General features: G+C 63.7%; 46 protein-coding genes, 1 pseudogene and 3 riboswitches (1 of these 50 running past the window's edge). Of the genes and pseudogenes, 33 read left to right on the forward strand and 14 right to left on the reverse strand.

What is annotated here, in order from left to right; translation table 11 throughout:
• Nucleotides 1–1,246, forward strand: the 3' portion of a protein-coding gene (locus tag C8348_RS17935) for an ATP-grasp domain-containing protein (protein ID WP_198647120.1). It extends 83 nt beyond the left edge of the window; the window shows 1,246 of its 1,329 coding nt (coding positions 84–1,329); its start codon lies off the left edge, out of view; it ends in the stop codon at nucleotides 1,244–1,246.
• Nucleotides 1,247–1,292: 46 nt separating this feature from the next.
• Here the strand turns inward: C8348_RS17935 and cueR are convergent, their stop codons facing one another.
• Nucleotides 1,293–1,742 (reverse strand): Cu(I)-responsive transcriptional regulator, encoded by a 450-nt coding sequence (gene cueR / locus C8348_RS17940; protein ID WP_106754672.1) that lies wholly within the window; start codon nucleotides 1,740–1,742, stop codon nucleotides 1,293–1,295.
• Nucleotides 1,743–1,800: 58 nt separating this feature from the next.
• A complete protein-coding gene (locus C8348_RS17945; protein WP_157950458.1) occupies nucleotides 1,801–4,542 on the reverse strand; it encodes a heavy metal translocating P-type ATPase in 2,742 nt (913 codons plus the stop codon).
• A 160-nt stretch (nucleotides 4,543–4,702) separates the two neighbouring features.
• Between C8348_RS17945 and C8348_RS17955 the strand changes: the two genes are divergently transcribed.
• The 4 genes from C8348_RS17955 (at nucleotide 4,703) to C8348_RS17970 (ending at nucleotide 7,482) form a co-directional block, all read left to right on the forward strand.
• The gene (locus C8348_RS17955) at nucleotides 4,703–4,897 is read left to right on the forward strand and encodes a heavy-metal-associated domain-containing protein (protein WP_106754673.1); all 195 of its coding nucleotides are present in this window, start codon (nucleotides 4,703–4,705) and stop codon (nucleotides 4,895–4,897) included.
• A gap of 89 nt (nucleotides 4,898–4,986) precedes the next feature.
• A complete protein-coding gene (gene copM, locus C8348_RS17960; protein WP_198647126.1) occupies nucleotides 4,987–5,304 on the forward strand; it encodes a CopM family metallochaperone in 318 nt (105 codons plus the stop codon).
• 127 nt (nucleotides 5,305–5,431) lie between these two features.
• Nucleotides 5,432–6,907: a multicopper oxidase family protein gene (locus C8348_RS17965; protein ID WP_106754715.1), complete on the forward strand. Its 1,476-nt coding sequence runs from the start codon at nucleotides 5,432–5,434 to the stop codon at nucleotides 6,905–6,907.
• Nucleotides 6,908–6,972: 65 nt separating this feature from the next.
• Entirely contained in the window at nucleotides 6,973–7,482 is a 510-nt protein-coding gene (locus tag C8348_RS17970) for a CYTH domain-containing protein (protein ID WP_106754674.1), read from the forward strand.
• Between the two features lie 64 nt (nucleotides 7,483–7,546).
• Here the strand turns inward: C8348_RS17970 and C8348_RS17975 are convergent, their stop codons facing one another.
• Together C8348_RS17975 and C8348_RS17980 are read right to left on the reverse strand one after the other, a co-directional pair.
• Complete coding sequence (locus tag C8348_RS17975; RefSeq protein WP_106754675.1) at nucleotides 7,547–8,566, reverse strand: 2Fe-2S iron-sulfur cluster-binding protein; 1,020 nt, start codon at nucleotides 8,564–8,566, stop codon at nucleotides 7,547–7,549.
• Nucleotides 8,567–8,577: 11 nt separating this feature from the next.
• A complete protein-coding gene (locus C8348_RS17980; RefSeq protein ID WP_425270832.1) occupies nucleotides 8,578–8,853 on the reverse strand; it encodes a glutaredoxin family protein in 276 nt (91 codons plus the stop codon).
• A 250-nt stretch (nucleotides 8,854–9,103) separates the two neighbouring features.
• On the opposite strand from C8348_RS17980, the gene C8348_RS17985 reads away from it, so the two are divergent.
• Both C8348_RS17985 and C8348_RS22610 read left to right on the forward strand, forming a co-directional pair.
• Nucleotides 9,104–9,514 (forward strand): ArsR/SmtB family transcription factor, encoded by a 411-nt coding sequence (locus C8348_RS17985; protein ID WP_244294051.1) that lies wholly within the window; start codon nucleotides 9,104–9,106, stop codon nucleotides 9,512–9,514.
• 214 nt (nucleotides 9,515–9,728) lie between these two features.
• Nucleotides 9,729–9,842, forward strand: a pseudogene (locus tag C8348_RS22610) (cation transporter); the annotation flags it as partial.
• A 144-nt stretch (nucleotides 9,843–9,986) separates the two neighbouring features.
• Here C8348_RS22610 and C8348_RS22615 read toward each other — a convergent pair.
• Nucleotides 9,987–10,175: a hypothetical protein gene (locus C8348_RS22615; protein ID WP_425270834.1), complete on the reverse strand. Its 189-nt coding sequence runs from the start codon at nucleotides 10,173–10,175 to the stop codon at nucleotides 9,987–9,989.
• A 75-nt stretch (nucleotides 10,176–10,250) separates the two neighbouring features.
• On the opposite strand from C8348_RS22615, the gene C8348_RS17990 reads away from it, so the two are divergent.
• From C8348_RS17990 to C8348_RS18025, 8 genes are all read left to right on the forward strand, one after another.
• Nucleotides 10,251–12,434 (forward strand): heavy metal translocating P-type ATPase, encoded by a 2,184-nt coding sequence (locus C8348_RS17990; protein WP_482811896.1) that lies wholly within the window; start codon nucleotides 10,251–10,253, stop codon nucleotides 12,432–12,434.
• Between the two features lie 283 nt (nucleotides 12,435–12,717).
• Nucleotides 12,718–13,965 (forward strand): efflux RND transporter periplasmic adaptor subunit, encoded by a 1,248-nt coding sequence (locus tag C8348_RS17995; protein ID WP_106754677.1) that lies wholly within the window; start codon nucleotides 12,718–12,720, stop codon nucleotides 13,963–13,965.
• Nucleotides 13,962–17,138: an efflux RND transporter permease subunit gene (locus tag C8348_RS18000; protein WP_106754678.1), complete on the forward strand. Its 3,177-nt coding sequence runs from the start codon at nucleotides 13,962–13,964 to the stop codon at nucleotides 17,136–17,138. The genes C8348_RS17995 and C8348_RS18000 overlap by 4 nt, the downstream gene beginning before the upstream one ends.
• 97 nt (nucleotides 17,139–17,235) lie before the next feature.
• A complete protein-coding gene (locus C8348_RS18005; RefSeq protein ID WP_106754679.1) occupies nucleotides 17,236–17,646 on the forward strand; it encodes a MerR family transcriptional regulator in 411 nt (136 codons plus the stop codon).
• A 60-nt stretch (nucleotides 17,647–17,706) separates the two neighbouring features.
• On the forward strand, nucleotides 17,707–19,026 hold the full coding sequence (locus C8348_RS18010) for an FAD-dependent oxidoreductase (RefSeq protein WP_106754680.1): 1,320 nt from the start codon (nucleotides 17,707–17,709) through the stop codon (nucleotides 19,024–19,026).
• Entirely contained in the window at nucleotides 19,023–19,877 is an 855-nt protein-coding gene (kdsA, locus tag C8348_RS18015) for a 3-deoxy-8-phosphooctulonate synthase (protein ID WP_106754681.1), read from the forward strand. Before C8348_RS18010 ends, kdsA begins: the two co-directional genes overlap by 4 nt.
• A 76-nt stretch (nucleotides 19,878–19,953) precedes the next feature.
• Nucleotides 19,954–21,609 (forward strand): acetolactate synthase large subunit, encoded by a 1,656-nt coding sequence (locus C8348_RS18020; protein WP_106754682.1) that lies wholly within the window; start codon nucleotides 19,954–19,956, stop codon nucleotides 21,607–21,609.
• Nucleotides 21,610–21,644: 35 nt separating this feature from the next.
• On the forward strand, nucleotides 21,645–23,027 hold the full coding sequence (locus C8348_RS18025) for an aldehyde dehydrogenase family protein (RefSeq protein ID WP_106754683.1): 1,383 nt from the start codon (nucleotides 21,645–21,647) through the stop codon (nucleotides 23,025–23,027).
• Nucleotides 23,028–23,043: 16 nt separating this feature from the next.
• Here C8348_RS18025 and C8348_RS18030 read toward each other — a convergent pair whose 3' ends face one another.
• Complete coding sequence (locus C8348_RS18030; RefSeq protein ID WP_106754684.1) at nucleotides 23,044–23,547, reverse strand: DUF411 domain-containing protein; 504 nt, start codon at nucleotides 23,545–23,547, stop codon at nucleotides 23,044–23,046.
• Nucleotides 23,548–23,613: 66 nt separating this feature from the next.
• Nucleotides 23,614–25,998 (reverse strand): heavy metal translocating P-type ATPase, encoded by a 2,385-nt coding sequence (locus C8348_RS18035; RefSeq protein ID WP_106754685.1) that lies wholly within the window; start codon nucleotides 25,996–25,998, stop codon nucleotides 23,614–23,616.
• A gap of 173 nt (nucleotides 25,999–26,171) precedes the next feature.
• Here C8348_RS18035 and C8348_RS18040 point away from each other — a divergent pair, with 173 nt between their 5' ends.
• Entirely contained in the window at nucleotides 26,172–26,378 is a 207-nt protein-coding gene (locus C8348_RS18040) for a heavy-metal-associated domain-containing protein (RefSeq protein ID WP_106754686.1), read from the forward strand.
• A 207-nt stretch (nucleotides 26,379–26,585) separates the two neighbouring features.
• Here C8348_RS18040 and C8348_RS22455 read toward each other — a convergent pair whose 3' ends face one another.
• Nucleotides 26,586–26,726, reverse strand: a complete 141-nt coding sequence (locus C8348_RS22455; protein WP_244294052.1) for a hypothetical protein — start codon at nucleotides 26,724–26,726, stop codon at nucleotides 26,586–26,588.
• A gap of 21 nt (nucleotides 26,727–26,747) precedes the next feature.
• On the opposite strand from C8348_RS22455, the gene C8348_RS18045 reads away from it, so the two are divergent.
• Genes C8348_RS18045 through C8348_RS18055 form a run of 3 tightly spaced genes read left to right on the forward strand, consistent with a single transcriptional unit; the run spans nucleotide 26,748 to nucleotide 28,249 of the window.
• Complete coding sequence (locus C8348_RS18045; RefSeq protein WP_244294053.1) at nucleotides 26,748–27,656, forward strand: cation diffusion facilitator family transporter; 909 nt, start codon at nucleotides 26,748–26,750, stop codon at nucleotides 27,654–27,656.
• Nucleotides 27,657–27,705: 49 nt separating this feature from the next.
• Nucleotides 27,706–28,020 carry an ArsR/SmtB family transcription factor gene (locus C8348_RS18050; protein WP_106754687.1) on the forward strand — a complete coding sequence of 105 codons (315 nt, stop codon included), beginning with the start codon at nucleotides 27,706–27,708 and terminating at the stop codon, nucleotides 28,018–28,020.
• A gap of 19 nt (nucleotides 28,021–28,039) precedes the next feature.
• Nucleotides 28,040–28,249, forward strand: a complete 210-nt coding sequence (locus C8348_RS18055) for a hypothetical protein (RefSeq protein ID WP_106754688.1) — start codon at nucleotides 28,040–28,042, stop codon at nucleotides 28,247–28,249.
• Nucleotides 28,250–28,411: 162 nt separating this feature from the next.
• Here C8348_RS18055 and C8348_RS18060 read toward each other — a convergent pair whose 3' ends face one another.
• Complete coding sequence (locus tag C8348_RS18060) at nucleotides 28,412–31,588, reverse strand: MutS-related protein (protein ID WP_106754689.1); 3,177 nt, start codon at nucleotides 31,586–31,588, stop codon at nucleotides 28,412–28,414.
• Nucleotides 31,589–31,651: riboswitch (Fluoride riboswitch) on the reverse strand.
• A 158-nt stretch (nucleotides 31,652–31,809) separates the two neighbouring features.
• Nucleotides 31,810–33,099 (reverse strand): phosphopyruvate hydratase, encoded by a 1,290-nt coding sequence (gene eno / locus C8348_RS18065; protein WP_106754690.1) that lies wholly within the window; start codon nucleotides 33,097–33,099, stop codon nucleotides 31,810–31,812.
• A 112-nt stretch (nucleotides 33,100–33,211) separates the two neighbouring features.
• Nucleotides 33,212–33,272: riboswitch (Fluoride riboswitch) on the reverse strand.
• Between the two features lie 98 nt (nucleotides 33,273–33,370).
• Nucleotides 33,371–33,430, forward strand: a riboswitch (Fluoride riboswitch).
• A gap of 259 nt (nucleotides 33,431–33,689) precedes the next feature.
• Between eno and C8348_RS18070 the strand changes: the two genes are divergently transcribed.
• The 12 genes from C8348_RS18070 (at nucleotide 33,690) to C8348_RS18130 (ending at nucleotide 47,531) form a co-directional block, all read left to right on the forward strand.
• Entirely contained in the window at nucleotides 33,690–34,352 is a 663-nt protein-coding gene (locus C8348_RS18070; protein WP_106754691.1) for a histidine phosphatase family protein, read from the forward strand.
• Complete coding sequence (gene crcB / locus C8348_RS18075) at nucleotides 34,349–34,780, forward strand: fluoride efflux transporter CrcB (protein ID WP_198647122.1); 432 nt, start codon at nucleotides 34,349–34,351, stop codon at nucleotides 34,778–34,780. The genes C8348_RS18070 and crcB overlap by 4 nt, the downstream gene beginning before the upstream one ends.
• Nucleotides 34,777–35,268: a hypothetical protein gene (locus C8348_RS18080; protein WP_106754692.1), complete on the forward strand. Its 492-nt coding sequence runs from the start codon at nucleotides 34,777–34,779 to the stop codon at nucleotides 35,266–35,268. Before crcB ends, C8348_RS18080 begins: the two co-directional genes overlap by 4 nt.
• 65 nt (nucleotides 35,269–35,333) lie before the next feature.
• Nucleotides 35,334–35,618 (forward strand): universal stress protein, encoded by a 285-nt coding sequence (locus C8348_RS18085; protein ID WP_106754693.1) that lies wholly within the window; start codon nucleotides 35,334–35,336, stop codon nucleotides 35,616–35,618.
• A gap of 716 nt (nucleotides 35,619–36,334) precedes the next feature.
• Entirely contained in the window at nucleotides 36,335–37,294 is a 960-nt protein-coding gene (locus C8348_RS18095) for a DUF3991 and toprim domain-containing protein (RefSeq protein WP_106754695.1), read from the forward strand.
• A 144-nt stretch (nucleotides 37,295–37,438) separates the two neighbouring features.
• Nucleotides 37,439–38,047, forward strand: coding sequence for a DUF1419 domain-containing protein (locus tag C8348_RS18100; RefSeq protein WP_106754696.1), 609 nt, complete (start codon nucleotides 37,439–37,441; stop codon nucleotides 38,045–38,047).
• A gap of 11 nt (nucleotides 38,048–38,058) precedes the next feature.
• Nucleotides 38,059–38,457: a DUF3085 domain-containing protein gene (locus C8348_RS18105; RefSeq protein WP_106754697.1), complete on the forward strand. Its 399-nt coding sequence runs from the start codon at nucleotides 38,059–38,061 to the stop codon at nucleotides 38,455–38,457.
• 110 nt (nucleotides 38,458–38,567) lie between these two features.
• Nucleotides 38,568–43,670, forward strand: coding sequence for a DEAD/DEAH box helicase family protein (locus tag C8348_RS18110; protein WP_106754698.1), 5,103 nt, complete (start codon nucleotides 38,568–38,570; stop codon nucleotides 43,668–43,670).
• Nucleotides 43,671–43,979: 309 nt separating this feature from the next.
• The gene (locus C8348_RS18115; RefSeq protein WP_198647123.1) at nucleotides 43,980–45,107 is read left to right on the forward strand and encodes an acyltransferase family protein; all 1,128 of its coding nucleotides are present in this window, start codon (nucleotides 43,980–43,982) and stop codon (nucleotides 45,105–45,107) included.
• A gap of 184 nt (nucleotides 45,108–45,291) precedes the next feature.
• Nucleotides 45,292–46,308, forward strand: coding sequence for a serine hydrolase domain-containing protein (locus C8348_RS18120; RefSeq protein WP_106754700.1), 1,017 nt, complete (start codon nucleotides 45,292–45,294; stop codon nucleotides 46,306–46,308).
• Nucleotides 46,309–46,362: 54 nt separating this feature from the next.
• Nucleotides 46,363–47,055 carry an aspartate/glutamate racemase family protein gene (locus C8348_RS18125; RefSeq protein WP_106754701.1) on the forward strand — a complete coding sequence of 231 codons (693 nt, stop codon included), beginning with the start codon at nucleotides 46,363–46,365 and terminating at the stop codon, nucleotides 47,053–47,055.
• A gap of 68 nt (nucleotides 47,056–47,123) precedes the next feature.
• A complete protein-coding gene (locus tag C8348_RS18130; protein ID WP_198647124.1) occupies nucleotides 47,124–47,531 on the forward strand; it encodes an MFS transporter in 408 nt (135 codons plus the stop codon).
• Between the two features lie 62 nt (nucleotides 47,532–47,593).
• Here C8348_RS18130 and C8348_RS18135 read toward each other — a convergent pair whose 3' ends face one another.
• The 4 genes from C8348_RS18135 to C8348_RS22465 form a co-directional block, all read right to left on the reverse strand.
• The gene (locus tag C8348_RS18135; RefSeq protein WP_106754702.1) at nucleotides 47,594–48,220 is read right to left on the reverse strand and encodes a LysE family translocator; all 627 of its coding nucleotides are present in this window, start codon (nucleotides 48,218–48,220) and stop codon (nucleotides 47,594–47,596) included.
• A gap of 153 nt (nucleotides 48,221–48,373) precedes the next feature.
• Complete coding sequence (locus tag C8348_RS18140; RefSeq protein ID WP_106754703.1) at nucleotides 48,374–48,802, reverse strand: type II toxin-antitoxin system MqsA family antitoxin; 429 nt, start codon at nucleotides 48,800–48,802, stop codon at nucleotides 48,374–48,376.
• A gap of 2 nt (nucleotides 48,803–48,804) precedes the next feature.
• Nucleotides 48,805–48,951: a type II toxin-antitoxin system MqsR family toxin gene (locus C8348_RS22460; RefSeq protein ID WP_198647113.1), complete on the reverse strand. Its 147-nt coding sequence runs from the start codon at nucleotides 48,949–48,951 to the stop codon at nucleotides 48,805–48,807.
• Complete coding sequence (locus C8348_RS22465) at nucleotides 48,951–49,226, reverse strand: type II toxin-antitoxin system MqsR family toxin (RefSeq protein ID WP_198647114.1); 276 nt, start codon at nucleotides 49,224–49,226, stop codon at nucleotides 48,951–48,953. Before C8348_RS22465 ends, C8348_RS22460 begins: the two co-directional genes overlap by 1 nt.
• Nucleotides 49,227–49,417: 191 nt before the next feature.
• Here C8348_RS22465 and C8348_RS18150 point away from each other — a divergent pair, with 191 nt between their 5' ends.
• Together C8348_RS18150 and C8348_RS18155 are read left to right on the forward strand one after the other, a co-directional pair.
• Nucleotides 49,418–51,133, forward strand: coding sequence for a ParB/RepB/Spo0J family partition protein (locus C8348_RS18150; RefSeq protein WP_106754622.1), 1,716 nt, complete (start codon nucleotides 49,418–49,420; stop codon nucleotides 51,131–51,133).
• Nucleotides 51,134–51,225: 92 nt separating this feature from the next.
• The coding region (locus tag C8348_RS18155) for a hypothetical protein (RefSeq protein WP_106754720.1) at nucleotides 51,226–51,605 on the forward strand (380 nt) is incomplete at its 3' end.

Genomic DNA, 51,605 nt, shown 5'->3' on the forward strand with positions numbered 1-51,605 from the left:
GGCATTCGAGCGGGAAACCGGCAAGGTGCTGCAGGAGCGGCCTTTGTCGGAACTGCGGCCTACGCTGGTCTCCAACCAGACGGTGTTCATAGCGCCCGAGCATATGGAAACAATGGCGCGCCTCATCGTGACGATTGACGCCGTCGCAAAATGCGAAGGTTACCGCAAGGCCGTACTCGAAGCGGCTCCTCAGATCGCCCGGTTCGAGCCTGGGCCGATCGGGATTTTCATGAGCTATGATTTTCATCTCGGGCCGGGCGGCCCCAAGCTCATCGAGATCAACACCAATGCAGGAGGGGGGCTCGTGAATGCGCTCGTGGCTCGCGCCCAGAAAGCGTGCTGCGACGCCATCGACCGCATTTTTCCAGAATCCTCCGTTACGGGAGAGATCGAGGAGGTGTTCCTTGCCGGTTTTCGCAGCGAATGGCGGAGGCAAAAGCTGGACAGGGATCTATCGACGATCGCCATCGTGGACGCCGAACCGCAGGCCCAATACCTTTATCCCGAATTCGTGCTGTTCCGGAGTCTGTTCGAGCGCCACGGCATCACGGCCGTCATCACCGCACCGGAATCGCTTGATTATCGCGACGGTCGGCTGTGGAGCGGCACGGTGCCGATCGACCTGGTCTACAATCGGCTGACGGACTTCGCTTTCGACGAACCCGCAAGCGCGGCGCTTCGCTCAGCCTATCTCGCAGGCGATGTCGTGGTGACGCCGAACCCGTGGGCTCATGCCGTGTTCGCCGACAAGAGGAACCTGGTCCGTCTCACCGACGCCCCAACGCTTCGGGACTGGGGTGTGGATGTGGAGCGGAGCGCGCTTCTTCGCGAGGGTATTGCAGCAACCGAGTTCGTTTCGCTGGAGAAGGCGGACGATCTTTGGGCGCGCCGCGACAAGCTGTTCTTCAAGCCGGTCGCGGGTTTCGGCGGGAGAGCCACCTATCGTGGCGACAAGGTCACGCGCCGCGTCTGGCAAAGCATTCTGGAAGGCGACTACATTGCCCAGGAACTGGTCCCGCCGAGCAACCGGACCGTGGTCGTCGACGGTCGCCGCGAAATCATGAAGGTCGATTTCCGCAACTATGCCTATGACGGGGCCGTACAACTCGTGGCGGCCAGACTCTATCAGGGGCAGACGACGAACTTCCGCACGCCCGGCGGCGGCTTTGCCCCTGTCGCGTGGGCCAAGCCGGAGAGCTTTGGCACCCTTCATGACTGCCTGCCGGACGGTAGCAGTTGCGCCTGAATCTTGGCGGTTGGACACGCTACTCTTTTCCCGGGCGTCATCTGCGTTATTGAACGACCCGGGCGATTGCTCCGCTGCGGGGCTGGATCGAGAGATCTTCGCCCTCCTGATCGCTTTCGAGGCGCTGCAAGATCGGGCAATGCGGGCGGTGATCGCCCTGGCAGGAATTGACGAGCATGGTCAGCGTTTTGGCCATGTCCTGAAGACCTTTGATCTTGCTCTCCAACTCCGCGATGTGGCCCTGAGCCAGCCGCTTGACCTCGGCGCTTTGGCGGGTTTCGTCGCGCCAGAGGCCCAGCAGGTCGCTGATCTCTGCGACGGAAAAGCCGAGATCTCGCGACCGGCGGATGAAGCGCAGCATGTGGACATCCGTGTCGGAATAGTCGCGATAGCCGGAATCCTTCCGATCGGCCTTGGGGATCAGGCCCGTCTGCTCGTAGTAGCGGATCATCTTGGCCGAGACGCCAGAGGCTTTCGACGCTTGTCCGATATTCATCTGCGTTTCTCCCTATGTTGAAACAGCCGGTCCTCACAGGACCGGCTGTCTGTTGGTGTCAGTTGGCGACCTTGAACCGGCGCAGCCGCAAGGCGTTGCCGAGGACGAAGACGCTGGACAGCGCCATCGCGCCTGCCGCGAAGACCGGCGAGAGCAGGATGCCGTAGGCCGGGTAGAGCAGGCCTGCTGCAACCGGGATCAGAGCCGTGTTATAGGCGAAGGCCCAGAACAGGTTCTGCCGGATGTTGCCGATCGTCGCCTTCGACAGCGCGATCGCATTCGGCACGCCCTGCAGGCTGCCCGACATCAGCACCACGTCCGCCGCCTCGATGGCGATGTCCGTGCCAGTGCCGATGGCGAGGCCGACATCAGCTTCGGCCAGCGCCGGGGCGTCGTTGATGCCGTCGCCGACGAAGGCAACCTTGCCGTACTGGCCCTTGAGCCGGCGAACCGCCTCGACCTTGCCGTCCGGCAGGACTTCGGCCACCACTTCGTCGATCCCCAGCTTCGCCGCGATGGCCTTGGCCGTGCGGGCATTGTCGCCGGTGATCATCGCCACCTTCAGACCGAGATCATGCATGGCCTTGATCGCGGCCGGCGTCGTCGCCTTGATCGGGTCGGCTACGGCGATGATCGCTGCCAGCTTGCCGTCGATCGCGGCATAGAGCGGCGACTTGCCCTCGTTGCCCAACCGTTCGGCGACCTTGGCGAAGCCTCCCACATCATAGCCGAGTTGAACCATGTAGCGGTCGGCGCCGATCTCGACGCGCTTGCCGTCTACAGTAGCCTTCACGCCGAGCCCGGTGACCGACTCGAAGTCCGAGACGGCCGGCATTGCGGTGTCTTCAGCGATCGCGGCATCGACGATGGCGCGGGCGATCGGATGTTCCGACTTGGCCTCGACGGCGGCCACCAGCGCCAGAACCTGCGACCGGTCGAAGCCGATGGCCAGCTCGAGATCGGTCAGCGCGGGCTTGCCTTCCGTCAGCGTGCCCGTCTTGTCGACGGCGACGACCTTGGCGTCCTTCAGGAGCTGGAGCGCCTCGCCCTTGCGGAAGAGCACACCCAGTTCCGCGCCCCGCCCGGTTCCGACCATGATCGAGGTCGGCGTGGCCAGACCCATGGCGCAGGGGCAGGCGATGATCAGCACGGCAACCGCATTCACCAGCGCGAAGGTCAGCGCCGGCGACGGGCCGAAATAGAGCCATGCCGCGAAGGTGAGGGCCGCCACAGCGAAGACCGTCGGGACGAACCACATGGTCACCTTGTCGACCAGGGCCTGGATCGGCAGCTTCGAACCCTGCGCTTCCTCGACCATGCGAATGATCTGCGACAGCACGGTGTTGCCGCCGACCGCCGTCGCCCGGAACGCGAAGGCGCCCTTCTGATTGACCGTACCGCCGACGACCTCGCTGCCGTCCTTCTTCGACACAGGGATCGGCTCGCCGGTGATCATCGACTCGTCGACATAGCTCTCGCCCTCGACGACTTCACCATCGACCGGGACGCGTTCGCCGGGGCGGACCTCGACGATGTCGCCCGAAACGACCGCTGCGATCGGCAGATCGACGGTTCCGCCGTCTCGGCGAACACGGGCGGTCTTGGCCTGGAGACCCACGAGGCGCTTGATCGCCTCGGAGGTCCGGCCCTTGGCGCGCGCCTCGAGCAGGCGGCCGAGCAGGATCAGCGTCACGATGACGGCCGCCGCCTCGAAATAGACGTTGACCGTGCCAGCGGGCAGGAAACCAGGCGCAAAGGTCGCGACCAGCGAGAAGCCGTACGCTGCGAGCGAGCCGACAGCGACTAGCGAGTTCATGTCCGGCGCCAGGCGCCAGAGCGCCGGCAATCCTTTATCATAGAAGCGGATGCCGGGGACGAACAGGACGAGCGTCGTCAGCGCGAACTGGACGTACCAGCTGTTCTGCATGCCAATCGTGGACTCGATCATGGCGTGCACGCCGGGAATGAGGTGTGAGCCCATCTCCAGCAGGAAGACCGGAGCAGTCAGAACCGCGGCAAGCGTGAAGGCGCGGGTGAGCTCGCGGCGCTCGGCCTCCTTCTTCTCGGTGCGATCGTCCGTCACGGCCTGATTGGCCATCGACCCGGCATCGGACAGAAGCTTCGCTTCGTAGCCAGCATTTGCGATCGCCGCGATCAGCGCCGCACTTTCCGCACTCCCGCGGATCGTCGCTTTCTCGGTCGCGAGGTTGACGATGGCCTGGGTCACGCCGGGCACTTCCTTCAGCGCGCGCTCGACACGGCCGACGCAGGACGCGCAGGTCATGCCTTCGATCGCCAGGTCGACGGAACGCTCCGCGATGGGGGAATTGATCAGCTTCGCCTCATAGCCCGACGCCTCGATCGCCGCGACCAGCGCAGCGCTGTCCGCCGAGCCCTTGATCGTGGCCTTCTCGGTCGCGAGGTTGACGGTCGCTTCGGTCACTCCGGCAACAGCCTTCAGCGCACGCTCGACACGGCCCACGCAGGAGGCACAGGTCATACCCTCGATGGCGATCTCGACCGGGCGGGAGGCGGGGGTGGTGGTCGCCGGCGCAGCCAGGAAGCTCGCTGGAACCTCATAGCCCGCCTTCTCCACAGCCTTGACGAGCGCGGCGCGGTCCACGGACGCATCCGCGGTGATGCGCGCCTTCTCGGTCGCGAGATTAACGACGGCGTCGCTCACGCCGGGAATGGCTTTCAGGGCCTTTTCAACGCGCCCAACGCAGGACGCGCAGGTCATCCCCTCGATGGGAAGGGATATCGATGTAGACAGATCAATTGTACGAACGGGGGCATTCATGGCCGCCTCCTTTCTCGTTTCGAATTCGAGTTCGCGAGGAAGATGGGGCTTCCAACCATGGGAAGGTCAATAGCTGATTTTTCGAAAGATGTCCCTTGACCTTACCATGGTTGGAAGCCCCACGTTCGGTTCCACGAGAGCAAACCAAAGGAGATCAGTTGTGGAACTGAAAATCGAAAACATGACCTGCGGCGGCTGCGCCAAATCGGTGACGAAGGCGATTCAGTCGCTCGACGCCACCGCCAAGATCGAAACCAACCCGGCCGCTCGTACCGTCAAGGTCGAGACCAGCGCCTCGCAGGCTGCCCTGCGACAGGTTCTCGAAGAGGCGGGCTATCCGGCGGCGAGCAACTGATCGGGAGCGGAATGATGAACAAACTCACCCCAATCTTCATCGCCGGCGCCATCGCCGTCAGCGCAGGCCTTGCCTTGGCACAGAGCCAGATGAACAAGAACGATCCGATGGCCGGTCACAATATGCCCGGCATGAGCATGTCGAGCTCCGACAGTCCTTCGACCAAGGCGTATATGGCTGCCATGGACTCGATGATGAAAGGCATGACGGTCGAATACACCGGCGATGCGGATGTCGATTTCATGCGCGGCATGATCCCGCACCATCAGGGCGCGATCGACATGGCCAAGGTCGCGCTCCAGTACGGCAAGGACCCCGAGGTCAAGAAGCTCGCGGAAGAGGTGATCAAGGCCCAGGAGGGTGAGATCGCCATGATGAAGAAGTGGCTCGCCGCGCGCGGCAAGTAGGAACGGATGGGTGGAGGGGCCGATCCTCTTCACCCTTTCGACGAGCCGTCCATTCCGCCCTGGTATCCGCGATGCCGGCGGCTCGCGGAATTCAACCATCGGAAACGACAGCTCCAAGGAGATAGCCATGATTTCCATTTCACGACGCAGCTTTCTTGCCGCGGGCAGCGCCGCCCTGACGGCCGCCGCACTTCCGCGTATTGCCTTCGCGCAGAGCGCCACGCCGCTTCGGGCGGCGACGCGCGTGATCGACGTCGACGGGCGCGCCGCCACTGTTTTCGGCCTCGAGGGGCCGAAGGGACAGGGTCTCGTTCTCGATCCCGGCCAGCGCTTTCGTGTCGATCTGACGAATGGGCTAGATGTCCCGACCCTGATCCACTGGCACGGGCAAATCCCCCCGAACGACCAGGACGGCGTCCCCGATCTTCCCAGGCCGATGCTCAAACCCGGCGAACAGCGGAGCTACGACTTCGAGCCTGCGCCGGGCACCTATTGGATGCACGCCCACATCCCCTTGCAGGAGATGCGGCAGCTCGCGGCGCCTCTGATCGTGCGTAGCCCCGGCGATCTCAAGGCCGACCGGCAGGAGGTCGTGATGTTCCTGCACGACTTCTCGTTCAAGTCGCCCGAAGAGGTCATGGCCGCGATCACCGGCGGCCATGGCGGCGGACACGACATGAGCAAGATGGGAGCGGCGCCAGCTCCGTCCATGGATCACTCCGGCATGAAGATGGGCGGGTCGTCCATGGGCGGAATGAAGATGGACATGTCCTCGATGCAGGGCATGGCCATGGATCTTAACGACTATGATTGGGACGCCTACCTGACCAATGACCGCACGCTTTCCGATCCGGACGTCGTTCGCGTGGAAAAGGGCGGCCGCGTGCTCCTGCGGGTGATCAACGCCGCGTCGGCGACCGTGTTCTGGGTCGACACGGGAACCCTTCCGGGAAAGCTGGTCGCGGTTGACGGCCACGCCGTGCAGGATCTCGACGGCAGTCGTTTTGGCATCGCCATGGGCCAGCGGCTCGACATCGAGCTCTCGCTCCCCGGCGAAGGCGCTTGGCCCGTGCTTGCCCTGCGTGAAGGCGCAAAGGAGCGCACGGGTCTTGTCATCGCAACGGCGGGGGGGAAAGTCGAGAAGATCCCGGCGCTCGGCGAGGCCGATGCTCCGGCCTTCGACGTCGATTTGTCCCAGGAGGCGAAGCTGCGTGCGGCCGCCAGCATTCCAGCGCGCGACGTCCAGCGAAGCCACATGGTTATGCTGGGCGGATCGATGCAGCCCTATCTCTGGACCATCGACGGCAAGATCTGGGGTGACCACAAGCCTGTCGTCGCCAAGAGTGGTGAGCGCGTCGAGATCATGTTCCACAACATGTCTATGATGGGCCATCCAATGCACCTGCACGGCCATGTCTTTCAGGTCGTCGAGGTCAACGGCAAGCGGATCGATGGCGCACGGCGCGACACCGTCTACGTGCCGCCGATGGGGATGGTCACTGTCGCCCTCGATGCAGGGGAGGCGGCGCGCTGGATGCTTCACTGCCACCACATGCCGCATCTGCAGACGGGCATGATGACGGAGTTCCGTGTCTCGGCCTGAGCGATAGCGACAACGCCCAAACACGGCGTTGTCGCCGCTCTTCCCACAAGGGACGAAAACCTACGATGAATATCGAGATCGAGCGCAAGTTTCTCCTTGCGGATGACACCTGGCGCGCCCTCGTATCGCGTTCCGTCCGCATCAGGGACGGTATCCTCGCCTTCTACGACGGTCGAAAGATCAGAATCCGCTTCTATGGGCAGAAGGCGACCTTGACCGTCAAAGGGCCTCGCAAAGGCCTGGCGCGCGACGAGTTCGAGTACGACATCCCGCAATCGGACGGGCTGATTCTGCTGGAAAAGCACTGCAAGGGCGAGGTCGTCGAGAAGACGCGCCACCATCTCCAGGTCGCGGAGCTGGAGTGGACCATTGACGAATATCACGGCCTGCTGGATGGCGTGATCCTCGCGGAGGTGGAACTCCCCCACGAGGATACGAGACTGATCCTGCCGTCATGGGTGGCGAGAGAGGTCACTGGCGTCGAAAAGTACCGCAAAATAAACCTGGTCAAAGCCCGGAAGAAGAAACACGCCGATGCGGCGCGTTGGGCGAGAAAGCGGAACTCAGACAAGTAGCGCCAACATATGGGTGCCCGCCGCGCGTCTGCCAGAACGCTTGACATGCCTCTCCGGACTACGGTCACAAGGCATCGGCGGGTGCGGCGGTAAAGAACACGTCGGCATGCATGTCCATCTGGCGTAAGCCCCGAGCGAAGGTCGCTTCCATCGCGGCATCGACCATGGCCGGCGGCCCGGCGACATAGGCTTTCCAGCCATCGAAGTCCGAAAAATCCTCGATCACGGCCTGCATCACCAGGCCGGAGCGATACCGCTCGGCGGATTGCTCCGACAGGACCGGCGTGAACGTCAGATTCGGATGCCGTCTTGCAAGGCCCTCGAAATGCTCGACCAGGTAAAGGTCGCGCTCGGCCCGCGCGCCGACATAGAGGTGGACGGGCTGCTTCATGCCGTGCGCCAGCGCAGTTTCGACGATCGACTTGATCGGCGCCAATCCTGAACCGCCGGCGACGCACAGAAGCGGTCCGACGTGGTGCTGCCGCAGATAGGACGATCCGAGCGGAAACTGGATCGTCACGCTGTCGCCAACCTGGAGGGCCGTGTGGACATGGCCGGAGGTCGCCCCACCGGGCACGCGGCGGATATGGAATTCGAGTTCGGTGTCGCCGTGTCGGTTGGCCATCGAGTAGCTGCGCGCCGGGGCGCCATCAAAACCGACCTGCGCATATTGTCCGGCCGTGAACAGCAGCGGCGCGCCGTCAAACGGCGCGATCCGCACCAGCTTGATGTCGTGGGTAAGGTCATCGAGATGTGTGACGGTGGCGTCCAGGCTCCGGGCTGGCGGCAGCGCATCGTCATCATCGCTGCCGAGCCACGCGACGGTCGCATCTGTCCGCGGAACCGCCCGGCATGCCAGGATCAGGCCGGCGGACTTCTCGTCCTCGCTCAAGGCAAAGCGCGAATGCTGGAGGAGGTCGACTTCGCCTTCGATCAGCCGGGACTTGCAGGAGCCGCAACGTCCGGACTTACAACCATGCGGATAGGGGATACCGGCCAGCAATGCGGCGTCGAGGATGGTCTGCCCCTCCTCGACTGCCATGCTGATACGCCGTTGACGGATTTCGACGAGCTTGTTCGCCATGGTCGGCCTCATCATCCGTTCGAGAGGCCAAGCGCCCTGACCAGGCCCGGCTTCTGGCTTTGGAAGGTGCCGTAGAAGATGTCGGAACCGATAATGCTGATGGGGGCCACGCGAACTCCGGTCCGCGCCTTCGCTTCGTCGGCGATCTCCGGGCGCGTCAAGTCCCGTTCTTCGAATGCGATCTCCTGTTCGCCAAGCCAGCGCTTGAGTGCATGGCAATCAGGGCAGGTCGGGGTGGTGTATATGAGGACGCGGGGCGTGCCGGCTTGGGTCACGGTCTTCTCCATTCTTGCTTTGTCGAGCGTCGAAGAGGCCGATTCAGCCTCCCGATCAGGCGGAGCACGCGTGCGGGCTCCTCTCGGAACGGGAAGATGGGGTTTCCAACGGTTGGAGGGTCAAGGGGGAATGCAGAACACGCACACTGCGGCGACGACAGCGCAAAACGCCGCCTCCGCATTGTGATTGTGGGTTCTTTCGGTAGATTGCAGGCAGATATCAGGGGGCTTCGCGCAAAGTCGTCCCAGATGACGAATGCGCATGCCCGAACAGGCCAGTTACGAAATGAATTCACGCACGACCAAAGAAAACGCCGTCACAGAACAGCATCATGCCGACCATGTGCATGGTGCGGCGCCCGTTGATCAATCTTCATTGTCGCAGAACGAGATCACCATCCTGGCGGAGACCTTCCGCTTGCTGGGGGATCCGTCGCGTCTCAAGATCCTCTTGAGCTGCACGCCGGGCCCGATTTCCGTCGGTGACATCGCGGAACGGTTGGATCTGTCGCTCTCTCTGGTCAGCCACCATTTGCGGCTCTTGCGCGGAGCTCGACTCGTCAAGGGCGTGCGCCACGCCAAGCAGATCTTCTACGAAATCGCCGATCAGCATGTGAGCCAGGTTCTGCAGGACATGGCGATCCATATCTCGGAGGATCAAGGCGAGGAATAGCTCGATTTCACGGCGGCGAAGCCGCGAAACGGAGAGACGCCTTCAGTCACAACTAACACTTGAATAGCTGTTCAAGTGTGTTATTGATCCTTTCAACGCCATGCAAGGCACCAAGGGCGAGCGTGCCCGCCGCGCCGGTTGAAAGGACCACTCAATGACAACAGCACTAATCGGTTCAGCCGCCGGCGAACGGCTCGGATTTCGGGTCGACGGCATGGATTGCGCCAGCTGCGTCGGCAAGATCGAGACCGCACTCGGCCGGCTGGGCGGCATTTCGGATGTCAGCGTCAACTTCACCACCGAGACACTGACGCTCGCGCGCGATGCCTCGAGCAAGACGACAGCCAAGGACATTGCGAAGAAGATTCGCTCGCTCGGTTTCGACGTGACGGAGCTGCCCGCTGGCGCTCTCCCTTCCGAGCCGCTCCCGCGAGCAGCCGCTCATGACCAGCACGGTCATCATGGAGGATGCTCAGGCGATCACCATCACGACCATCAGCATGATGACCATGGCGGCAGCGGTCACGCCCATTCGCATGACCACGGCGCCCATGACGATCACGGGCACGGCGCCTCCTGCGGCGGCCACCACGGGCATGACCATAGTCATGCGCAAGCGGGCCACGATCATGGCCATGATCACGGAAGTTGCGACGGCCACGACCATGCGGCTCCCGTCGCAGTGCGCCGGGCGGCGCCTTCGGCGCCGCCCAACGTTGCCATGCGGGTCGAGGGGATGGATTGCGCCAGCTGTGTCGGCAAGATCGAGACCGCTCTTGCCCGCACGCCCGGCGTTTCCGACGTGCGCGTCAACTTCACGACCGAGACCCTCGAGCTCAATCTGGCTTCGGGGTCGAGCACCCAGCTTCGCGACATCGAGAAGACAATCAAGAGTCTCGGCTTCGGCGTGTCGGACGTGCGCCAGCCCTCTGAGGCGATCGGCGCGCCGGTCGAGCCGCCGGTCGCGCCAGCCATTCGCAACCAGCGTTGGTGGCAGACCCGCAAGGGCAGGCACGTCGTCGGCCTTGGTCTGCTGATGGGATCGGCCTATGGCGTCGCTCAGTTCTTCCCGCTCTATGCCGAATGGATCTTCGCCGCAGCTGTCGTCGCCGGCGTGATCCCGTTCGCTCGCAAGGCTTTCGCCCTGGCGATGTCGGGATCGCCGTTCTCGATCGAGACGCTGATGGTCGTCGCGGCCCTTGGTGCGCTCGTGATCGGCGAGGCGGAAGAGGCGGCGGCTGTCGTCTTCCTGTTCGCAGTCGGCGAGCTGCTCGAAAGCGTGGCCGCTGGCCGGGCAAGGGCCGGCATTAGGGCGCTCGCTTCCCTCGTCCCCAAGACGGCTGTGCTGCTCGATCCAAACGGCGGGCAGCGCGAGGTGCAGGCCGCGGCGCTGCGCGTCAACGACCTTGTCCTGATTCGTCCCGGCGACCGAGTGCCGGCGGACGGCGAGATCGTGCTTGGCACCTCCAGCCTCGACGAATCCCCGGTCACCGGCGAATCCGTGCCGCGGCCGAAGTCGAAGGGCGAGAATGTGTTCGCCGGTTCGATCAATGTCGACGGCGTGCTGCAGGTTCGCGTCGAGAAGGCAGCGGCTGACAACACGATTTCGCGCATCATCCAGCTCGTGGAGCAGGCCCAGTCCTCGAAAGCGCCGACTGCCCGCTTCATCGAGAAATTCAGCCGCTACTACACCCCTGCCGTCATGCTGATCGCCGCCCTGATCATCACGGTCCCGCCGCTGGCGATGGGCGCCGAGTGGGGCATTTGGCTCTACCGCGGCCTCGCGCTGCTGCTGATCGCCTGCCCGTGCGCGCTGGTCCTGTCCACGCCCGCGGCTATCGCGTCGGGCCTGGCCGTCGGCACTCGCCGAGGGCTGCTCATCAAGGGCGGCAACGCGCTTGAGACGATCGGCAAGGTGCGGGCCATCGCCTTCGACAAGACCGGCACGCTGACCGAAGGCAAGCCGCGGGTTACCGAGGTCCTGGCCATCGGCGCGAAGAGCGAGCAGGAAGTCATTTCGCTCGCCGCCGCTGTCGAAGCAGGCTCGAACCATCCGCTTGCCAAGGCAATCGTCAGTCGCGCCGAGGATACCGGCATCGCCATCCCGGCAGCGCTCGACGCTTCGGCCACCCCCGGCAAGGCCGTGCACGCGACGGTCGACGGCCGTCGGCTCGCGGTCGGCTCTCCGGCTCATACTGCCCAGGTCGCCTCGCTCGGCGGACTGGAGCGCAAGGCGATCGAGAAGCTCGAGAGCCTCGGCAACACGGTTGCGGTCCTTTTCGACGAGCAGTCGAAGCAGGTCCTCGGATTGCTTGCGCTGCGCGACGAGCCGCGTCGCGATGCCCGTGAAGGCGTCGCGCAGCTCAAGGCAATGGGCGTGCGGTCGGTGATGCTCACCGGCGACAACCAGCGTACCGCCCAGGCGATTGCCAATGGCCTTGGCATCGAGTGGCGCGCCGAACTGCTGCCGCAGGACAAGCTGGCTCTCGTCAACGAGATGAAGGCGAAGACCAGAGTCGCCATGATCGGCGATGGCATCAACGACGCGCCGGCGCTGGCGGCGGCCGATGTCGGCATCGCCATGGGCGGTGGCACGGATGTGGCGATCGAAACCGCGGATGCCGCCCTCCTCAAGAGCCGTGTCACCGATGTCGCCCACCTGGTCGCCTTGTCTCGCGCCACCATGGCCAACATCCACCAGAACGTCATCTTCGCGCTTTCGCTCAAGGGGCTGTTCCTCGTCACCAGCGTGCTCGGTATCACCGGCCTCTGGGTGGCGGTATTGGCCGACACCGGCGCGACCGCCATCGTCACATTGAATGCGTTGCGCCTGCTGCGCTTCAAAGGCGCGAAAGCCGCGGATAGCGATCGCGATGAAGGTCTGCCCTCACGTCCAGTACCGGCTCTGCAAGGAAGGTGAGGCATGCCCCTGGAGCCGCCAAGCAATCGGTGGCTCCAGGGCATCTTATCCGACCCGCACCGCAGCGATGGGTCAGACAAGAGTGCAATGAACTTAAGTAAATCGACGAAGTAAATCACGCGTCGATCGCAACAATATTGGCGGTCGTCCGTAAAAGGCTTGCCTCGGAAATAATCGTCCTCGAGGCCTTGACCCTCCCATCGTTGGAAGCCCCACCTTCGTCACGACGAATTGCCGCTGCCTCCCGATGGCTTGGGGCGCGCCCGAATGAAGGTGAACGAGAATGGGAAAGAAGTCCTCCAGATTAATCCTTGCCGGTGTCGCTATGGCCGGTGCCACCCTGGCTTTCATCCATCGGGATGATGTCGAACTTCATGCTGGCCGTCTGCTTGCCTTGCTGTCATCGACCGCCGCTTCGCAAGCCGTAGCCGCTCAACCCGGCGGCATGCCGGCTCCGCAGGTGCCGGTTGCGGAGGTGGTGACGCGCCAGATCGCGCCGTCGGCGGAATTCACGGGGCACTTCGAAGCGATCAGCACGGTCGAGCTGCGCTCGCGTGTCGGCGGAACCATCGATGCGGTCAGCGTTCCGGAAGGCGGCCTCGTCCGCAAGGGTCAACTTCTCTTCCAGATCGACCCCAGGCCCTATCAGGTCGCGCTCGATGTGACGAAGGCTCAGCTGCAGCAGGCGACGGCCCTTCTCGAGCAGGCCGACGTCGACTTCAAGCGCGCGGAGACGCTTGCCCCAAACGGGACGGTCTCGCGCAAGACCTACGATGACGCCCGCGCCATGCAGCGTCAGCGCCAGGCGCAGCTCGAAGCGGCCAAGGCCGCCGTCGCCTCCGCCGAGCTCGACCTGTCCTTCACACGGATCGCCGCGCCGATCGCAGGCCGCGTCGATCGCGTCCTGGTCACGGAAGGAAACCTTGTCGCCGGCGGCAATGCCGGCGCGGCGACGCTTCTGACGACGATCGTGTCGACCGATCCCCTCTATGTCTATTTCGACATAGACGAGGGGACCTATCTCGACTTCATCGCCCATGCCCGGCCGGATGCGAGCGGCAGCGCGACGCAAAAGCTCCCCGTTCAGGTCGGCCTGATGAGCGAAAGCGGCTTTCCTCATGCCGGTGTCCTCGATTTCATCGGTAATCGCGTCGATCGTTCGACCGGAACGATCCGGGCTCGAGCCGTCGTCGAAAATCCCGATGGTCGTCTCGCGCCGGGCCTCTTCGCACGGGTGAAGCTTGTGACGGCCGAACCTGCGCAGGCCGTGCTCATCGATGATCAGGCCGTTGGCATCGACCAGGGTCGTCGTTACGTCCTGACCCTCGGCTCGCAGAACGAGGCCGAGTATCGCCCGATCGAACTTGGACCAATCGTTGACGGGTTGCGCGTCGTGTCAGGCGGCCTCAAACCCGGCGACAGGATCATCGTCAAGGGGCTCGTGCGGCCGGGCATGCAGGTGGTGCCTCAGGTGATATCGATGATCGCCGGCGCAACGCCGGCCGCCATCGCGCAGGAGGCGGGTCGATGAATATTCCGCGCTTTTTCGTCGACCGCCCCATCTTCGCGGTCGTCCTGTCCGTGCTCATGCTGATCGCGGGCGGCCTGACACTGCTCAAGCTGCCGCTGAGCGAATATCCGCAGGTTACGCCTCCAACGGTGCAGGTGACGGCGAGCTATCCCGGCGCCAACCCGCAGGTCATTGCCGAGACTGTGGCTGCGCCGCTGGAGCAGGCGATCAACGGTGTCGAGAACATGCTCTACATGGGCTCGCAGGCCGCGACCGACGGCCGGATGACGCTGACCATCGCCTTCAAGCAAGGCACCGATCCGGATATGGCGCAGATCCAGGTTCAGAACCGGGTCTCACGCGCGCTGCCGCGGCTTCCCCAGGAGGTTCAACGCATCGGCGTTGTCACGCAGAAGACATCGCCCGACGTGCTGATGGTCGTGCATCTGGTCTCGCCCGACAAGCGCTACGACCCGCTCTACCTGTCCAATTTCGCCATCCTGCAGGTCCGCGACCAGTTGGCGCGTCTCCCCGGCGTCGGCGACGTCATCCTTGGCGGTGAAGGCGAGTATTCGATGCGGATCTGGCTCGACCCGGCGAAGGTTGCCGCCCGCGGTCTCACGGCAAGCGATGTCGTCGCGGCGATCCAGGAGCAGAACGTTCAGGTTGCCGCCGGATCGGTCGGACAGCAGCCTGATGCCTCCTCCTCGTTTCAGGTCACCGTCAACACGCTCGGCCGACTGGTCGGCGAGGATCAGTTCGGAGAGATTGTCGTCAAGACCGGCGCCGACGGCCAGGTGACACGCCTGCGCGACGTCGCGCGCGTCAAGCTCGGGGCGGATTCTTACGCGCTGCGCAGCCTTTTGAACGGCGAGCCGGCGCTGGCCATGCAGATCATCCAGAGCCCGGGCGCCAACGCGCTCGACGTGTCCAAGGCCGTGCGCGGCACCATGGACGAATTGCAGAAAGGCTTCCCGCAGGGCATCGAATACCGCATCGCCTACGACCCGACCGTGTTCGTGAAGGCCTCGCTCGAGGCCGTGGTGATGACGCTGCTCGAGGCGATCGTGCTCGTCGTCTTCGTCGTCGTGCTTTTTCTGCAGACATGGCGGGCTTCCATCATTCCGCTGGTCGCGGTGCCCGTCTCTTTGGTCGGCACCTTTGCGGTGATGTATCTACTGGGCTTCTCGCTGAATACCCTTTCGCTGTTCGGTCTCGTGCTGTCGATCGGCATCGTCGTCGACGACGCCATCGTCGTGGTCGAGAACGTCGAGCGGCACATCGCGCTCGGCGAGCCGCCAAAGGAGGCCGCCCGCAAGGCGATGGACGAGGTGACGGGGCCGATCGTCGCGATTACGTCGGTCCTTGCCGCCGTCTTCATTCCCTCGGCCTTCCTCTCGGGACTGCAGGGCGAGTTCTATCGCCAGTTCGCGCTCACCATCGCGATCTCGACCATGCTGTCGGCGATCAACTCGCTGACGCTCTCCCCTGCGCTGGCCGGCGTACTGCTCAGGCCGCACCATGGCGGCGCGAAGCGGGATCGGCTGACCCGCGTGATCGACGCGCTGTTCGGCTGGTTCTTCCGCCTGTTCAACCGCTTCTTCGACAGCGCCTCGAACGCCTATGTCTGGTCGGTTCGCCGTGCGGTGCGGCTGGGAGCGATCGTTCTGATCGCCTATGGCGGCCTCGTCGGCCTGACCTGGGTCGGCTTCCAGACGGTGCCGGGCGGCTTCGTGCCGCCGCAGGACAAGTACTTCCTCGTCGGCATCGCCCAGCTTCCGACGGGAGCCTCGCTCGACCGGACCGAGGGGGTTGTCAAGGAGGTCTCCCGGATCGCACTCGAGGATCCAGGCGTCGAGAGCATTGTTGCGTTTCCCGGCCTGTCCATCAACGGCATGGTCAACATTCCGAACGCGGCCGTGATGTTCACCATGCTCAAGCCCTTCGATCAGCGCCGCGACCCGTCGCTGTCGGCGGGGGCGATAGCCGGCCGCTTGATGGGCCGGTTCAGCCAGATCCCGGACGGCTTTATCGGCATGTTCCCGCCGCCGCCGGTGCCGGGTCTGGGCGCGATGGGCGGCTTCAAGCTGCAGATCGAGGACCGCGGCGGTCTCGGCTTCGAGGCACTCGCCCAGGCGCAGGGCGCCGTCATGGCCAAGGCGATGCAGACGCCGGAACTTGCGGGCATGCTCGCCAGCTTCCAGGTCAACGCGCCTCAGGCGCAGGTCGATATCGACCGTGTGAAGGCGAAGTCGCAGGGCGTGCCGCTGTCGACGATCTTCGAGACGTTGCAGATCAATCTCGGATCGCTGTATGTGAACGACTTCAATCGCTTCGGCCGGACCTATCGCGTCATGGTGCAGGCGGATGCGCCGTTCCGCATGCAGGCAGAGGATATCGGCCGCCTCAAGGTGCGAAACGCCGCCGGCGACATGATCCCGCTCTCGGCGTTGCTGAAGGTCTCGCGAAGCGCGGGCCCTGATCGCGTGATGCACTACAACGGCTACCCCTCCGCGGACATCAGCGGCGGGCCGGCGCCCGGTTATTCCTCCGGGCAGGCGACCGCGGCGATCGAGAAGATCGTCAAGGAAACGCTGCCTCCGGGAATGGCCTTCGAATGGACCGATCTTGCGTTCCAGGAGAAGCAGGCCGGCAACACGGCATTGTTCGTCTTCCCGCTATCGGTCCTGCTAGCCTTCCTGATCCTGGCCGCGCAGTACAATAGCTGGTCGCTTCCCTTCGCCGTGCTGCTGATCGCTCCGATGGCCCTACTCTCCGCGATCACGGGCGTGTGGCTGTCCGGCGGCGACAACAACATCTTCACGCAGATCGGCTTCGTCGTGCTCGTCGGCCTTGCGGCCAAGAACGCGATCCTGATCGTGGAGTTCGCTCGCGCCAAGGAAGAGGAGGGGACCGATCCTCTCGCGGCCGTACTTGAAGCCGCCAGGCTTCGGCTGCGCCCGATCCTGATGACCTCGCTCGCCTTCATCGCCGGCGTCGTGCCGCTCGTCATCGCGACGGGAGCAGGCGCCGAGATGCGCCACGCCATGGGCATCGCGGTCTTCGCCGGCATGCTCGGCGTGACGCTTTTCGGCTTGATCCTGACCCCGGTTTTCTACGTGGTGGTGCGTCGCATGGCGATCAGGCGGGAAGCTAGGAAGGAAGCGCTCCCGGTGCGGGAGTCGCTCGCCTGAGCGGGGTGACATCGCCGGGGCGGCCGTCTGCCGCTCCGGAGGTTTCAGATCGACCGCGAGCCGAAAACGCCCGTCAGAGAAAGGAACCCATGTGACCATGAGTATCGGAGAGACGTCTGTCGCGAGCGGCGTGAAGATCCCGACCATTCGCTACTACGAACAGATCGGGCTCCTGCCCGAGGGCAAGAGGGACAGGGGAAACCGCCGACGCTACGACCATGCGGCCGTGCACCGCTTGCAGTTCATCCGTACCGCCCGCGAACTCGGGTTCGAGGTTGAGGCGATCAGGGAGTTCCTGCGCATCATGGCCACGCCGGAGCTGCAAACGCCGGATACGGCCCGCATCGCGCAGGCGCAGCTTCTCTCTGTCCGCAGCAAGATCGCCCGGCTGGAAAGGCTGCGTGCTGTTCTGTCGGACGCCGCCGATGGATCGCAATGCGCAAATGTGACGGCCCGGCTCCTTCTGCAGTTGCCTCTTGAGAGCGGCACCATCGCTCCGGCGGCCTGATCACATGTGGTTGGTGCGCGTAGAACACCCGATGAAACGAGCCTCGAAGGGAGGCGGCAGATGACACATCGGTATTCCTCTCTTGAACCGAGCCAGACCTGCATCGTGGTTGGGGCGGGGCCTGCCGGGCTGATGCTCGGCTATTTACTGGCGCGTGCCGGCGTCGAGATTACCGTCTTGGAGAAGCACACCGACTTCCTGCGCGATTTTCGCGGCGACACCATTCACCCCTCCACCATGGAGGCCTTGCACGAACTTGGCCTTCTCGACGAGTTCCTGAGCCTGCCGCACCAGAAGGCCTATCGGCTCCAGGCCGAGATCAGGGGGCGCATGGCGACCATCGCCGACTTCTCCCGCCTGCCGACCCGCGCCAAATTCATCGCGTTCATGCCGCAGTGGGACTTTCTGGATTTCCTGGCTCGCAAGGCGGCAGCGTTCCCGCCGTTTCGATTGCTGATGGCCACCGAAGTCACGTCGTTGGTCTGGGACGGGGAGACCGTAGCTGGCGTGAGAGCCAGCCGGGAAGGGCGGGACATCGAGTTGCGGGCGGATCTTGTGATCGGAACCGATGGTCGCAACTCAGTCGTTCGACAGGCGGCAGGGCTCGACGTCGAGGATCTAGGCGCCGGCACCGACGTTCTCTGGATGAGGATTTCGAAGCGTTCCGACGACCCCGGTCAGGCCATGGGGCATGCCGGCCCGCGCCAGGGGCTCGTCCTGATCGACCGCGGTGACTACTGGCAATGCGGATACGTGATCACGAAGGGAACATTCGCAGCCGTGAAGGAACAGGGCCTCGATGCGCTGCGCGCTCGGATCGCGAAAGCCGCTCCTCTGCCTCGAGAACGCTTCGACGAGCTCGATTCATGGAACGATATTCACCTGCTTAGCGTGCGGGTCGACCGCCTGAAGACCTGGTGGCAGGCGGGTGTGCTCTGCATCGGCGATGCAGCGCATGCGATGTCGCCGATTGGCGGCGTCGGCGTCAATCTGGCCGTCCAGGATGCAATCGCCACCGCCAATATCCTGGCCGACGCCTTGCGCGAAGGACGCTTCGAGACCTGCCTTCTCGAAGCCGTGCAGGACCGGCGCAGCTTTCCGACGCGCGCGACACAGGCGCTGCAGTTGATGATGCGCAGCCGCAAGCGGCCTGACGCAACGCCGACGCCGCAACATCGAAAGCCGCCATTGTTCATTCGGCTGATCGCTGGCTCCTCACTACTGCCCCGGTTAACCGGACGGCTCATCGGACTTGGCTTTCGCCCCGAACATGTGCGGTCACGGCATGTCGACTGGTCCTGCTCATTGCGGCCAAGCCGCGAAGGGCGCGAGCCGATTGGTGATTCCGGTGAGGTCGTTGTGAAGGAGAGCGCGAGGTGAAGACGGTAGAGGTGGGCTCCATCGCATTTTCCAATAGCCGACCGCTGGTCCTGATCGGCGGAATCAATGTCCTCGAAAGCCGCGATCTCGCCATGCGTGTCGCCGAGGCGATGAAGCGGGAGACAGAGCGCCGCAGCCTCCCCTATGTCTTCAAGGCGTCTTTCGACAAAGCCAACCGGTCATCGAATCGGTCCTACCGCGGCCCCGGCCTCGATGAAGGGTTGCAGATCCTTCGCGAGGTTCGCGACAGCTTCGAGGTGCCGGTCCTGACCGACATCCATCTGCCCGAGCAGGCGGCGGTCGTCGCCGAGGTGTGCGATATCCTGCAGCTACCGGCATTTCTGGCGAGGCAGACCGATCTGATCGAGGCGATCGCCCGGACCGGCAAGGTCGTCAACGTGAAGAAGCCGCAGTTCATGAGTCCCGGGCAGATCGGACATGTCACGCGGAAGTTCGAAGACTTCGGCAACGATCGCGTGCTGATCTGCGAGCGCGGCACCATGCTCGGCTATGACAACCTCGTTGTCGATATGCTGGGTTTCGGGGTCATGAAGACAGCGACTGGAGGAGCGCCGATCATCTTCGATGTGACCCATTCGCTACAGATGCGGGAGGCGGGAGCGAGCAGCTCCGGCGGCCGAGGCGAGCAGACACTCGAACTCGCACGCTCGGCGGTGGCGGTCGGCGTGGCGGGATTGTTCCTGGAGGCCCATCCGGATCCCGATCATGCGCTTTGCGACGGGCCGAGCGCGCTGCCTCTCGACCGGCTTCCGCTTCTGCTTGGTCAGGTCAGAGCCATCGACGACGTGGTAAAGACTCTCGGCGGCGACCCTATAGTCGTCACAAGATAATGCAAAGGAAGTTGCCGGTGCAGCTTTGCGTACGAAACGCCGCATCGCATGTCTCGTAAGAACAAAGGATAGTGCGGTGAGAAAAGGTTCCGATCTACTGGTCGAGGCGCTTGAGAACGAGGGCGTTGACCGCGTCTTCGGCGTTCCCGGCGAGGAAAATCTCGACGTCGTCGAATCCCTGCGCAAATCGAAGATCGAGCTCGTTCTGACGCGGCACGAGCAGGCCGCCGCCTTCATGGCCGCGACGCATGGGCGTCTCACCGGCCGCCCCGGCGTCTGCATCGCGACGCTCGGCCCCGGCGCGCTCAACTTCTCGACCGGCGCGGCCTATGCCCATCTCGGCGCGATGCCGATGATCCTCATCACCGGGCAGAAGGCGATCATGACCGCCAAGCAGGCGCGCTTCCAGATCGTCGACGTTGTCGCCTCGATGCGCCCGCTGACCAAGATGACCCGCCAGATCGTCAGTCCCGCCAGCATCCCTTCCGTGGTGCGCGACGCCTTCCGCGTCGCGATGGAGGAGCGGCCCGGCCCGGTCCATCTCGAACTGCCCGAGGACGTCGCCGCCGAGGAGATCGAGGACATCCGGCTGATCCCGGTCCACTCGCTCGACCGGCCGGTCGCGCCCCCGGCCCCGCTCGACCGTGCGGCGGAGATGATCCTCGCCGCGAAGCGCCCGCTGGTGATGATCGGCGCCGCCGGCAACCGGCCGCGCCTGGTCGAGCCGCTCTCGGCCGCCGTGCGCCGCATCGGCCTGCCCTTCTTCAACACGCAGATGGGCAAGGGTGCCGTCACCGGCGGCTCGAACCTCTATCTCGGCACCGCCGCGCTCTCAGAAGGCGATTATGTCCATGAGGCCGTTGCGGCGGCCGACCTGATCATCGCCGTCGGCCATGACACGATCGAGAAGCCGCCCTTCCTGATGCGCCAAGACGGCGGGCCGAAGGTGATCCATCTCGGCTTCCAGTCGGCCAATGTCGAGCAGGTCTATCATCCCGATGCCGAGGTGATCGGCGATATCGGCGTCACGATGACCGGGCTCGCCAACCGGCTCGAAGGCAAGCTGCCCGAGCAGAAGCAGACGCTGGAACTGCGCCAGAAGATCCTGGCGAAGATCAATGCCCGCGCCGAGGAGGATCGCTTCCCGGTGACGCCACAACGGCTGGTCCATGACGTGCGCGCGGTGATGCCGGAGGACGGCATGGTCTGCCTCGACAACGGCATGTACAAGATCTGGTTCGCGCGGAACTACCGCACCCATGTCGCCAACACGCTCCTGCTCGACAATGCGCTGGCGACGATGGGCGCAGGCCTGCCCTCGGCGATGATGGCGGCGATGCTTCATCCCGACCGGCGCGTCATGGCCGTCTGCGGCGATGGCGGCTTCATGATGAACTCGCAGGAAATGGAGACCGCGGTCCGGCTCGGGCTCAACCTCGTCGTGCTCGTCCTCAATGACGGCGCCTATGGCATGATCCGCTGGAAGCAGGCTGTCGACCAGTTCCCGGATTACGGCATGACCTTCGGCAATCCCGATTTCGTCGCCTATGCCAAGGCCTATGGCGCCAAGGGCTCGCGCGTGACCTCGGCCGAGGCGCTGGTGCCGACGCTGGAAGCGGCCTTCAAGGGCGGCGGTGTCCATCTCGTCGATTGCCCGATCGACTATTCCGAGAACACCCGCGTCCTCGTCGAGGAACTCAGGAACAAGGTGCCGGACGTCGATCTCGCCTGATCTCCGGCACACCCAGCGAATTCAAGGAGACGACCATGCTCCAGGTTGTTCAGGCGTATGACCGCGCCACGATCACCGAGATCGAGACCGATGATGACGCCGCGCTTGAACGCAAGCTGCAGGCGGCGCGGGCTGTCTTCAAGGACCGCGACAACTGGCTGAAGCCGCATCAGCGCATCGCCATCCTGCGCAAGCTCGCAGGCCTCCTCGAAGCCCGACGTGACCATTTCGCGATGCAGATCGCGCGCGAGGGCGGCAAGCCGCTGCCAGATGCGATCGTCGAGGCGAACCGGGCGGTCGACGGCGTCTACAATGCGGCCGAGGAACTCAGGAACTTCGCCGGGCGCGAGATACCGATGGGGCTTTCGGCTGCGGCCGTCGACCGCTGGGCCTTCACCACCAAGGAGCCGATCGGCATCGTCGCGGCGATCTCGGCCTTCAATCACCCGCTCAACCTGATCGTGCATCAGGTCGCGCCGGCGATCGCGGTCGGCTGCCCGGTCATCGTCAAGCCGGCCGGCACGACGCCGCTCTCCTGCATCGATTTCGTCAAGCTGGTGCATGAGGCCGGGCTGCCGGAAGCATGGTGCCAGACATTCGTTCCGCTGGAGACGGCCCTGGCGGAGAAATTCGCGACCGATCCGCGCATCGCCTTCCTCAGCTTTATCGGCTCAGCCAAGGTCGGCTGGTGCCTGCACTCGAAGCTCGCCCATGGCGCCCGCTCGGCGCTGGAGCACGGCGGCGTCGCGCCTGCGATCGTCGACAGGAGCGCCGATCTCGACGCGATCATCGAGCCGATCGTGAAGGGCGGCTACTACCATGCCGGCCAGGTCTGCGTGTCGACGCAGCGGATCTATGTCCATGACGCGATCATCAACGATTTCACCGAGCGGCTCGTCGCCCGCGTGAAAAAGCTGCGCACTGGCGACCCCACCTTGAAGGACACCGAGGTCGGGCCGCTGATCATTCCGAAGGAAGCTGATCGCGTCGCCTCCTGGATCGACGAAGCGGTGAAGGGCGGCGCCACGCTCGCCAGCGGCGGCAAGCGCCTGTCCGAGACGACGCTGGAGCCGACCGTACTGATCGATCCCGATCCGGAAGCGCGCATCTCCAGCGAGGAGGTCTTCGGCCCGGTCGTCGCGATCTACCGCTACAGCAAACTCGACGACGCGATCGCGCGGGCGAATTCGCTGCCCGTCGCCTTCCAGGCCAGCATCTTCGCACAGGATATCGACGTCGCGATGCGGGCGGCGAACCGGCTCGATGCCTCGGCCGTGATGGTCAACGATCCCACGACCTTTCGCACCGACTGGATGCCCTTCGCCGGCCGCCGCGTCTCCGGCTACGGCACCGGCGGCATCCCCTCTACCATGCACGACATGACGCAGGAGAAGATGATCCTGCTGCACCGGCCCTGAAGGCAATGAGGTCGCCTCAGGCCGGCGTTGCGCCGCGAAATCGCATATAGGGCGACTGACCGGCAGGCCCGAACGCCACGACATCGTAGGTTTCATTCTGGGTCTGCGATTGCGCTTCCATGCCCGGCGAGCCGATCGGCATGCCGGCGACGGCAAGCCCGGCTATCATTGGGCGTTCATCCAGGAGGCGCCTGATCGCTTCGGGAGGCACATGGCCCTCCAGGACATATTTGTCGATAGAGGCGGTGTGACACGAATAGAGGCCCGAGGGCACGCCGAGGCGGTTCTTGACCGCAGCCATGTCGTCGCTGTCTGTCACCGAAATAGCTAGACCCAGCCCGCCCAGTCGCTCGATCCAGGCCGAGCAACAGCTGCAATAGCGATCCTTCCAGACCGCCATGGTGGTGTTCGGAGCAGCTTCGGCCGGTGTACGGCCGATGAGCGCTGCGCCGGCGATAGCGGCGATGCCCGCCAGCAACTGGCGCCTTTTTAAACCCGCAGTGATCGATATCGACTTCATAGGTCGGCATTCTCCGTTTTTTTGTCGGTGGCCGGCGCGATCGCGTAGGCCGCGCCGGCCTTTCTTTCAGATCTTGGCGCTTCTCAAACGCAGGGAATTGGTGATGACGCTGACCGATGACAAACCCATCGCGGCCGCGGCGATGATCGGAGACAGCAGAATTCCGAACGAAGGATAAAGAATGCCCGCAGCGACCGGCACGCCGAGCGCGTTATAGACGAAGGCGAAGAACAGGTTCTGGCGGATGTTGCGCATCGTCGCGCGGCTGAGCTGCCGGGCGCGTTCGATCCCTTGCAGATCACCCTTGAGCAGAGTGACGCCGGCGCTCTCTATGGCGACGTCGGTGCCCGTGCCCATCGCGATGCCAACGTCGGCGGCCGCCAGCGCCGGGGCGTCGTTGACGCCGTCGCCGGCCATTGCAACGATGCGTCCTTCACCGCGCAGCCGCGCGACGATCGCTCCCTTGTCCTCCGGCAGGACCTCGGCCTCGACATCGGTGATACCGAGCTTTCGGGCGACGGCCTGCGCTGTCGTTCTGTTGTCCCCCGTCAGCATCACCACCCGTACGCCCTCGGCGATCAACGCCTTTACAGCCGTCGACGTCGTTGCCTTGATCGGATCGGCGATGGCGAAGATCGCGGCGAGCGCGCCGTCTGCCGCCATGAAAACGACGGTCGCTCCGTCATTGCGAAGCTGGTCGGCCCGCTCCGTCATGGCCGACGCGTCGATGCCCGCCTCGGTCATGATCCGCTGGTTGCCGATGACCAGCTTCTGGCCTTCGACGGTCCCGGTGACACCCTTTCCCGTCGGGCTGTCGAAGTCCTGCACGTCGAAGAGACGAAGACCGCGTTCCTGCGCCGCGTTGACGATCGCGTCGCCGAGTGGATGCTGGCTGGCCCGTTCCAGGGATGCGGCGAGGCGCAGCAACTCGTCTTCCGGGCGCCCGGCTCCCGTCACGATCGCCGTAACCTTCGGCCGTCCCTCGGTCAGCGTGCCGGTCTTGTCGACCACGAGCGTATCGACCTTCTCGAAGCGCTCCAGCGCCTCGGCATTCTTGATGAGCACGCCGAGCCCGGCGCCACGTCCAACGCCGACCATGATCGACATCGGGGTTGCAAGGCCCAGCGCGCAGGGGCATGCGATGATGAGAACGGCGACCGCCGCCACGAGAGCATGGGCGAAGCGTGGCTCGGGCCCGAGCATGAACCAGGCGAAGAAGGCAATGATCGCCACGACGATAACGGCCGGAACGAACCAGCCGGAGACGTCGTCGGCGAGCCGCTGGATTGGTGCGCGGGAGCGCTGCGCGTCGGCCACCATGCGCACGATCTGCGACAGCATGGTGTCGCGTCCGACCTTGCCGGCTTCCATCACGAAGCCGCCCGTCTGGTTCATCGTTCCGCCGATGAGCTTGGACCCGACTGCCTTGGAGGCCGGCATGGATTCGCCGGTGATCATGGATTCGTCGACGGAGCTCTTGCCCTCGACCAGCGTGCCGTCGACCGGGACCTTCTCGCCGGGGCGTACGCGCAGGCGATCGCCAACATGGACCGCCTCGAGGCCGATATCCTCCTCCGAGCCATCCGCGTTCACGCGGCGCGCGGTCTTCGGCGCAAGGTCGAGCAGCGCGCGGATGGCGCCGCCGGTCTGCTCGCGGGCGCGCAGTTCGAGCACCTGACCCAGGAGAACCAGAACCGTGATGACGGCCGCCGCTTCGAAATAAATCGCGACGGCGCCGCCCATCGACTGGAATGTTTCGGGGAAGATGCCCGGAGCGACCGTTCCTACGACGCTGTAGACCCAGGCGACGCCGGTACCCATGGCGATGAGGGTGAACATGTTTAGGTGGCGGGTGACGAGCGACTGCCATCCCCGCTGGAAGAACGGTAGCCCGGCCCAAAGCACGACCGGCGTCGCGAGCACGAGCTGGATCCAGTTCGACGTTTGCGGAGCGACGAGCATATGCAGCGCCGGGAAGAGATGCCCGCCCATTTCCAGAAGGAAGACGGGGATGGTCAGCACGAGGCCGATCCAGAACCGGCGGCGCATGTCGAGATATTCCTCGCTCGGGCCGGTTTCGAGCGTCGGCATCTCCGGCTCGAGCGCCATGCCGCAGATCGGGCAGTTGCCCGGACCCGGCTGGCGGATCTGCGGATGCATGGGGCAGGTGTAGATCGTTCCCTCAGGGGCGGGCGCACTCGCCTTGGCAGTAGCATGTCCGCCATCGCTCGGCACATAGGAAGCGGGCGACGCCTCGAACTTGCCTTTGCATTTGGCCGAGCAGAAGTGGAACGTCTCGTCCTTGTATCGGGCGTGATGCTCCGTCTTCGCAGGATCGACATCCATCCCGCAGACAGGATCCTTCACCGTGTTGCCCGGAGCCGAGGCATGATCGTGATGAGCACCCCCATGGCCTCCCGGATGTTTGTGTCCATGGTGATGGTCGGACATTTGGGCTTTCCTCTTCTTGTGCGTTGACGCCTGGTCTCGCCTTGACCTTCCCGGAACGTCAGTGTGCAGGTTCCAACGCTGGTAAGGTCAAGGGCGCAGCTCAAAAATTCTCCGATTGACCTTGCCAGCGTTGGAAGGCCCACTTTCCTGAAAGCCAAACCAAGGAGGCTTTCATGTATCAGTTCAATATCCCCAACATGACATGCGGCGGTTGCGCCAAGTCGGTCACCAAGGCGCTGCAGAGCGTCGATGCCGGCGCCCGGATCGAGACCGATCCCGCGAAGCGCGAGGTTCGTGTCGAAACTTCCGCAACCGAGGCCGACTTGCGCGAGGTTCTGGCCGAAGCCGGCTATCCGGCCGAACAGAAGGCTGCCGCCTGATCGTCGGGTAACCATGCCGGCGCCGGCCGGCCCTCGGCGCCCGGATCCTCTTGGCGCCAGAACAAAGGGCAGCCCAGTGCTGCCCTTTGCAATTTCTGGCTGGCCCGGGCCGTTCCCAGGCTCTGGCAGGGGAGCGTGGGAGGAATTGAGAAGCGGTAGAGAAAATTCCTGGCGCTGGCGTTGACACACCAACATATGAACATGTATTCAACTGTTGAAATCAACGAACCAGACCGGACCCATCCAATGGCAAACGCACCGCACGCCGCTCACGGCGATCACCAGGGACATGATCACTCCAAAGGGCATGATCATGCCGATCACGGCCATGGTCATGATCATGATCATGACCACTCCCATGTTCCGACCGTGACAAAGGACAACGAGCGCAAGATCCTCACCGCCTTCCTGATTATCGTCTCCTACATGGTCGTCGAGGCGGTCGGCGGCATCGTTTCTGGCTCGCTGGCGCTTCTGGCAGATGCCGGACACATGATGACCGACGCGATCGCGCTCGGCCTTGCCTATGTCGCCTTCCGCCTTGGCCGTCGCCGCGCCGACGGGCAGCGCACCTTCGGCTATGCCCGCTTCGAGGTGATCGCCGGCCTCGTCAATGCGCTCACCTTGTTCGGCATTGTCGGGTGGATTCTCTACGAGGCGTTCGAGCGCTTCAACGATCCGCAGCCGGTGCTCGCTGGCTCGATGTTCGTCGTCGCCCTCATCGGCCTGCTCGTGAACGTGTTCGTTCTCTGGTACCTGACGCGCGGTGATACCGAGCATGTCAACGTCAAGGGCGCCGTGCTGCACGTCATGGGCGATCTGCTGGGATCGGTCGGCGCTATCGTTGCCGCCGTGGTGATCTGGTACACCGGTTGGACGCCGATCGATCCGATCCTGTCGGTGTTCGTCTCGCTGCTGGTCCTGCGCAGCGCCTGGAGCCTACTCAAGAATGCCCTCCACATCCTGCTCGAGGGCGCTCCGGCCAACGCCGACGCCGGCAAGATCTCCGAGCACCTCAAGAAGACCGTGCCTGGTATCGAGAAGGTCAGCCATATCCACGTCTGGTCCCTGACTTCGGGCCGCGCGCTGGCGACGCTTCAGGTCCAGCCGATGGAGGGGGTGGATATCCGCACGGTCGTCGGTCAGGTCGAACATGAGCTGAAGACCAAGTTCAGCATCGAACATCCGACCGTGGGCATCGACTGGGACGGAACGGCATCTTGCAGCGTGGAAGAAGCTCCCAAGCTGAATGCGTCCCATGTCGGTCATTCCCACTAGCGGCGCTGTCTCTGCGCCGCCGGGCTCCAAACGCAGAAGGGCCAGTGCAATGATCGGGATCGAACCGCTGTCGCATCACGAACTGGTCAACCTGCCCGAGACCTTTCGCCTGCTGGGTGACCCCAGCAGGCTTCGGATTCTGCTCCACTGCACCGACGCTCCCAAATCCGTCACGCAAATCGCGGATGATCTCGATCTGTCGCAATCGCTCGTCAGCCATCATCTTCGGCTGCTCCGTGGCGCCAGACTTGTCAGAGGGGTGCGGCAATCGAGGCATATTTTCTACAGGATATCGGATCAGCACGTGAACGCCTTCCTTATCGACATGATCGCGCACATCAGGGAAGAGCATTGTTACAGCTGAGGATCGGAGGGCGAGGAACATGAGCAGACCGCTCAACGATCAACCGGAGTTGACCTTCGAGGAACTGCTTGCGGACCCCATGATCCGCTTGGTCATGCGAGTGGACGGCGTTGAGGAAGACGAGCTCCGGGGAATCCTGCAGCGTCTGGTTGAGCAGGAACGAATCCGCGGAGATCACCCGAGAGGCGTTGAAGGGGCCATCCTGAAGGGCAAATCCCGAGAAGAGTAGCTCGACTTCAGCTCAGTATCTTCGCGCGAAGACCCTGGAAGACCAGAGCACGCCGCTGAGGAAGCGTCTGGCCGAGCAGACGATAGACACTCGGTTCAGATCGACCGTCGCCTGAGACAGATACCGCCTTGCCCGCGCAAGCCAGAGACTATCGCGATGGCATCATGATTGTGTGCTCCATGCAGACGCGCTCGACGGCCGTTCCGGCTTTTGCCCGGCTGAGATCCGCTGGAGTTCCGCCTCGACCGGCTCGCCAAAGATGTGCTCATAGAGATCGGCGCCAAAGCTCGTCGACAGGGGCGGCCCTTCGATGAGCCTGAAACTACGGTTGCCGGACGAGCCGCGCTCGGCTCGCAGGAAAAGAAAACGCCGGTCCTGTTCCTGCTGGAGGCTGTCGGCCAGTTCGAACATATGCGTCACGAAGAACACCTTGACGCGGTCGTCAAGCAACGCCCGGATGACGTCTGTCGCGATCTGCGAGCCCTCTCGCTCATTGGTGGAGGCGAAGGATTCATTGAAGAGAACAAGCGCGTCGGGCCGGATCAGATCGACCATGGCGGACATGCGCGCCAGTTCCTCGTCGAACTTGCCGCTGCGCAGGGTGCTGTCCTCCTCCCGCTTGTAGTGGGTGAAGACGCCGCTGACGATCTCAGCCGAGAGAGCTGTCGCAGGGACGAACATCCCGGCCTGCATCATGAGCTGCGCGAGACCGACGCTGCGCAGGAAGGTGGACTTGCCGCCCTGATTAGCACCGGTGATCAGGATGAGCTGTCGTCCGTCCCCTCCGATGTCGTTGCCGACAATGCCACGCTTCAGACCAAGCGCGAGACAGACGTCATAGAGGCCGGCACATGCAAAGTCGCGACTGTCCGCCTCGTCCGGGACGGGCAGGCTCACCAGAGCGCCATAGCCCGAAAGCGTATGATTCAGATTGAGGCAGCCCACATAGAAGGCCAGTTCCGCACGGAGCATGCGCAGGAAGCCCAGCATGTGCTCGACCGCCTCCGCGATCGCGGCCGCCGCGATTGCCAGCCCGCGATCGCGCAGTTCCGAGAAGGCGCGCGCTCCAGCCTCATCCCGTGGATGAAGCTGCAGGACGTAGCATTCTCGACGGGGCTCGAACAGTCGGGACCACAAGCTCTTCGCTGGAGCCTGTCGGCGCAGAATGTAGTTGCTGCCTTTGCTTCCGGCCCCGAGCTCGGCGCTCATGAGAATGCCGCGGCGGAATCGAAGCACCTCGATATGATCGACGAGGCGGGACAGATACGCATCGTCCAGCTCTCGCTGTAGTGTCGAGAACAGCGCCGTGAAGCCTTCCGAGTGAAAGGCCGCCGCATGCGCATCGACAAGCCCGCGCAAGCGGCGCAGCAGATCGACTAGCATAGCCAGCACCTCGACCGCCCGCCCGACGACCGACTGGGGCGAGTCTGCGAACAGGCCAAGATGATGGATCTTCTTTTCCCGTTCCTGTGCCTCAACGGCTACCGCATAGATGGCCCGAACGAGACCGGGCTCAGCAAGGCAGTCGCTGAGGATGTCCTGGCGGTAGCGGATCGCGGCGACCGAAGCCGGTACGGCCGAAAGCACCACCTTGCGTGCAACGTCGAACAGGAAGCGGTCCTCGCCGGCCATCGCTGCGAACAGCGTGTTCAGCTCGAGGTCCTGAATGAGCGCCGCTTCCTGTGCACATGATGGCGCATCGAAATCGAAATCCCGATCGCGGTGGAGAAGGAAGGCTTTCATGCTCCGAGCCTCCGTTTGATGTCTGCATAGGTGAGACGGTGTTTCCGGGCGACGGCGATCGCATAGGCGCGCCCGTCTGCGAGCTTGCGCACGATCTTGTAGGTACGCGAGGACGGATCGTCCGGGATGACGGTGCTGGCAGCGCTGACGATCGTCTCTCCCAGCGTTGCGAGCTCGTCGATGAAGGGTGACGCAGACGCACAGCGCGTCGAGAGCGATTACCTTTTCGAGCACCTTGCGGCCGAGGATGATAGCGTCGCTGAGCGCAGTCGAGGTGAAGATTTCGTTCATGATGATGACGCTCCGAGGCGTCGCGGCCTTAAGGATGTCGTGCATGCGCACGAGGTCGTCCTGCAGCTTGCCGCGCAGGTCGTGGATGTTCTCCGCCCGCTCGAAATGCGTGAAGATGCGATCCGGCAGATAAAGCCGCGCCGCCGAACCCGGCACGGGAAGGCCGAGGCTTCCTAGAAAATGCAGCTGGCCGAAAGTGCGCGCGAAGGTGGTCTTGCCGCCCTGGTTGGGGCCGGAGACGACAAAGATGCGTTCCGCGCCGGCGAGGTGGAAATCGTTTTGCACCACCGGCTGCTGCTCCTGCAGGAGCTTGACGGCCAGCGCCAGGTCGAAGGTCTCCTCGCACGATACCGATTTGCAGGTGGCCGACACCTCCGGATAGCAGAATGGCAGTCCCGCCGCATCCAGCGGTGCGATGAGATCGGCGGCGGCGAGATAAAACTGGATCTCGCGATCGAACGCCATCACGCGCTCGTCTGTGAACGCGGCATGCCGATCCGCATAGGCGGCGAGTTCCCCGAAGATGTCAGGGTAGACCAGTGCCACGCGGTCGAGCACGCCGGCCTCGATGTGGTTCATCTCGGCATAGTCGGGCAGCTTGAACTGTTTCGGCGCGACATTCCCGACGCGAAATCGCCGGAACGTCTCCTCGACGTCGGCCGTATAGTCCGCCTCCTCGCCCCGGCGGCGCACGATGATCGTTCCATCTCCGATCAGCAGGTCGTAGCGGACGCCGGCGAGGCCTTTCTTCAGGTGCCGGGTCTGCTCGACACGAGCCTGGAAGGACGCCGATGTGGTGAGACCCTGCAGATAGCCGAGAAAGGCGCGCAGACCCTCGGAGACGGGTCCGGCGGCGGAAAGTTCCGCGCGGAGGCGCAATACCGCCTCGCAATAGATATCGACGGCATCGGCGAGCCATCGCATCTGCTGGAAGCGGTAATGCAGTTTTTGCGAAAACGCCGCGGTATCCCGCATCCTGTTCATCTCAGCCGCGAAGGTGCGAACCGCAGCGCTGACTGGCTCGCTGCGGACGTCGCGCATCACATTCTGCCGATAGCCGACCCTGTCGGCGTCATGAAGCGGTGTGTGAAAGAATGGCCTGAGATCATAGGCCTCGTGCCCCGCCGTCAGCGCAGCGACGACCTGGTCGAGGTTCAGGTCACTGAGGCAATCCGGCTGCTGGGCATTGTAATGTGGCGCAGCTTCGCGCGACCCGGGATGGAGGATACTGGAGAAATCCGTAGGGCCGACAGCGACTGGGATAGGGGAATTCTGCAAAATAACCTCCTTCACGCCGTGGAACATCACGTGGAAGGAGTCATCAGCCCAACGGGGCGGTTAAAGGCGAACTCCATCGCCTAAATCGAATATGGGACGGAACGCGTCCTCTTTCAACGATCGCGGCGTTTCACAGAACGGCGAGGGTGGGCGCGGATGGCCATTCGCTTCTTCTAGACATGTCGCCATGCGAGCATGGCGACATCATCTTTCGCTCTCCCGGCCCATTGTAAAACGTCAGCATTGTCTCAGGCCGCTCCATTCAGCGTGCCGAAGGTCGACGAAAACAGCGCACTCGCGCCGAGGCGTCGCTCGATCCACAGCAGGCGGTTGTATTTCGCGATGCGTTCGCTGCGGCTGAGCGAGCCGGTCTTGATCTGCCCGGTCCCGAGCGCGACCGCGAAATCCGCGATGAACGTATCTTCCGTCTCGCCGGAGCGATGCGAGACCACCGAACGCCAGCCGGCGGAACGCGCGAGCTCGATTGCCGTGACCGTCTCTGTCACGGTGCCGATCTGGTTGAGCTTGATCAGGACGGCGTTGGTCGCCTTGCGGGCGATGCCCTCGGCGATGAAGGCCGGATTGGTGACATAATTGTCGTCGCCGACGATCTGGATGCGGTCGCCCATGGCCGCGGTCTGCGCCACATAGCCGTCCCAGTCGGTTTCGGCAAAGCCGTCCTCGATCGAGACGATTGGATAGGCTTCCACCCAGCGGGCGTAGAGATCGAGAAGGGCGGCGCGCTCCAGGTGGCTGCCGTCCGCTAGATGATAAAGACCATCCGCGAAGAAGGACGAGGCGGCGGGATCGAGCGCGATCGCCACATCCTTGCCCGGCGTTAAGCCGGCCTGCTCGATTGCCGCAACGATCAGCTGGCAGGCCTCCTCGTCGCTGTCGAGGTCGGGGGCGAAACCACCTTCGTCGCCGACGGATGTCGGCAAGCCGCGACGTTCGAGCTGCTTTTCGAGCGCCTTGAATGTTTCGGCGCCATAGCGCAGCGCTTCGCCGAAGCTCGGCGCGCCGTGCGGGACGATCATGAACTCCTGGAAGGCCAACCGGTTGCCAGCGTGCTTGCCACCGTTGATCACGTTCATCATCGGGACCGGAAGGCGCCGCGCCGTGGGGCCGCCAAGCCAAGTATAGAGCGGCAGGCCTAGCGACGCCGCAGCGGCGCGAGCGACTGCCATGGAGATCCCCAGGATGGCATTGGCGCCGAGTTTCGATTTGCCCGGCGTACCGTCCGCCTCGATCAGCCGAGCATCGATATCCGCTTGCCGGGTGGCGTCCTGCCCCGACACCGCGTTCGCAAGCGCGGTGCGGACATTCTCGACCGCCTGGCGCACCCCGCGCCCACCGAACCGGGCCGGGTCGCCATCGCGCAGTTCGGCAGCCTCATGCTGACCCGTCGAAGCGCCGGATGGGACGCAGGCGATCCCGATGCTGCCGTCCTCCAGCGCTACCTCGACCTGAACGGTCGGGTTACCGCGCGAGTCCAGGATCTCCAGGGCGTCGACGGACAGGATGTGATGGCCAGACATGTTGCTATCTCCAGTTGATGAACCAAGCGTCACCGGCCGTTCGGAGTAGACGGGTGGAAGCGGTCATCACGGAGTGCGGAGGTCATCTCCGGGCATGGCCCTACCGTCGCGCCCAACGGTAGGAGTCATCAGCCGGCCGGCTCGCGAAGGGGGACCCCATCCCCTTGCGGCAATTGTGCGCGAGCCGCCTGCATAGGTCAATATAGGTCGATGGCCGGTATTGACCGGCTCTGTACCAGTAACTACAAAGAAGGGGCTTTCGCGTTCCCTCGCGATAGTGGGGAATGGAGTCTCCCGAAACCGCCATCCGGCTGATGACCCCTGCCAACCGCCCATTGTGGGCAAAACGGGCGAGCGTGCCCGGCGGCAGGAGGCACGGTGCGTTTCGACACCCATCAAGATCCAGATGTTCGATCATTGGTGCGTGCCCGTCGCGGCGCGAACAAGGTCATGCGTCGCGTCGCCTGTAGTGGCCGCGCCGACATCGGCCACGACCTCCAAACCACTGGCGCCGACGCGGCTTTGCCACGTGTCAGGGTCTGCGGGCTCGTCCCGTCCTTCCCACGCGAACGATCAAGGATACTCATCCCATGACCCTTCTTGTCCTGACCCGCCACGGCCATGTCGAGGGCATTTCCCCACCGCGCTTCCGTGGGCGTCACGATCTGCCGCTGACCCCGGCAGGGCGCAATCAAGCCCGACAGCTCGGTGCTTTTCTTGCGACCCGCCCGCCGATCGACGCGGTCTATACGAGCCCGCTCTCGCGCTGCATTGACACGGGCGCGGCGATCGCAGCAGCCACCGATGTGGGTGCGACGGCCATCCCTGAGCTTGAGGATATCGACTATGGCGCCTGGACCGGGAAGACCCATGAGGAGGTAGAGCGCAGTGATCCGGAGCGCTACGCTCTGTGGTGGCACGCCCCCCAGCTGGTGCGCCCGCCGAAAGGCGATTCCCTGCAGGACCTCGTCGCCCGTACCGCCGAAGCGGTGCGGCAGATCATCGATCGCCACCCGCAGGGCCGCGTCGTCCTCGTCGGCCACGACAGCTCTAATCGCGCGCTGCTGCTGACGCTGCTCGATCTGCCGCTTTCGGCTTTCTGGCGTTTCGAGCAATCACCGTGCAACCTCACCGAGATCGAGGTGTCGCCGAAGGGCGTTCGCGTCCACAGCATCAATGAAACCCTGCACCTGCAGGAACGACCGCTCCATCAAGGGAGCGGGCAGCCAGCTTCTAAGGAGCAGGCCTCATGATCCAGACGACCTTCTGGGTTGCCATCGGTGGAGCGATTGGCACCGTTGCACGCTACTGGATCGCCCTTTTGATGTCGCCCGTCAGCCGCGACCTGCCCTGGGGCACCTTGTTGATCAACGTCGTCGGCTCCTTCGCCATCTCATTCTTCGGGACGATGACAATCGAGCAGGGTCGGTATCCCGCTCCAGAGCTATGGCGCACGGCCTTCATGGTCGGCATATGCGGTGGCTTCACAACCTTCTCGTCATTCAGCCTCCAGACGCTTGAGTTGATCCGGGCCGGAGCACCCGGACGGGCGCTTCTCAATATCGGCCTGTCGGTCGTGCTGTGCCTGATTGCCGTCGCGCTCGGTTATGTGGTTGCTGAACACCTGAACGGCGGCGTCCAGCAGATCGCCGAGGCGCAGATCGAGGAGGATGCGGGATGACGAGCGATGTCGAGCTGAACGTCAACACGATCTTGGCCATTCTCGCCGAACGTGCCGGCGCCCGCCCGTGCCTCGATGCGGCCGGCATTGCGGCGTTGGCACTCGATCACCCTACCGTGACCGGACTTCACATCCGCGTCGATCCTCGCCGGGACATCCTGGCGACCGAAGAAATGCTACTCCCCGAGCAGGAAAGGGCGATGGAGATCGAGGCGATGGCCGAGGGGCGCGCCTTGCGTAATGTCTTTTCCGCCTGGACCGCCGGGCTCGACCGGCATGTCCACACGAGCTGGTCGATATCACCGACGGCATCGACGACGAGATCACGGCGCTCGGCAAGCAGGCTGCCCTCAACGTGGTGGCGAATCTCACGCCGGAGAGCCGGGGCCATGCGCGGGCCGCGTTCCACGCCTGCCTGTTCAAAACGCATCGGCCCTTGCTGGTCGTTCCCCATGGCTACACGCCGCGCCCTCTACGGCGCGCCCTAATCGGTTGGAAGGATACGCCAACGGGCCGGCGCGCGCTCGACGCGTCGCTTCCTTGGTTGCGACGCATGGAAGAAATCCGCCTCGTTTGTATCGGCCGCCCCGACCGGCTCGAGCTTGATTGGGCCCGGGAATTCCTCGCCGACAAGGAGGTCAAGGTCGCGATCGTCGATGTCGAGCGCGAGGGGAACATGTCCGTGGGGACGCAGATCCTTGAAGAAGCACGACGATTCGATGCCGATTGGCTCATCACGGGGGCCTATTGGCACAGCGAATTGGCCGAGTGGATCCTGGGTGGCGTAACCGATGCGTTGCTGCGTCAGGCGACGGTGCCGCTGTTCATGTGCCACTGACGCGGAGAACTCCGTCCTCCCGTCCCCGACGCGAGAGCTGATTGTTGCGATCCTGGCAACGTCGAAGGTTTAGCGGCCGGTAGCCCGGGCAGCGGTCCGAAGGTTGCGGCGGCGAGTCGGTAAGGTCGGGCAAGACGGTTCATCCGAAGAAGCACAGGCCAACGGGAGCAGACCAAGCCCGCTCTGCGATGTCTCCTGGTCCGGTTCCGGGTCTTCCACGATCAACCCGCTGCGGGGTCGGCTACGTGAACGTGCCGCCGCTCTCGCCTTTGCCTTCGCAGTGATCGCGACCGGGCCTGGCCCTTCTGGGGAGCCATCGAGCGGGAATTGGCCCGCTCCCGATGGAGCCTCACAATGTCGAATGACCTTTCACTCGCCCAGAACGCCCCTTCCAGCTCGCCCGCACCCTGATGGCCCCGGTTTCGCTCTTCGAGGTCGATGGGGCCTATGGCGTCTTGGCGGCCGACGAACTCGACGGCGGCGATGTCACGGTGCTCTTTGAGTATGATCCCTTGCGGGTGCCGCTTGCGAGCCGGCGCCCGCAAGGGAAGCTACGCCGCGGGCCGGGTCGGTCACGATGGGGCTCATCAATTCGCCAGTTGCAGCCCGCGCCCTTGCAGGCTTGGCTCTTCGCGGTCGGTTGGAGCGGTCCCGCGAGATGCGGGAAGAAGCCAGAACAGGAAAGGCCGGGCGGAAAATCGTCCAGGAAGAATGAGATGGAGACGAGCGAGGTCGAGTATCTGAAGGAGCGGGTCTCCTGTGCGGCGGTGCTGGAGAAATCCGGCTTCGCGGTCGACGTGAAGGAAAGCACGCGCCGGGCGGTGAAACACCGGCGCGGCGATGACATCGTCATCGTGATCCATGACGGCAAGGGTTGGTTCGATCCGATGTCGGACGCCAAGGGCGACGTGTTCTCGCTGATCCGCCATCTCGACGGGGGCAATTTTGCTGAGGTGCTCGCCACAGCCGCCGAGCTCGTCGACTTCACTCCGGCGGAACCGGCCTGGACACGAGAGCCCCGAGAGCAGGAACCGGCTGCCCCTCTTTCCGAACGCTGGCGCAACCGTCGCGCACCATGGTCCGGCTCGGCGACCTGGCGCTATCTGGGCGACGGGCGCGCGCTGCCCGAAACGATCATCCGCGCCGCCATCCGGCAGGACTGGCTGCGCGAAGGCCCACGCGGCAGCGTGTGGGCGGCACATGTCGACGATGCCGGCACCGTAACCGGCTGGGAGGAGCGCGGTCCGGAATGGCGCGGCTTCTCGACCGGAGGGTCGAAGGTGCTTTTTCGTCTCGGAGCACTGGACGGTCTGCGCCTCTGCGTGACCGAAGCGGCGATCGATGCGATGAGCCTCGCTGCCCTCGAGGGGCTGCGGGAGGGCAGCCTCTATCTCAGCACCGGCGGCGGCTGGTCGCCGGTAACGGAGGCTGCGGTGCGGGTGCTCGCGGCACGCCCCGGTGCGCAGCTCGTTGCTGCGACCGACGCCAACGCGCAGGGCGAGACCTTCGCTGCCCGCCTTCGGACCATCTCTGAGGAAGCAGGATGCGACTGGCTGCGCCTGACTCCAGCGGCCGAGGACTGGAACGACGCGCTACGCGCGAAGATACAGGAGGAAAAGGAATGGAGGGAGGAAAGACGGGGCCTGCCGCATGCCCGCCGGCCGCGTCAAGGGTGAAGCTTCGCCCGGCTACGCCGGCCCTTGACCCGCCCGGACGGAGAGGCGGCGGCGGGGGATGGGTCACGAAGGGCTGAAGAGAAGATGGTGATCCCGTGAGGGGAGCCGCGCTCCGGCCTGGAGGAGGCCTTGAAGGAGCCCACCATGAATCTCTCCGACCATCCCATCCGCAAAGTGTATCAGGGCGTCGCCGATCGCCGGCAGATGTTCCGTCTGTTCGACCGTCATGCCCGGCGCCCGAACCGCTTCGAGGGCGACAACAGTGATCTCTTCCGCGGCGAGTGGTTCGAGATCGGCCAGGTCGAGCACGACTACATGTTCGAGATCCTGCCGCCGCTCTGGATGCGCGGAGACATGTTCGCCATGCGCGAGTTCCTCACCGGTTCGATCACCGGCGTCTTCTTCGCGCTGACCATCGACGGACGCCTCCGGCACTTCCACGGCTATTGTGATCTCGCCGACAGGGGCACGCCCGAGCGCATGCGCGCAGCCATCGTCGAGCGGGAATCCCGCCCCGTGAGGGCGATGACACGCGAGGAGCGACTTGAGCACATCTGGAGCGCCACCGAAGACGGCTATCGCGGCTATGAAGACGAGAGTGCCTTTGGCCGCCAGCATGATCCACGAATGGTGATGATGTGTGCCTCCTGGGGGACGCGGGCGTTCAAGCGCCTCGACGAGCTAAGCGACGTAGACATCTCGGCAAAGCTGCCGGTGCAGCTGCGCTACCTTCCTGACGCGATCGCGGCGTGAGGGGGACGAGCATGTTCACCTTTCCGCTGGTCGATGTCCGCGCCGCGCTGGAGCGCGGGCGATCCGACGCTGCCATCAACGGTGGTTTTCGCAATCCCTACTACGGCTTGCGACCCGGCGAGGGCGAGAAGCCCGGCGTCTGGCTGGTCGGGGACGACGGGGTCTACATCCTCTCGAACGGCAAGCTGGCCGAAGGACAACGTCCCTTCGTCGTCTACGCCGAGGAGTGCGACCCGAAGACCAATCCGGATTGTTGGCACTACAAACGCCAGCATTTCGGGGGCGATGACGGCATCGAATTCCTAGACGCCGAGATGCTCGTCAAGATGATCGCCGCCTCACCGGTTGCCACGCATCTGCAGATCGTCATGACCGACAACAGTCTGTCGATCACGCTGATCCGCTGCTGACCCACCGGGTCTGAAGGCCCGCTTTTCTCAATCCGCTCGCGATCCTCGCACCTGCCCGGCACCGCCCGGTGGGGTCGATGGCGCGCGCCTTCACGACAGGAGACGCTACCATGGCGCATGACGATCCCTTCACCATCGATCTCTTCGGCAATACCGCCTTGTCCTCCGGGCTCGGCCTCGGCGTCACGGCTTTCGCCGGCGTCGCCGCGGACAACGATCCGGACGATGATCCCGATCCCACGCCTGGCGCGCCAGCTCAGCCGGCGTTCGTTCCGGCGCGGTGGGTTGCGAGGCAGCGCGAGCAGGGCGCGAACTTCGTCCTCGACAGCGAGCGTGGGCTCGCCTCGGGCTGGAAGGCACGGGCCCGCGACAACATCGCCGCGATCCGGCTCGCCGCCGCGATCGAGGCTGAGCAGCGGCCAGCGACGGCGGACGAACAGGCGCGTCTGATCCGCTTCACCGGTTTCGGCGCGTCCGATCTCGCCAATGGCGTCTTTCGCAGGCCGGGCGAGACGGAGTTTCGCTCGGGCTGGAAGGAGATCGGGGCGGAACTTCAAGACGCCGTCGACGATGCGGGATATGCCTCGCTCACTCGCTGCACGCAGTACGCCCACTTCACACCGGAGTTCATCATCCGGGCGATCTGGACTGGCCTGCAGCGCCTCGGCTGGCGCGGGGGCAGGGTCCTCGAACCCGGCATCGGCACGGGGCTGTTTCCGGGGCTGATGCCGGCAGAACTGCGCGATCTTGTGCATGTGACGGGCGTCGAGCTCGACCCGGTCACGGCGCGCATCGCCCGGCTGCTGCAGCCGCGGTCGCGGATCGTGACGGGAGATTTCGCGCACACCGACCTGCCGGCGGTCTTCGATCTCGCCATCGGCAATCCGCCGTTCTCCGATCGCACAGTCCGCTCCGATCGCGCCTATCGCTCGCTCGGTCTGCGGCTGCATGATTACTTCATCGCCCGCTCCATCGATTTGCTGAAGCCGGGTGCGCTGGCGGCTTTCGTCACCTCGCACGGCACGATGGACAAGGCTGATACGACCGCTCGCGAACATATCGCGAAGGTAGCCCACCTGATCGCCGCGATCCGGCTGCCCGAAGGCAGCTTCCGCGCGGATGCCGGCACGGATGTGGTCGTCGACATCCTCTTCTTCCGCAAGAGGATGGTCGGGGATCCCGAGGGCGATCAGACCTGGTTCGATCTTGATGGGATTCGCGCCGCTTCGAATGACGAGGGTGCGATCCAGGTGAACCGCTGGTTCGCAGGGCATCCCGACTTCGTGCTCGGCACGCACACCCTCACCTCCGGCCCGTTCGGCGAGGCCTACACCTGCCTGCCACGTGAGGGGGTCGAACTCGGTTCAGCACTGGACGCCGCGATCTCTCTCCTTCCAGAAGGCCTGTATGACGGCGAGCCGACAGAGATCGATGTCGACGATGACGGTCACGACGACCATGTCGATGCGGTGTCGCCTGCTGGCCGGCATGTCCGCGAGGGCAGCTACTTCTTCGACGCCAGTCACGGACTGAAGCAGATCGTTGACGGCACGGCGGTCGCGATCAGGGCGCGGAAGGGCCGGTCCGGCGACGGCATCCCCGAGAAGCACATCCGCATCATCCGCAAGCTGATCCCGATCCGCGACGCGGTGCGCGAGGTGTTGAAATGCCAGGAACAGGACCGGCCCTGGAAAGATACACAGGTTCGGCTGCGGATCGCCTGGTCGAGCTTCGTGCGCGATTTCGGTCCGATCAACCACACGACGGTATCGATCTCTGATGATGCCGAGACCGGTGAAATCCGCGAGACGCATCGCCGGCCGAATCTTCAGCCGTTTCTCGACGATCCCGATTGCTGGCTGGTCGCTTCGATCGAGAACTACGACCTCGACACCGATACGGCGAAGCCCGGGCCGATCTTCACGGAGCGTGTCATCGCGCCGCCGGCCCCGCCCGTCATCACCTCGGCGGCCGACGCGCTGGTCGTCGTGCTGAACGAGTGCGGCCGTGTTGATCTCGCGCACATCGCCGAACTGGTCCATCAAGACGTGCCTGCCGTCATCGAGGACCTCGGCGAGGCGATTTTCCAGGATCCAACCGACGGCTCATGGCAGACCGCCGACGCCTATCTGTCGGGCGCGGTTCGCGACAAGCTCAAGGCGGCGGAGACCGCAGCAGCGCTCGATCCCGTCTTCGAGCGCAATGTTCGCGCGCTTGCTGAGGTGCAGCCGGCCGATCTCGGTCCCTCCGACATCACGGCACGTCTCGGTGCCCCTTGGATACCCGCGGCCGACGTCGTCGCCTTCGTCAAGGAGACCATGGGCGCGGAGATTCGCATCCATCATATGCCGGAGCTTGCCTCCTGGACCGTCGAGGCCCGCCAGCTCGGCTGGCTAGCGGCCGGCACCTCGGAATGGGGCACGGAACGCCGCCATGCCGGCGAGCTGCTGGCCGATGCGCTGAACAGCCGGGTGCCACAGATCTTCGATACCTTCGAGGAAGACGGGAAGGAGCGGCGCGTCCTCAATGTCGTCGACACCGAGGCCGCGAAGGAGAAGCTCGCGAAGATCAAGACCGCCTTCCAGAACTGGGTCTGGTCCGATGCCGATCGCACCGACCGGCTGGCGCGGGTCTACAACGACCGCTTCAACAACATCGCACCCCGCGCCTTCAACGGCGATCATCTGAAGCTGCCGGGCGCCAGCAGCGCCTTCACTCTCTACGCGCATCAGAAGCGTGGAATCTGGCGGATCATCGCGGCGGGCTCGACCTATCTCGCCCATGCCGTCGGCGCCGGCAAGACCATGACCATCGCCGCCGCCATCATGGAACAGCGCAGGCTCGGCCTGATCGCCAAGGCGATGCTGGTCGTGCCCGGCCATTGCCTGGCGCAGGCCGCGCGCGAGTTCCTGGCGCTCTATCCATCCGGCCGCATTCTCGTCGCCGACGAGACCAACTTCTCGAAGGACAAGCGCGCCCGGTTCCTGTCGCGTGCTGCGACCGCAACCTGGGACGCGATCATCATCACGCATTCGTCGTTTCGGTTCATCGGCGTGCCGTCCTCCTTCGAGCAGCAGATGATCCAGGATGAGCTCGAGCTCTATGAGACGCTGCTGGCCAAGGTGGAGAGTGACGACCGGGTCTCGCGCAAGCGGCTCGAGCGCCTGAAGGAAGGGCTCCAGGAGCGGTTGGAATCTCTCTCCACCCGCAAGGACGATCTGCTGACTATCGCGGAGATCGGCGTCGACCAGATCATCGTCGACGAGGCGCAGGAGTTCAGGAAGCTCAGTTTCGCCACCAACATGTCGACGCTGAAGGGTGTCGATCCGAACGGCTCGCAGAGGGCCTGGGATCTCTATGTCAAATCCCGCTTCATCGAGACGAAGAATCCGGGAAGGGCGCTCGTGCTCGCCTCCGGCACGCCGATCACCAACACGCTCGGCGAGATGTTCTCGGTGCAGCGTCTGATGGATCATGCCGCCCTGATGCAGCGCGGGCTGCATGAGTTCGACGCCTGGGCCTCGACCTTCGGCGACACCACGACCGAACTCGAGCTTCAGCCGTCGGGGAAGTACAAGCCGGTCTCCCGCTTCGCCAGCTTTGTCAACGTGCCGGAGCTGATCGCGATGTTCCGTTCCTTCGCGGACGTCGTGATGCCGGAGGACCTCAGGCGCTACGTGAAGGTGCCGGCGATCTCGACCGGCCGGCGCCAGATCGTCACCGCGAAGCCGACCGCCGCCTTCAAGCGCTACCAGACCGCGCTCGACGCCCGCATCAAGGCGATCGAGGAACGCGACCGGCCGCCGGAGCCCGGCGATGATATCCTGCTCTCCGTCATCACCGACGGACGCCACGCCGCGATCGACCTGCGTCTGGTCGATCCCGACAACGACAATGAGCCGGAGAACAAGCTCAACCTCCTCGTCGACAACGCTCTCCGCATCTGGAGAGACACCGCTGATCGGACCTATCTGCCGCCCGACGGCAAGGTCTATGACCTGCCCGGTGCCGCTCAGATGATATTTTCCGATCTCGGCACGATCAGCGTCGAGAAATCCCGTGGGTTCTCGGCCTATCGCTGGATCCGCGATGAACTCGTCCGTATGGGCGTCCCGGCGGCCGAGATCGCCTTCATGCAGGACTACAAGAAATCCGAGGCGAAGCAGCGGCTGTTCGGCGATGTCCGCGCCGGCAAGGTCCGCTTCCTGATCGGAAGCTCCGAGACGATGGGCACCGGCGTCAACGCGCAGCTGCGCCTGAAGGCGCTGCATCATCTCGACGTGCCATGGCTCCCCTCGCAGATCGAGCAGCGGGAAGGGCGCATCGTGCGGCAGGGCAATCAGCACGACGAGGTCGATATCTTCGCCTACGCGACCGAGGGCTCGCTCGACGCCACCATGTGGCAGAACAACGAGCGCAAGGCCCGCTTCATCGCGGCCGCGCTCTCGGGCGACACTTCGATCCGGAGACTGGAAGAAATCGGCGAGGGGCAGGCCAACCAGTTCGCGATGGCCAAGGCGATTGCCTCAGGAGACCAGCGGCTGATGCAGAAAGCCGGTCTCGAAGCCGACATTGCCCGATTGGAGCGGCTGCGCGTCGCGCATCAGGACGACCAGTTCGCCATTCGCCGACAAATCCGCGATGCCGAGCGCGACGTCGAGCATTCCACCCGACGCATCGGAGAGATCGGTCTGGACATTAAACGGTTGGTTCCGACCAGTGGCGATGCCTTCGCCATGATGGTGACCGGCACCTCCTTTTCCGAACGAAAGGCCGCCGGTCGCGCGTTGATGAAGGAGATCCTAACCCTGGTGCAGCTCCAGCACGATGGCGATACAGTCATTGCATCCCTTGGCGGGTTCGAGCTGGAATATTCCGGAGAGCGCTTTGGTGAGGACGGTTTTCGTTATGCCACAGTCCTGCTCTGTGCGGGCGCAGATCACGAGATCGAGCTGCCCGTGACCGTGACGCCGCTCGGGGCGATCTCACGCCTTGAGCATGCGCTCGATGGATTTGATGCGGATCAGGAACGCTACCGCCGGCGGCTCGTCGATGCTGAGCGGCGGTTGGCATCCTATCGCTCGCGCGAGGGCAGCGTGTTCAGTTTCGCGGCGGAACTCGCCGACAAGCGCCGGCAACTGACCGAGGTGGAGAACGCTTTGGCTTCGGATGTTGAGGCTATCCGCACCGAACGCGCCGGCCAGGCAGCGTAGTGCGGAGACTTTCGCTGCAATAGGATGAAGCGCGGCAGCGGAGACAGACAGGATCCAAAGCTAGAAATTCTCCAGCGAACGGCTCCCCAGTCTGAGATCGATCCCTAAGAGTTTACGCAAAATTCAGGTTAATTGGAGCTTTCAATGCAGCCACATTCCACGGTTAAAATAGGTCGATAAATTGCGAGGCAATCATCTTGAACGAACGTCAAGGAGCCGCGCGAGAGTATGTCCGCCATCAGTACAGTCGCAAACGCAGGGGGGCTTCCCAGCTATTCTCAGGCCAGCATAGTGGCGACGGGGTCGAGGATGATCGGTCCCGACATTCTGAGATCGCTGGCCATCCTTCTCGTCATGCTCGTTCACCTGCCGCTGAACGCCACCCCTGATGCGTTGGTCGCCATTCGAGAATATGGCTGGCTCGGTGTCGATATATTTTTCGTGCTCAGCGGGTATCTAATCGGGACGCAGCTGTTCAAGGAGATGGCTCGGACTGGCGGTGTCGATTTCAGGTCGTTCTATATCCGACGCGCCTTCCGGATATTCCCGGCCTTCTTTGTAGTATTGGCATTGTACGCGCTCGTGCCCATGGTGCGCGATACGCCCACCATGCAGCCGATTTGGAAGTTTGCGACCTTCACCGTCAATCTCGGGTTCGATCCGAGAGAAGGCAACGCCTTTTCACAGGCATGGACTCTTGCGGTCGAGGAGCAGTTCTACCTGGTCCTGCCTCTGTTAGTGCTTCTCCTCTATAAGCGCGTCAGCGCGGGATGGGTGCTGGTCCTTGCGGGAATGCTGACGCTCGGCGGGATCGCGCTGCGATATTCGATATGGGATGTGCAGGTGGGGGGCCTTGTCGCAGAAGGTCAATTCCGCCCCGCATTCGCGACGTACCTCCGCGATGTCTACTATCCGACCTACACGCGTCTCGATGGCTTGCTCTTCGGCGTGGTGCTTGCGGCTGTGCGCTTCTTCAAGCCCGAACTTTGCAAACGGTATCTGTCGCCCAAGGTGACGTTGCCTCTCGGGCTGTTTTTCGTGATCGGGGCGCTGATCTGCTTCGTCATCAGGGGGCCACTCGCAGGGCAGGGCATTTTTCCGGTGTTTCAGGCCCAGCTCGGCGCCGTCGCCGGTTTTCCGTTGGTCTCTATCGGGATCGCACTTTTGTTCTGTGCCATGCTCGATCTTGAAGGCGTTTTGAAACGCTGGCCCGTGCCGGGGGCGGCACTCGTAGCAACACTGTCCTACAGCCTCTACCTCACGCACAAATCCGCATTTCATCTCATGCGCCTGCTCGTCGGAGAAGAAAACCTGCAAGGTAGCGTCGGCTTTGTCGCCTATCTGATTGCTAGCTTCGCCGTTGCAGCTGTCCTCTGGTTCTTGGTGGAGCAGACTTTCCTGCGTCTCCGCGATAGACTGTTGTCGCCATCCAAATGATGTCGGCCCGTCATTGCAGATATCGAGCTTTCCAAGGCAATGAGCGGATCTCGTGTTCTGCTGGAGCCGCGGAAGTTTACGGTAGAAGCGCTGCCGGTTGCATGCAGCGCGCGATAATATCTAAAAGATGAGGACGGCTCTGCCATAGTGGAGGAGGCTTTTGCTGATTTTGAGAGGTCACTCCATGCACCTGATTGCGCTTATAATCTTCTCCCTGTTCTTGGGGGTTCTTCCAGGGGAAGCGCAGGCGCAGCCTTGGCAACGCGCCGATCCTGCATCAGCCGGCTGGTCCGTCGAGGAGCTGAAGGTGGCGCAGGACTATGCCGCCACCCTGAGCCCAACGGCGGTCATGGTCGTGCAGGACGGCAAGGTGATCGCCAGTTGGGGCGACGTGTCCCGCAAAGTGAATGTTGCCTCCGTCCGCAAAAGTCTGCTCAGCGCTCTATACGGGATCGCTGTTTCCGAAAGCCGCATCGATCTCGGCAGCACGCTTGCCGATCTCGCCATTGACGACAAACCTCCGGCACTGACTGGAGCGGAAAAACGGGCCACGTTGCGCGATCTGCTCATGGCGCGGTCGGGCATATACCACCAGGCCGCCTATGAAACCGGCGACATGCGGCGAAACAGGCCGGGGCGGGGGAGCCATGCCCCCGGCACGTTCTGGTTCTACAACAATTGGGATTTCAACGCGCTCGGCACGATTTATCGTGAGCAGACCGGCGAGGACATTTTCCGGAGCTTTGCCCAGCGGATCGCCCAACCGATCGGCATGCAGGATTTCTCAGCGCGGGACGGCAGCTATTCGCTCGAAAACTTGTCCATCCATCCGGCTTATCCGTTTCGCCTCAGCGCCAGAGACGCGGCCCGTTTCGGTCAGCTCTATCTTGACGCAGGGCGCTGGAGCGGCCGGCAGGTCATTCCGGCGTCGTGGGTGAAGGCATCCACCACGGCCTATTCCGCCACCGATCGCGGCAGCATGGGATACGGCTATCTCTGGTGGACGTTGAACCCCGACGTATTTGGCCCCGGTGCTGCCCTTGCATCTGGCTATGGCGGTCAGGCCATTGCCATTGTTCCGTTAAAACACTTGGTGGTCGTGCAAACCGTGGACCCGGCCCAAAACACGAAGGGCATCAGGACGAGCCATTTCGTCAAGCTGTTGCAGCAAATCGCGGTGGCGGCTCCAAAACGCCCGTAGATCCTGACGAAGGTTCCGGGATTTTCGCGACAATAGTTACGTTGAAAGCTGGATATGAAAACAATAGGGATCCTTGGCGGCATGTCCGCCGCCTCGACGCAGATTTACTATCGCGAGCTTTGCAATCGAACGCGGGAGCGCATAGGTGGGCTTCACTCGCCTGAATTGCTTATTCGGTCCCTTGATTTCGCTAAGATCGAAGCCTTGCAGATGGCCGGGAAATGGGAGCAGGCCGGGGAGGTCTTGAATCGGCAAGCTAAGGCACTCGAACGTGGGGGAGCGGATTTCATCATTCTCGCAACGAATACGATGCACAAGCTTGCGGAACAGATGATGCAGGGCGTTTCCGTCCCCTTGTTGCACATTGCCGATGCGACCGCCGAACGCATTCAGCAGAGCGGATTGCGTTCGCCGGGCCTCATGGCGACCGCTTTCACCATGGAGCAATCTTTCTATACCGAGCGGCTGGCGGCGACCGGCCTCACGCCGATCATCCCGGAGGCACAAGACCGGGCCGAAACGCACCGCATTATCTACCAGGAACTCTGCCGCGATCTTGTCACCAAGGAGAGCGAGGTGGCCTATATTGCCATCGCTCAACGACTTGTCGATCACGGCGCGGATTGCCTTATCCTCGGCTGCACGGAAGTCGGAATGCTGCTCAATCAGGGCAACGTGTCGGTGCCGGTATTCGACACGACCTTGGTGCATTGCGACGCGGCACTGACTATGGCGCTGGACGAATAGGGTCTGGCTGCAATTGTTCTCTGTCGCGCATAACCTGACTTCTGAGGCGCCGCAAAAGTCTCAGATTCATGCGATTCGAAACTCGGGAATTTTGCGAAAGACACGCCCCAATCGCCGGAGGCTTCGCGGATGGGCGCGGGCCGGCCGTGGTCGTCTCGGTCGGCGCGGGCCTGGTGGTGCTCGCCTTCGTCATCTTCGGACTTTGGCAAGACTCTATCGTCGGCCTGGTGGTCGGCATCCTGATAATGGACCTTGCGGTGCAATCCTCTCAGGTTGCCAACCAGGCGCGCGTCTATGCGCTCGATCCGACCGCCCGCAGCCGGCTCAACACCGTGTTCATGGCGACCATGCTCGCCGGCGGCGCGGTCGGGGCTGGCATCGGCGGCGCTGCCTATGCGTCATGGAGCTGGACCGGCACATGCGCTTTCGGCGCGATCTCGGCCGTCCTCGCTCTGCTGTTGTCGCGGAAGTCCTGATTTTGCAGCGATGCAAAAGTCCGGCTAACAGATCGGGCGAAATTCGGGATTTGCGCGACAGATCAGGTTCGGCTTGTAAGCAACTTGATCCCTGCAAAGGTGAAGAACACTCCCAATCCTGCGTCGATCCACCTACGAGCGCGATCGTAAGCCGTAACGACGCGCTTGGTAGAGAAGGCGACGGCATAGGCGATATGACCGACAACCGAGAGGATCGTGGTTCCGACTACGATAACGAGTGCGGTTGAGGCTGGGGCGGAATGCGCGAGGCCGAGCGACATGATTGCGATCCACGTCAACGCAGCCTTCGGGTTGGTCATCTGGACTGTCAGGCCACGCAGAAAATACGTGCGCAGGCTGCTTGCCGCTAATCCGGCCGGGTCTATGATCGGCCTTGTCGAAGCGGCCGAGCGAAAGGCTTTGAAGGCCAGCCAGAACAGATAAAGCCCGCCGACGATCTTGATGGCCGTCAGCACTGAAGCATAGGCCGCAATCAATGCCGTCAGCCCGATCGCGGTCATAGAGGCCCAGAGCAATGACCCTGCCGAAATACCGAGTGCCAGTGCAACGCCCGCTTTGCGGCTGATAGCCATCGACGTGCCGACGACAGAGAGAATATTCGGACCGGGGCTGAACATTCCAAGCGCAAAGGCACCGAAAGCCAACCCTATCTCCGGCAAATGCTCCATATAACTTACCTCCGGTCTGATGCGTAAATCCCGAGTATTGCACGAATTGAATCGCGGGTTTTTGTAGCGTACCAAACCCGGGATTTGTGCGACGGTTAGCGTCGTAGCGAAGGCCGCTGTAAGGAAGGTTGGAGGGATCGCCTTCTGCGCGGCTCAAGCGCCTGCGCGCAACTCCTCGATCAGCTCGGGATGGTGGTCGAGAAGCCAAAGCAACTGGCTGGTCGGACCGCTGGGCTCCACCAGGCCCCGTTCGTATTTGTCGAAAGCGTTCTCTCCGACCTTCAGCAGACCGCCGGCCTCGCGTTGCGAGAGCTTCAGCTTCTCGCGAACCCGCCGGATCGTCGCCGGAGAGGGAATGCCTTCGACTTCTTCCTTTAGCGCGCGCAGCGCGGCATCGGTCACCGCCATGTCGTCGCCGACATGGACGCCTTCGTCGCCGCTTTCCGGGTAGTAGCCCGGCAGTTGAACCGTGATACTTTTCCCCTTGTAGGTCACGAGCGACGGGCGAACGCCACGACGCAGGGTTTCCCCGGTCTCCGGCGAAACGATCGTCTCCGGCAGCTTCTGTTTCGATACCGCCATGGTCATTTCTCCTTGAACGACATGACCGTGAACTCGGTGATGACGTCGGCCGGGAACTTCACGTAGAGCGTCAGATCCCGCGCCGGGACATGGTAGACGTCCTGCCAGAGCCGGTGATCAGCGAAGGTCGTCATCGACTTGTAGAACATTAGAACATGCGCCCCTCTATTCCGGCGATGGTTTCGACCACGCCCGACCGGTCGAAACCGACACTATTGGCATCGCGAAGCGCGGATGACGTCATCGCCAGCGTGCTGACCGATCCCAACGCGATCTTGATCGCCTCGAGATCATAGGTCGGGCGCTTTTTTTCCCATCGCTCAATCTGCCACCTTAATGGTGGCAAATAAAGAGAGATGAGAGAGGGGGAGGAGAAAGAAGACCTTGCTCGCGGATCGGCCGAGCCGGTGTCGCTGACGCTCAACCGCGTCCTGCGCGATCCCAGCCCGTCGTCCCGCGCAGGGCTGCTAGCCCCGCTTGTCCAGCCGGGCAGGGGTGCTCGGGCGCAGTTGCACCGCCCCGTCCGCTCCGCGGGCCGGAGGGGGTCTTCGGGAAGAAGACGGAGAGGGACCGGAGTGAGGCTCCGCGTCCGCAACCCCTGGAAGGAGCATTCCCATGCATCTGATGAAGGTCGATCCGCGCGCGCTAAAGGACAATCCCGACCGCACGCGTCAGACGAAGTCTACCCCGCAGGCCGACGCCCTGCTGCTGGCCACCATCAAGGCCGTCGGTCTCGTGCAGCCCCCGATGATCGCGCCGGAGAGCGGCGGCGGCAATGGCTACATCATCGACTCCGGCCATCGCCGCGTGAAGCAGGCGATCAAGGCCGGCCTCGAGGAGATCGAGGTTCTGGTGGTCGACGCCGCCAATGACAATGGCGCCATGCGCTCCATGGTCGAGAACATCGCCCGCGAACCGCTCAACCCGGTCGACCAGTGGCGCGCCATCGAGCGGCTCGTCGCACTCGGCTGGACCGAGGAGGCGATCGCCGTCGCGCTGGCCCTGCCGGTGCGCCAGATCCGCAAGCTCCGGCTGCTGGCCAACATCCTGGCTGCCATGCTGGACCAGATGGCGAAGGGCGACATGCCGAACGAGCAGCAACTCCGCACCATCGCGGCTGCCTCGCTCGACGAGCAGAAGGAGGTCTGGAAGGCGCACAAGCCGAAGAAGGGCGATCCTCAGGTGTCGTGGTGGAGCGTCGCCAACGCGCTCACGAAGAAGCGGATGTATGCGCGCGACGCCAGCTTCGGCGATGACCTGGCACAGGCCTATGGCATCCAGTGGGTCGAGGACCTGTTTGCGCAGGCCGATGAGGACTCGCGCTACACGACGGATGTCGAGGCCTTCCTCGGCGCGCAGCAGGAATGGATGACGAGCCACCTTCCGAAGAAGGGGATCGTCACCGAGGCTAATAACTGGGGTCAGCCCGAACTGCCGAAGAAGGCGGAGCGTCTCTACGGCAAGCCGGGCAAGGGCGACTGCACGGCGATGTATCTCGACCGCGAGGGCAAGGTGCAGACCGTGCACTACCGCATGCCCGAGGAGAAGAAGGCCAAGGGCAAGGCCGACGCGGCTGTCGACGATGTCGGTACGCTGGCGAAGCCCCGTCCGGACGTCACCCGCAAGGGCATCGAGATGATCGGCGATTTGCGCACCGACGCGCTGCACGAGGCGCTGTCGCGGGCGCCGATCGAGGACGACATGCTGATGGCGCTGCTGGTGCTCGCCTTCGCCGGTCAGAACGTCCGCGTCGATTCCGGCGCCGGCGGCGAGTTCCGGTGGGGCAGCCGCTTCGGGCGCCATGCGGCGGAACTGTTCGACCAGGAGGGTAAGCTCGCCTTCGACATGGACACGCTGCGCATCGCCATCCGGAGCGTGCTGATCGACGTGCTGTCGTGCCGGGAAAATGCGACGAAGTCGGGCATCCTCGCCCTCGTCGCCGGTGATGCGATTGGCGCGGACGGGTTCTTGCCAAACATGGGCAGCGACGACTTCCTGTCCTGCCTCTCGCGTCCGGCACTGGAGGCGTCGTGCAAGGATACGCCTGTCATGCCGCGCCAGCGCGTCAAGGACACGCGTGCCGCGCTGGTCGAGCATTTCAAGGAGGGGCACTTCGTCCACGGCTCAGCGCTGTTCGCGCCGGGCACCGCGACGCTGAGCAAGTGGCTCACGGAGCACAGCGCCAGCGCGGACGATGACGACGGCACGCCCGCCGATCAGGACGAGCTCGATGGCAACGAGGCGATCGAGCCTGCGCACGATTTCGACGCGGACGAGGACCGTTTCGACGAGGCCGACATCCCCGAGAGCTTCCGCGAAGCCGCCGAATAGGCCGCTCCCTCTTCTTCCGAATGCACTTCACCGCCGCCGGTCACTCCGGCGGCGGCTTCGTTTCAACGCCTCGCGCAATCACGGAGGACACCATGTCCGCACATCTCATCTATGACCACGCACCCATAGGTTCGCTCATTGCCTGGTCCGACGGCGCGCCACGCCCGCCGGAGCGTCATCGCAAAAAGCTCGCCGCCTGGCGGAGCACCAACAGCCGGGGGCGGCTGATCGCCAGGCGCGGGGACCGCGCGATCGGGAATCTCTCCCTTTCGGCTACCTTCACCGTGCACGAGGCCGATTACGGCGCCGGTGGCGTCGTCGCCATCCGCGTGCATCGCACCTTCTCGCTGGAATCGGCGCTCAGCTTCACCATCGTGGAACGTCCCGCCATCGGCTCGGTGCGCGTGTTCGACCGTGCTGGCGAAGGCGCCGAGCTCGTCCATCTCGCCACGCATCGCGCCGCGGCCGAGGA

It is taken from the genome of Pannonibacter carbonis (assembly GCF_003012935.1).
In the GTDB taxonomy this organism is placed as follows: Bacteria; Pseudomonadota; Alphaproteobacteria; order Rhizobiales; family Stappiaceae; genus Pannonibacter; species Pannonibacter carbonis.

Bases quoted from the DNA above. Each gene is read 5' to 3' on its own strand.
- cueR (WP_106754672.1), bottom strand. From the start codon at position 1,742: ATGAATATCGGACAAGCGTCGAAAGCCTCTGGCGTCTCGGCCAAGATG.
- C8348_RS17945 (WP_157950458.1), bottom strand. From the start codon at position 4,542: ATGAATGCCCCCGTTCGTACAATTGATCTGTCTACATCGATATCCCTT.
- copM (WP_198647126.1), top strand. From the start codon at position 4,987: ATGAACAAGAACGATCCGATGGCCGGTCACAATATGCCCGGCATGAGC.
- C8348_RS17965 (WP_106754715.1), top strand. From the start codon at position 5,432: ATGATTTCCATTTCACGACGCAGCTTTCTTGCCGCGGGCAGCGCCGCC.
- C8348_RS17970 (WP_106754674.1), top strand. From the start codon at position 6,973: ATGAATATCGAGATCGAGCGCAAGTTTCTCCTTGCGGATGACACCTGG.
- C8348_RS17975 (WP_106754675.1), bottom strand. From the start codon at position 8,566: ATGGCGAACAAGCTCGTCGAAATCCGTCAACGGCGTATCAGCATGGCA.
- C8348_RS17980 (WP_425270832.1), bottom strand. From the start codon at position 8,853: ATGGAGAAGACCGTGACCCAAGCCGGCACGCCCCGCGTCCTCATATAC.
- C8348_RS17985 (WP_244294051.1), top strand. From the start codon at position 9,104: ATGCCCGAACAGGCCAGTTACGAAATGAATTCACGCACGACCAAAGAA.
- C8348_RS17990 (WP_482811896.1), top strand. From the start codon at position 10,251: ATGGATTGCGCCAGCTGTGTCGGCAAGATCGAGACCGCTCTTGCCCGC.
- C8348_RS17995 (WP_106754677.1), top strand. From the start codon at position 12,718: ATGGGAAAGAAGTCCTCCAGATTAATCCTTGCCGGTGTCGCTATGGCC.
- C8348_RS18000 (WP_106754678.1), top strand. From the start codon at position 13,962: ATGAATATTCCGCGCTTTTTCGTCGACCGCCCCATCTTCGCGGTCGTC.
- C8348_RS18005 (WP_106754679.1), top strand. From the start codon at position 17,236: ATGAGTATCGGAGAGACGTCTGTCGCGAGCGGCGTGAAGATCCCGACC.
- C8348_RS18010 (WP_106754680.1), top strand. From the start codon at position 17,707: ATGACACATCGGTATTCCTCTCTTGAACCGAGCCAGACCTGCATCGTG.
- C8348_RS18025 (WP_106754683.1), top strand. From the start codon at position 21,645: ATGCTCCAGGTTGTTCAGGCGTATGACCGCGCCACGATCACCGAGATC.
- C8348_RS18030 (WP_106754684.1), bottom strand. From the start codon at position 23,547: ATGAAGTCGATATCGATCACTGCGGGTTTAAAAAGGCGCCAGTTGCTG.
- C8348_RS18035 (WP_106754685.1), bottom strand. From the start codon at position 25,998: ATGTCCGACCATCACCATGGACACAAACATCCGGGAGGCCATGGGGGT.
- C8348_RS18040 (WP_106754686.1), top strand. From the start codon at position 26,172: ATGTATCAGTTCAATATCCCCAACATGACATGCGGCGGTTGCGCCAAG.
- C8348_RS22455 (WP_244294052.1), bottom strand. From the start codon at position 26,726: ATGATCATGATCATGACCATGGCCGTGATCGGCATGATCATGCCCTTT.
- C8348_RS18050 (WP_106754687.1), top strand. From the start codon at position 27,706: ATGATCGGGATCGAACCGCTGTCGCATCACGAACTGGTCAACCTGCCC.
- C8348_RS18055 (WP_106754688.1), top strand. From the start codon at position 28,040: ATGAGCAGACCGCTCAACGATCAACCGGAGTTGACCTTCGAGGAACTG.
- C8348_RS18060 (WP_106754689.1), bottom strand. From the start codon at position 31,588: ATGTTCCACGGCGTGAAGGAGGTTATTTTGCAGAATTCCCCTATCCCA.
- eno (WP_106754690.1), bottom strand. From the start codon at position 33,099: ATGTCTGGCCATCACATCCTGTCCGTCGACGCCCTGGAGATCCTGGAC.
- C8348_RS18070 (WP_106754691.1), top strand. From the start codon at position 33,690: ATGACCCTTCTTGTCCTGACCCGCCACGGCCATGTCGAGGGCATTTCC.
- crcB (WP_198647122.1), top strand. From the start codon at position 34,349: ATGATCCAGACGACCTTCTGGGTTGCCATCGGTGGAGCGATTGGCACC.
- C8348_RS18080 (WP_106754692.1), top strand. From the start codon at position 34,777: ATGACGAGCGATGTCGAGCTGAACGTCAACACGATCTTGGCCATTCTC.
- C8348_RS18085 (WP_106754693.1), top strand. From the start codon at position 35,334: ATGGAAGAAATCCGCCTCGTTTGTATCGGCCGCCCCGACCGGCTCGAG.
- C8348_RS18095 (WP_106754695.1), top strand. From the start codon at position 36,335: ATGGAGACGAGCGAGGTCGAGTATCTGAAGGAGCGGGTCTCCTGTGCG.
- C8348_RS18100 (WP_106754696.1), top strand. From the start codon at position 37,439: ATGAATCTCTCCGACCATCCCATCCGCAAAGTGTATCAGGGCGTCGCC.
- C8348_RS18105 (WP_106754697.1), top strand. From the start codon at position 38,059: ATGTTCACCTTTCCGCTGGTCGATGTCCGCGCCGCGCTGGAGCGCGGG.
- C8348_RS18110 (WP_106754698.1), top strand. From the start codon at position 38,568: ATGGCGCATGACGATCCCTTCACCATCGATCTCTTCGGCAATACCGCC.
- C8348_RS18115 (WP_198647123.1), top strand. From the start codon at position 43,980: ATGATCGGTCCCGACATTCTGAGATCGCTGGCCATCCTTCTCGTCATG.
- C8348_RS18120 (WP_106754700.1), top strand. From the start codon at position 45,292: ATGCACCTGATTGCGCTTATAATCTTCTCCCTGTTCTTGGGGGTTCTT.
- C8348_RS18125 (WP_106754701.1), top strand. From the start codon at position 46,363: ATGAAAACAATAGGGATCCTTGGCGGCATGTCCGCCGCCTCGACGCAG.
- C8348_RS18130 (WP_198647124.1), top strand. From the start codon at position 47,124: ATGCGATTCGAAACTCGGGAATTTTGCGAAAGACACGCCCCAATCGCC.
- C8348_RS18135 (WP_106754702.1), bottom strand. From the start codon at position 48,220: ATGGAGCATTTGCCGGAGATAGGGTTGGCTTTCGGTGCCTTTGCGCTT.
- C8348_RS18140 (WP_106754703.1), bottom strand. From the start codon at position 48,802: ATGGCGGTATCGAAACAGAAGCTGCCGGAGACGATCGTTTCGCCGGAG.
- C8348_RS22460 (WP_198647113.1), bottom strand. From the start codon at position 48,951: ATGTTCTACAAGTCGATGACGACCTTCGCTGATCACCGGCTCTGGCAG.
- C8348_RS18150 (WP_106754622.1), top strand. From the start codon at position 49,418: ATGCATCTGATGAAGGTCGATCCGCGCGCGCTAAAGGACAATCCCGAC.